The following is a 57,671-nucleotide window of genomic DNA, read 5'->3' on the forward strand; positions in this document are numbered from 1 at the left end:
TTGTTAACTCTATATTCCTTGTCAGTCGGCGAGAATCGCACATAATAACGATTATGTCGGTTCTCGGGCCGAAAAACCGTTATTCGAGAGTTCCCCTGCAATGAACGCTAATTCGCCGCCCATCGCTCCCGCACAGCCGATGCATTTCGAGGATCTCATCCTCGAACAGGGCGATCTGATTTCAAAGAAATTGCATCTTTTAAGCATGCAGCAGTTCCCACCGAATGCCAAGAAACTGCTTCGCCAGTTCTCGCTCTCTGAAGTGGCGCAGTTCCTCGGCGTCTCTCAAAGTACGCTGAAGAAACTTCATCTTGAGGGAAAAGGCCCCCTCCCCCAGACATCGTCGTCGGGTCGCCGTTCTTATAGTGCTGAGCAGATGGCGGAACTGCGTCAGTATCTCGATCAGCATGGACGATCGGAAGCCAGGAACTACGTGCCGCACCGTCGGTCGGGCGAAAAGCTCCAGGTCATTGCCGTTGTCAATTTCAAAGGCGGTTCGGGAAAGACGACGACGGCCGCCCATCTCGCGCAGTACATGGCGTTGACCGGGCACCGTGTCTTGGCGGTGGACCTCGACCCGCAGGCGTCACTTTCGTCGCTTCACGGTTTTCAGCCCGAACTCGACATGTCGCCGTCGCTCTATGAGGCGCTCAGATATGACGATCAACGCCGATCGATCAGTGAGATCATCCAGCCTACCAATTTCCCGGGCCTCGATATCGTGCCTGCGAACCTCGAACTTCAGGAGTACGAGTACGACACCCCGCTTGCGATGTCGAACAAGAGCTCGAACGATGGCAAGACCTTCTTCACGCGGATTTCGCGCGCGCTGTCGGAAGTCAACGACCGCTATGACGTTGTCGTCATCGACTGCCCTCCCCAGCTCGGCTATCTCACGATCACCGCGCTGACTGCGGCTACGAGCGTCCTGATCACGATCCATCCACAGATGCTCGACGTCATGTCGATGGGCCAGTTCCTTTTGATGCTGGGCGGGATCCTGAAGCCGATCCGGGATGTGGGTGCTGCGGTCAATCTCGAATGGTATCGCTATCTGATCACCCGGTACGAGCCAACGGATGGGCCGCAGGCGCAGATGGTGGGCTTCATGCAGACCTTGTTCCACCAGTTTGTGCTGAAGAACCAGATGCTGAAATCGACAGCGGTTTCAGACGCCGGAATCACCAAGCAGACCCTTTACGAAGTCGACAAGAGTCAGATGACGCGGTCCACCTATGAGCGCGCGATGGACTCCTTGAACGCAGTCAACGCCGAGATCGTCGAACTCGTCCATGCCTCTTGGGGGAGGAAGGTTGTCAGTTGAGAAGTGTAAACTTCCCCGGGACGGCCCGGTAGATCTCAGGCAAACGGAGCAGGCACATGGCGAGAAAGAACCTACTGGCGGGACTGGTAGACACAGCGGAAATCCCGCACGCAGACGTTGCGCCCGCCTACCCGATGCGCGGGGCTTCGAAGAGCATGGTGCGCTCGCTCGACGAGTTGTCGCGCCAGGCCGAGAAATTTCTCGAAGGAGAAACGGTCGTCGAACTCGACCCTGAGACACTCGATGGTTCGTTCGTCTCTGATCGCATGGGCGATAGTTCCGAGCAGTTCGAGGAATTGAAGCAGGCGATTGCCGAGCGCGGGCAGGATACGCCCATCCTTGTGCGCCCCCACCCGTCGGCAGCCGATCGTTACCAGATCGTCTTTGGACACCGCCGAGCCCGCGTTGCCCGCGAGCTCGGCCGCAAGGTTAAGGCGGTCGTCAAGGCGCTGGATGACCGCACGCACGTTATCGCCCAGGGACAGGAAAACTCGGCGCGCGCCAACCTCTCCTTCATTGAACGGGCGAACTTCGCCTCGCACCTCGAGAAGCTTGGCTATGACCGGACAATCATAGGATCGGCGCTTGCTGCCAATGCGGCCGCTATCTCGAAAATGATCGCCGTAATAGATCGTATTCCTGAAGAGACAATCGCAAGAATCGGGCCCTGCCCGGCGGTCGGCCGAGAACGCTGGGTCGAGTTGTCATTGCTTGTGGGTAAAACCGCCAACGAAGCGAAGGTGAAGGCAATCGTCTCTGATCCTTCCTTCAATGAACTGAGCACTGACGATCGCTTCAATTCCCTGTTTTCTGGTCTGAACAGCGCGGCGAAGCCTGTCCGGAAGACGACTCCAAAGATCCTGGAGAACTGGCAACCGGCGGACAAGACCGTCTCCGCTAAGTATTCGAACTCCGCCAAGGCGTTTGCCTTGTCTATGAAATCAAGGAATGCCGGCCCCTTTGGGCGGTATATTGCAGACAACCTGGACCGGCTCTATGCCGAGTTCCTGGAGCAGGGTAATCGGAAGGAAGACTGACGCAAAAGAAAAAGGCCCCCAGACGGTAACCATCGTGGAAGCCTCTCTCATCGTTTAGCAGCCTGAGAATCGCATTTCCACGAATCGCAGTCAAGAGTCTTTGGCACCGGAACGGGTGAGCGGACGTCTTTTGCCTGAGGATAGGTGAAAGAAGATGCAAGATGGAAGTGTGACGACGCCCTTCGGGCGGCGGTCGATGACGCTTGGCATGTTGGCAAGCCAATATATGTCGCGTGAACTCGAACCTGAAACATCGGCTGACAAGTGGAAGCTGTTTCGAGCGCTCTGCGAAGCTAAGCCGAAGCTCGGCATCAGCGAACGTGCGCTCTCTGTTATGAACGCACTTTTGAGCTTTTATCCCGAGACGACCTTGTCTGAGGAAAACGGCCTCATCGTGTTCCCCTCTAACATGCAGTTGTCGCTTCGTGCGCATGGCATGGCTGAAGCGACGTTGCGTCGCCACATCGCAGCGCTCGTCGACGCTGGCCTTCTGGCACGCCGGGATAGCCCAAATGGCAAACGCTACGCCCGCAAGGACGGAGACGGTTCGATCGATGAGGCCTATGGGTTTTCGTTGGCTCCGTTGCTGTCACGCGCACGCGAGATCGAGCAAATAGCTGCCTATGTCAAAATTGAGCGACTGCAATTGCGTAGACTTCGCGAGCGCCTGACGATCTGCCGGCGCGATATCGGTAAGCTGATTGAAGTCGCCATTGAGGAGGGAGTGGACGGTAATTGGGACGGAATTCACCAGCACTACCGCAGCCTAGTAGCGACCATTCCTCGAGTGGCAACGGCCGCGACCGTCGCCCCCATCCTCGAAGAGATGGAGATGTTGCGCGAGGAAATCTCCAACCTTCTGGAAATCAGGTTAAAAATCGAAAATTTGAGCGGCAATCCTGATCAAATTGAGCGGCACAAACAGAATTCACATCCCGAATCCACTAATGAATTTGAACCTAGCTCTCGAGAAGAGCAGGGCGAAAGGCCGAGCCCAGCCATCGAACCGCAACGCGAGCCGATGAAGGTGTTTCCGTTGGGGATGGTGTTGCGGGCTTGCCCAAGCATCTCAGATTATGGCCCCGGAGGCGTAGTTGCGAGCCCGCGTGACCTGATGCAGGCCGCAGTGGTCGTCCGCTCGATGCTCTGCGTCAGTCCGTCGGCCTACCAGGATGCCTGTGAGGTTATGGGGCCCGAGAACGCATCCGCTGTCATGGCCTGCATTCTGGAGCGGTCAGGGCACATCAAATCGCCCGGCGGATATCTCCGCGACCTAACGTCTCGGGCAAAGCGGGGCGAGTTTTCGCCGGGGCCAGTGTTGATGGCACTGCTGAGGGCGCGCGGCGGAAGTGATCGATTGGCCTCCTGACCGAAGAACCCGCTTAATCGGCGGGAACCAATCCCCTCAGCTCTTGGGCGACCGCTTGTTGTCGGCTGACAAAATCGGCAGATTGGGACGTTGAGTCAACCGATTAGGAGAAGTTATGACGCTTTCGTTTATGGTGTCTCAGTAGGGGGAGCAACTCCAATCGTCCACGTCGGTACGAGGACAGTGCAGGCAGGGACATTCGATGGCAATATGGACGACACCAAAGGCAGGGACAAGCCCGACCAGTCCGCAGCTCCCTCAGCATGGTGTCCGAGAAGTTGGCGGAGGCATTCGAGCATCAGACCAGAGATGTTTCTTGAGCGCCAGGACGATGCTGTGAAAGGCCAAATGCTACACCAGATCTTGATTTTTAGTTGGTTGCAAAGGCAGGGGAGACTATTGCTTCCTTAAAACAGACTGTAAAAAGTTGTCAGCTGACAAAAACGGAAATTTGCGCAAATTAATCAGAGCGTTAGTTCTAAACTGTCTTCGTTTGCTGTTGAAGGGAGGGGTTCGGTCGAACTTTCGAGGCGTTGATCGCCTGTTTGTAGGACGCGAGTCGTAAAGTTTAGCCAGTCCGTAGGTGACCGCGTTTCGTCATTCTGCCAGAATGACTGTCACACTTCCAACAGAGCATTAGTTATCGCTTGGCTAAGCGTATTTCATGCGGCTGGTAGCGCTCGCCGGTCGATATTTGCTTCATGTGGTAGATGCGGAACACCACCGCGCTGTTGGTTCCGGCCTTCCATGAGCCAGCGTTTCAAGGCGATCGCCGGCCGGCAGATCAAGAGCACATGTTCGTCATCATCGCTCGTCGTCGTTTTGGTGCGGTCGAGGCGGATTGAAACGCAGGGTGGGGCAGGGGAGGCTTCGTCGGTTGGCACGGACCTGTTCCTGGTCGGTGAGACATCAACGTGTGGCGCTCTGATTGACCGGCCGCGGTGGTCCTGGGACCTTCGTTCGCTATTCGATGTTCTACCGTATGTTCCTGCTCAATTAAAATCAGAGGCGGGAAGGGGTCCTGAGTTCGATTGACGCAGCGCGCTTACGCTTCGCCAATTTGGTACAGTCCGGCGGGTTGACGAGGGCCGTAACGAAGTTCGGGGGCAGCGATGGCAACGGTACTGTCGGCCTTCCATGAAGGCCTCACCACGGCGGAGATCGGGATGTGCAAGGAGGAAAATCCCTACCCACAACAGCGACTGGAACGCAGGCTAAGACGCTGCCACGAAGGCAGGCGAAGCAACGAAACTCGACGACGAACAGGGTCGTGCCCCTTGCCAGCGTGCCCCGAGCAGCCTCGGCGACGGGCTTTCCCGTACGTTCCCGCGCTCACACGATTAGATGCGCTCGAAGGCAGCTCCACTGCTTTCAAGAAGCGCGGCGGACCCTGAAGACCATTATGTTCGGCTTCTATGCCTGCGACGCTGTAGTCGATCCCCACACAACGTTGGGCGGTCCTCGGACTTCGGAATTCTCGTCCTCGTCAGCGACGGCAAGCTCGCTGAGCCGCAATACTCGAACAAGGCCTCCGACCGGTTGAAGTGGGACACGGTCATATCGACGCCGGTCGCAGCTGATCGCGCGCGGTGCGAGAAAGTTCGCGCGGCCAAGCTTCGACGAGCCGCTGTCCCGGTGTTCGGCCAAGTCGCGCAGGAACGTCAGGCTATGCGAGGGGAGGGCCGTGGTTCGTCAGGGTTAGTAGCAGAGTGGGATAAGCGCCCTCAACGGCACGGGGGCAGGAACGCCGCGTGTTTGTCCCAGTCGCGGGAGATTGCCACACGGCTAAGCTCAAGCAACCGTTGGGCTCTGCTGTGTTGCCTGTCGAAATGTTCCCTTGCCATTTTGAAGTCTCGGAGGAAGCGCTGTACTGGCTGATGGAGCGCGCCAACTTCCTGCTTCGGCAGTAGAAACCATCTTACCGCGAGCGTCTAGCGGTACTCGAACGGGCAGACTGATCTGTACGTGGGGCAGATCAGGTGGCGCGGGAGCATGATCCTCGAACGGGTTCCTCATTCAATCGAACACGTTCAGGGCGAGCGCATCGAGGTCGGCCGGGCCCGGCGTAACCGCGCCGGTGAGCGCGGGGATCACCGTTGCCTAGAGAAAGGCAGTCAGCGCGAGCATCGCCGTGTCGCGCGTCGGCATCGAGGGCGACTCAGGCACCTAGCCCACGACTCGCGACGACGAGTTCAGCCGCCAGAGCCAACCTTGCGGGGCTCTGCGGAAAGCGCGCCTCGGATGAGGCTCTGCGGCAAATGGAGGTCTCACCTGGCGCCGGACTTCGACCCGTGCACGCTTGGGTTCCGAAAACTCAGTGATCTTATCTGTACGACAAATCAGTTCGACGTGTGGCAAGCAGAGGATGCTCCCGTCAGCATCGCGGCTGAAACAAAGAGGCAAAAAGTAGCGTCTATGGCGACGAAGATCGCTTGCTTGGGCTGGGCAGTTGCGTCAACGTTCGGGCTGCTTTACCCGGAGCGGAGAAGCGTCTATCTGTGCGCGCGTATACGAAGCGAGCCTCGCCCGCCCTGTGGCGGGTACGGCAAATGATCGAAGGAAGGCATGATGGCGACCGGAACGGTAAAATGGTTCAACGCGACGAAGGGCTTTGGTTTTATTCAGCCGGACGACGGGAGCGCCGATGTCTTCGTCCACATTTCAGCGGTGGAGCGGGCTGGCCTGCGGGAGCTGAAGGATGGGCAGAAGATCAGTTACGAGCTGGTAAAGGATCGTAAGTCCGGCAAGATGTCGGCTGACAATTTGCAGGCCTAGGCGGCCCCTTCCTCACAACGCGAGCTTTCTGGAATAGCCCGGGGGTTGCTCGGTCTTTTTCCATTTGGAAGCATGCGGCGACCGGAAACAGTGCCGCACCCGTCTTTCGACGCCGCGTGAACACTCTTGAATTCATGAACCAAGCCTCTCAAGCGCGAACCAGCCCGATGCGACTCGCCTCGTCCAGTAGTGCTCGGACGGAAGACGGTTGCCATTTGCGGCCGCCACGTGGCGGTCGCTCCTGCATCTGGTCCAACTGGGCGGCAATGTCGCGCAGCGACAGATTGGGATCGGCGATGGCGATCCCGGCAACCAGCCGCATCAGATGATCCTCGGGCGGCCGGCGCAGCGATCGGGCAAGCAGTTCCGGTTCCGCGAGCTTTTCGCGCACTAGCCGGTGGACCGCCCGCCGCAACCGTTCGACGGTCCAGTCGTGCCCCCTGCGATTGAGGATCCGCACGACATTGTCCCAACTGTGTCGCGGGCGCAGTCGCCGGACTGTCGGCAGCCAGGTCTGCGCTGACACAATCAGTTCATCGAGGTAGGCCCGCTCGCGCGCCGCTGAGACCGCACGGATGGCTTCTGGCCGGCGTTCTCGAAGCCCGGGATTGCCGGCAAGCCGGCCGCGCGCCTTGGCGGCCTGCATACCGGACTTGGTCCGCTCCGCGATCAGCGCGCGCTCGAGCTGGGCGACGGCGCCGAGCACCTGCAGGGAAAACATTCCGTGCGGCGTCGAGGTATCGATCGGATCACGCAGCGAGCGGAAATGGACGCCGCGCTTCTCGAGGTCTTCGATGACGTCGAGCAGGTGGCTGACCGATCGGGCCAGACGGTCGAGGCGAACGACGACGAGGACATCGCCCATGGCAAGGTCTTTAAGAAGCTTCGCAAGCACCGGCCGCGCGCGTGATGCGCCGGATCCGTGCTCCTGGTGGATGCGGTGGCAACCAGCCGCCCGCAATTCGTCGACCTGAGCGTCGTTGAGCTGATCCTCGGTCGAAACACGGGCGTATCCGATCAGCCTTTGCTGCAGGGAAGGAGAATTGAGGTATGCAGCCGTTGCCATCGAATTTTTCGGTCGTTTCGGGGCGGTTTGTACAAATGAAACATGTGTGAGAAAAGGCTCCTTTGCAAGCGTGTTTTATGTTCAAAATGGAAGGCCGTACAGCGCGGAATCTGGTCTGCAACAGGTCTCGGACCGTCGAAGTTCGGGAAATCGCGCCAGCGGCCTTCTGTGGCCGAAATGCGATGAAATCCCCTGTTACGCATGGGATCGGGTACCACCGTTGCATTTCTGACAGGCCGGGATGATGAAATAGCCGGAGGACGGCTCCGCGGTCGGCCGCTCGGCAGAGGTCCAGTTCACTCGATCAGGGGAATGAGTTCGCTGAAAGAGGGTGAGGAAGGGGCTGAAAAGCCCGGGTTTCCAGGCGAATCCCCGATCTGGTACGACCGACGTAGGTGATTTGCAACGCCAAATCCATAACTATCGATACTGGAAACCTATCGATGGTTAGAAGCAACCCGAAAGCGTACGATGTGAGGAACAGTAATATTGCACTAGAGTTCCTTTAGAAAATTGTTTACCATAATTTCAATGGCTTATGATCTGGCGAAAATCAGCACGACAGCCCTGATGCGGCCGGCTTTCGAGGCCGGCATCGGTTTCACGCGTCTCGACGAGCGCATCGCCCGCTCACCGGTCGGAAGCGGGTGGATTGAGCGCATGCATTTCCTCGACGCCTGCGCCTCCCTCTGGATCGACGGCGAACTCGTCCATCTCGAAGACCTCGTCCTCCACGACGCTACCCGCGACATCCGCACCCCAACCCACGAACTGACAATCGCCCGCGACGTCTTGCGGACCCGCCGGCGCATCGCTGCGCAGTCGCCAGATTGGCCGTTATCGACAGAGGGTATCCGAACTTTGCGACAGACGTCGGACATCAACCCGGTCGGCGTCGAGGCGGTGGAGCCGGCCGACGTCATTCGGCCCGCGGTCGCTATCGATCCGGAAGGGGAGGGGGACGATGGTAACGACGCCAAAGATCTGCCCGGCGTCGATTATGCCGCCATCGATGCGGTGCTGGCACGTTCGGAGGCCGCGATCGAAGACGCAAGGCGACCCGGCCGTGCCGGCGCGAACAGCTGGGCTGCCGAGAAGGATCCACTGGTCTACGACCTCGATTGGGATGAGGACGCCCGGCTGGTGGAATGGCGCAGCGTGCTGCGCCAGGCTCAAGACTTGCCGGCGGTGCTGCAGGCGATCGTCGCCCTTGATGCCTGGAACGAACTGTCTGTCCTGCAGCACGCGCCCTGGCTCGGCCGGCTGCTTTGCGCCTCAATCCTGCGGGAAGCCGGCATCACCACCGGCGCCCATCTTGCCGCCATCAATCTCGGTCTGAAAACCATACCCGTCGATCGGCGCCGCCATCGCGGCCGGGAGACCCGGCTGCTTGCCATCGCCCACGGTTTGCTGGCGGCTGCTGAGATCGGCATGAAAGAACATGATCGGCTGACGCTGGCGAAAACGATGATGGACCGAAAGCTGGACGGACGGCGGACCTCGTCAAAACTGCCAGAGCTGGTCGAACTTGTGATGGCAAAACCGCTCGTTTCGGCCGGGATGGTGTCCAAGACGCTCGAGGTCACCCCACAGGCGGCGCGGCGGATCGTGACGGAGCTGGGGTTGAGAGAGATGACGGGGAGGGGGAGGTTTCGGGCGTGGGGGGTGATATAAGCCCACGCCCCTTTTTTCGGCGGTAGTGGGTCTACGAGATCCTGGTGCCAAGCGTGCATGTCCCACCTTTGCTGGGCGGAAGCGACATGTTGTTAAAATTGACACCAACACTTTCAAATTCGGCTTTCTCAACCCTCAAGTCAGGCTCTACGGGTATCACCAAATCCGTTTGGTAATTAGGTATGGGAATATTGGAAGGAGCACGCGGTTGGGGCGGTTGTTGGGAAAACTAAGTGCAGCGGAGTGCGATGCACTCGATCTCGAGCTCAATAAATTGCGGGCGAACGAGAGCCTCGATCCCCAAGAGTCGGAATTGGTCCTGGGCCGCGTGTTGGAGCCGCTTTTCGGGATCGAAGGCTACGAGGTTGAGCATACTGGCGGATTGAACGATCAGGGAATCGATTTCCGCGCCTCGCGTACGGCGGATGAGACCAGTTCTGCACCCGCCGAGACCATCGGAGTTCAGGCCAAGTTTTACAGGAAGACTGTTAGCCGCGTGGGGATGGCAGATCTGCAGAAGTTGATCGGCGCTGCATTGTTGCAGGATCTCACTCGCGTCGTGCTGGTGAGCAACGGCGAATTTCCGCGGGAGGCGCATGCCGCAGTGGAGAAAAGCTTGCCGCTTAGGATCGAATTGCTCGACATTGGCGGAATGCGTGCCTGGATCAGTCGCCTGCGCGAAGAGAAGGTCGATGTGGAGGCTGAGGTTCGGATCATGCTGCGGGATCTAAGCAGCGGGCTAGCGCGATTGATCGCGAAAAGTCCGGATGCCCTGGATCATCTCGAATGGCGCATGGTCGAGCAGGTCGTCGCAGAGGTGTTCGAAGGGTTGGGTTTTGCCGTGACGCTTACGCCGGGGTCGAAGGATGGTGGAAAGGATGTCATTCTGACGTGCACGGTGAGGGGTAAGCTCGCTGAGTATTACGTAGAGATCAAACATTGGCGTTCATCCACGAAGGTGGGATCGGCGGCCGTGGAAAAGCTCTTGAAGATCATCGTCGAAGAAAAGAAAGATGGTGGCCTCTTCCTGTCGACATACGGTTTCACGTCGAATGCGTTCGAACAGCTCACGACTATTGCCAAGCATAAGCTGAAATTTGGCGATCAGGAGAAGATCGTCACGTTTTGCCAAACCTACGTTAAGGCCAAGGCTGGCCTCTGGTCGCCGCCGGAGAACCTCACCGAGGTGCTTTTCGCGTGATAGGGTTGGCGGCACGCGGGACGGGGTAGCGTGCGGATAGAGGCGAGGAGATGATGCTCGGTACGAGCGGGCGAACGGCCTGCATGCGTTTATCTCGGCCTTTGATTGGGTCGAAGAGGATGGCTTGGTGCGCAGTAGCCGTTCTACGGAGCGGTATTCGCTTCGAGATTTTGTCACCGCCAAACCCAGCTACAGCGCGGCAGTCTCTGCTACCTTGGAACAGGTGGGGCCCTTACCTACCGATCCGTCCTCGTAGTTGAGAACCGAGCGGGCTTCCGGATTTCTCGAGTGCTGGGGTATTCGGTTTCACGAGGGGCTCAGCGGAGGGCGACTCTGGCGAAACGGGACTGCAGTCAGCGCTTTCACGCGATCAGAGTTGTTGGTAACCGCACTACAACTGAGAAGACATCTATTGATGCCTTGACGCCTAGTATTGTCGCGACCCATCATCCGACAAATGAAGTATGATTTCTCAACACTTTCTCCGGATGACTTCGAGAACCTGAGTCGCGATCTTGTGGGCGCCGAAACCGGAGTTCGATTCGAAGCGTTCACCGTTGGCGCAGATGACGGTATGGATGGACGCCACGCCAAAGCCGATGGTTCGATCATCCTCCAGGCCAAGCACTATCTCCGATCTGGCTTCTCGAAACTCAAGTCGAAGATGCGAGAAGAACGTGTTTCAATCGACGAACTGGCCCCGCAACGATACATTCTGACGACGTCCGTACCGCTTACCCCGGCAAACAAGGCAACGCTGACGGAAATCATTGGACCAAGCCTAGTCGGACCCGGCGACATATTTGGCGCGGACGACCTCAACGGCTTGCTCAGATCCTATCCTGAGATTGTGAAGGCTCATGAAGGGCTCTGGGCACACAGCACCCCAGTGCTCGAAGAGGTCGTCACCAACGCGGTGCGCAAGGCAATGGCGCCGGCGGAGGTTCCCAAAACGCTCGCTCGCCTGATGCCGCCACCCGGGGCAGCCGATGCTCCGATCGAGCCCGTAAAGCGCGATACGATCTTCATAATCAAGGCTTCACCCATCGACGACGAGTTCACGCTATGGCTTGCTCCAAAGCTTGAGGCCGAGGGCTACCAGGTCTTTGCCGACGTGCTCACCCTCATGCCTGGCGAACGTTGGCGAAGGGAGATAACCAGTGCGCTGCGCCATCGCGCGGTCAAGGTCCTGCTTCTCTGCCGTGATTCCAGTCTTGAGGATAGCAGCATCCAGGACGACCTCGACATTGCTCTAGAAACGGGAAAGGAACTCGGTGATCAGCGGTTTGTCATTCCGCTGCGCATGGAGACGTTTCGGAAGATCAAAGGTCTCGGTGACACTGTCGCGGTCGATTTCGTTCGAAATTGGGGAGAAGGCCTGCTCAAGCTCATCGATACCCTGCAACGGCAAAAAGTCCAGCGCAGCATCGACACGATGATAAACCCCAACTGGGAGATCTATCGCCGGCGCGGCGCCGTGCCGATCATCGAAGTTCCTGAGCGACTGACCTCAAACTGGCTTCGGGTCGCCGAGGCGCCAGATTTCATCCGATACTTCGAATGCTCTGGATCGATCAACAAAGGGCGCCTCCAGGGAGCGATCGACAGCTATGGACATCCTTGCGCATTGGTCGGGGGATCAGGTTTTCTGGCATTCGGTGGTGTGCCGGAAATCGAAATGGCATTCGAAGCCGTCGGCCGCTTCAAGCTGAAACATGAAATTCCGCTCGTGGAATTCACGGAGGGCGGCTTTCAGCGACTGCGAATTGACCGCCAGATTGCCTCCAACCTCGTTGTAGCGATGCTCAAGAAGGCCTGGTTCAACTACTGCAAACGCAACGGGTTCATCGAACACGGATATTCGAATGGCATCGGCTTCCACGCGTCACCAGAACAGGCGCCGACGGGCAAGCGAATTCCGTGGGGGAACCAGGCCGAGAAGAAGCGGTCATCGATGCTGCGCAATTCCGCTAAGGGCCATATCTGGCAATTCGGTGTGACTGCCATGCCAGCTTTCTGGCCGTTCTGGCACTTCAAGCTGAAGTCGAGGGTCCTGTTTGCGCAAGATAACGACACCCCAGCCGGCCTTGTTGTCGACGATCCCAAGAAGCTACACCGCTTGAGGCGATCGGTCTGTAAGGGCTGGCGCAACAAGCAGTGGTACGGGCGGCTTCTGGCGTTTCTAGAATTGCTTTCCGGAGAATCGGCTTTTGTTCGCCTCCCTCTTTCCGAGACGGAAACCTTCGTTATCGAGGCATCGCCGATGCTGTTTTCATCGCCGGTCAGTACCGTTCTTCCAAACGACCTAGATGACGAGGACGAGGAGCTGGATGACAGCACTCTCGGGCGGCCTGACAGTGATGAGGAGGGCGGCGAATGAAATTTCTGGAACGATCGCTTGAGGTCGATCATATCCATGAGCCGGAACTTGAGTTTGCCTTCGGTCAGAAGAGCGCGCACCCAAAGGACGGCCTCCACCTTTACGGACCCCATCTCAAGGGGAAAAAGGCGAAAGAAATCCGCGTCGGTGTCATCGGCACAAGTGAAGGCATCGGTCACTTCCGGACGTGGAGCCGCGAGCTACAATCCATTGTCAAGGTGCCCCCGCCCGGGAAGGGAGAAAAGGCGAACCGGCTGCACCTCGCGAACTTCCCGGGATTGGAAGAGACCTTTGGAATTTCCTACGACCCAGACGAGCTCAGCGCATTATCGATCCCGCTCGCGGATATCGATCGCGCGACGCGGGTGACAAACCAGCACGAAGCAGTGGACAAGGTCGCGAAGCTCTATATCGAGCGTGTAAACAAACATCTCCACAACGAGGAGCGCGCGGTAGACATCTGGGTGCTGGTGCTTCCTGAGATCGTCTATGAAAGGTGCCGACCAAATTCTAAGCGCACTGGTCTGCCAACGGAGAAAGGGGATTTCGCCAAGAAGCAGAAGAAGCGCGAAAGCCTGCCGCTCTTGGCAGGTATTATCGATCAAAGTGGTGAGACCATTTTTGACGACGTTCCGGATTTTCATCGGCGCATCAAAGCCGATTTCTTGAACATCGCGCCGACGCAGCTCATTCGAGAAACCACGCTTGCGCCAGGCGCGTTTCTCAATACGGCAGGTTACCCGACCCGCAAGACGCAGGATCGTGCCACGGTTGCCTGGAATCTCGGCACTGGTCTGTACTATAAGACACAGCCGCGCCCACCGTGGCGGTTATCGACGATCCGGCCTGGCGTTTGCTACCTCGGCATGGTCTACAAGAGCCTGCCCAATGATCCCGATGGCCACGCGTGCTGCGCGGCGCAAATGTTTCTGAACGAGGGCGACGGTGTCGTTTTCCGTGGTGCAAACGGCCCCTGGAAGACCGGGGACTACGACTATCATTTGAAGGCTCCCGCAGCCAAAGACCTCCTGAAGCTCGTTCTTGATAGCTATGTCGATACCCACGGCGAGGCGCCTAAGGAGCTCTTCATCCATGGTCAGACCTACTTCAACGATGAGGAATGGGCCGCGTTTGCCGATGCGGCGCCGAAGGGGACAAATGTCGTTGGCGTGCGGATTCGCCCAACCGGTGGCGAAATGAAGCTCTTCCGCGATGGAGACTATCCTGTGTTGCGCGGCACAGCCTTGATCCTCGATGCGCAGACAGCCTACATTTGGACGACCGGATACGTTCCGCAGCTTGATACCTATATCGGCCCGGAAACCCCAAATCCGCTACATGTCACCGTGACGCGGAGCAAGGATGCCAAGCCCGAGATTCGTGACGTGCTGTCCGACATCATGGGCCTGACCAAGATCAACTACAATTCTTGCAACTTCAACGATGGCCTTCCGGTCACCGTGCGGTTCGCTCGAATGGTCGGCGATGTCCTGACGATGGGATCGGCGATCAAAGGCGAGAAGAAACAGCCGTTTAAGTTCTACATATAGGCCCAGTGGATCCCGAAGCTGCGAGACTGCAAAATGATAGTCACCTTATTAAACGCGCTCTCAGCAATGGCAGCGTTCACCGCTGCTGGATTATGGTGGCGGTCAACGGTAATTGCCGTACCATTCGATCACGAGATCCCGGAAGACGGATGGAGACCCGCGGCTATCCTAGCCTCCGGCCCAAAGGGCGATATTGATGTCTTCAAGACGCAGAACGCCGCCAATGCGCTGAACAATCGAGCCGCAAAAGCCGCCGCTCTCGCGGCCGCTTGTCAGGGAACCGCAATCGCGCTTCCAATTCTCCAAGACATGTTTCATGCATTGGTTTAGCGTCGGCGCATGCGACGCAGCGCAGTATTCAACTTGGAAGAGCTTGTCAGAGTGCCATGAGACTTCATCACCTCGGTCCTGATTTCCCGGAAGCGCTCGTCGACGAACTGCTCGAAGGGAATGTCGTATTTCTCTGCGGTGCAGGGGTCAGCGCGCCGCAACTGCCAAATTTTCGCGACCTCGTGCTCAACGTCTATAATCGATTGGGGGAAGAGCGCACGCCTGCCGAAGACCATGCTTTCCAGGCGTCTCGCTATGAAGAAGTTTTGGGTGCCCTGTCACGGCGCCTTGTACGATCAGAGGATGTTATAGACGCTGCGGCCGCAGAACTGCAGGTTCCCGCAAATCCTGATACCGCGCATCACGACGTCATCCTGCGGCTATCACGTGATCAGGTTGGAAGGCCGATTATCGTCACCACGAACTTTGACACGCTGTTCGAGCGCTCACTCATGGTTTCGCATTCGGCAGCTTTCGCGACGCAGGAGAGCGCGGCAGGACAGGATATACCCGCTCCAGGGAGCGCGAGGTTCACGGGAGTTGTCCACACCCACGGCCGGCTGACCGACGATGAGCTCAATCTTTCCCAAACAGAACTGGTACTGACCAGCGCTCAGTATGGGGAGGCATATCTGCGAGCCGGCTGGGCCGCTCGCTTCCTTTTCGACCTCATGCGTTGTCGCACCTTGGTTTTGGTGGGCTATACTGCGAACGATGCTCCGGTGCGCTACATCCTGAACGTTCTGGAAGGTGACAGGGAGCGTTTTACCGATCTCAGGCGCGTATATGCGCTCAGCTCATCAAATGGCGACCCCCAAGCCGCGGCCGCCCCGTGGCAGGCTCTGGCGGTGGAGCCGCTCCTATTCGATCCAGAAGGCGGCAATCCATACGGGCCACTATGGTCAAGTCTTGAAGGCCTGGCCAACCTCGTGGAGAATCCAGATGTTCGTCGTCGCGAGATGATCGCCGCCATCGTCTCGGGCCCGGTATCCGAAACTACAGACCACGATATTCGCACCCTCAAATGGGCGCTGGGCGCGAGGGCCGACCTTTTCGAGCACTTCATTACGCGATGCGAAGATGCTGCATGGTTCGACACACTTGCCGTGGTGATCCGAGCTTTCGGCGAACGCGCGCGAGCCTGGATGCTTGCCCGATGGTTCGCAAGAGGATGGGATGACAAGGTCAGATACCTAACCGCCATTAAACATCTGGGGAGGGGATCACAGGAGTTCTCCGATGCCGTGTTTCGCGAACTCGATCAGAACCGTCCGCAGGATGCGATATGGGAGAAAGCCTGGCGCTTGCTCGCCGAAGCGGCCGCGGCGGCATCACACGACAGTTTGCGAGACTATCAGCTGCGTCACCGGCTGAACCGAGGGCCGGTCGTGGAGTCCGACCTCGGACACTTGGTCAATGCCATCGGACCGCGCCTGACAATCGAGGCGCCGTTTCGCGATGAGGATCCTTCTGAGCACCCAAACCAGCTCTCGGATATTGCTCGTTTTTCGATGGAGAGCGAGCATCAGGAGTTCTTGCGGGATGTTTTGGCGTCCCCCGCCGGCAACGCGGAAAACATCCTGCGGCTGCTCGAGCGGGGTTCGCAGCGACTTTCTTGCCAGCTCCGGACTGCGCGCGATGCTGAACTGATCGGGCAGGTACGCGATGTTACAGATTTCGGTGTACCGTCCGTTGTTAATCATCAGCAAAATCAGCATCGCCGCGGGTTTGTTCCGCTCACCGTATTTATCACATCCGCGTTGCCCATGGCCGCTCAAGCCAATTTGGAGGGGACGAAAAGGGTGGTCGGCGGATGGCGGGCGGAGCCGTTCAACCTGACCACCCGGCTTTGGATGCACGCACTTACACATCAAGCTCTTTTCACCGCCGACGAGGCTATTGAGGCGCTGGCAACCAGCAACGAGGCGGCCTTCTGGTCCTTCGCGCTGGAGTTCGTCGCCATTGTTCGCGCTCGCATTGCTCAGGCAAGCGGAGAGGCGGTCGAACGTCTAGTTCGGCGCCTCCTTGTCGAGGGTCCACAAAGATATGCCGACCGGGAACAGAACGCTGACGGTATCGACTGGCAGGACCGTGCACGTGACCGCGATATTTGGGTTCGATTGACCGCGATCAGTGAGCACGTAGTTCTCCCGCAGGAGGCCGAAACCCTGCTACACGAAATTCGTGAGCGGCGCACATACCTGTCGCGTGAAATCGATGAGCGGGATCTTTTCCGCACTTGGAGCTCCGGAGTCAGGGCCGTCCGCGGGCGCACCGCGCAAATTGTGTCGGCTCAACCAAGCGAACGCCTCACGATCGCCGATCGGCTCGAGGAAAGCAGCGACATCGAAGATCGAGAGGGCTGGGTGGAATATTGTCGAGAGGATCCGGTCGGAGCCTATGCTGCGCTGCGTTCTCATCCCCTTGAAATCGGCGTAGTTGCACGTTGGGCGACGTGGCTAGAGATCATTCCCAGTCGTGCGAATATGACAAGCCCAGAGTGGCTGCGTGTCATTCAAGAAGCGGTCGAGCTTCTCGGAGAGGCAGATGACGAGATCGTCATCGCTCTTGTCGGTCCCCTGGCTCGCATAGCAGAACACTCACGGCAGCTTCAACTCGCTCTTCCCGCGAACTGGTGGGATCGGCTGTGGCAAGCTGCTGAGGGCGAGCCCGACGTTGATTGGGGGGATGATGTCGAGACCTATGACCGGGTCATCAACTCGACTGGTGGATCACTTGCGGAAGCACTGCTTCAAGCTATCAGCTCTCAAAGGGAAAATGGAGACGACGTGAACGCCGCGGACTTTCAACGATTGCAGCGGATGATCGTGTCCATGACCTATTCCGGCGAAATGGCACGTGCAGCGTGCGTCCGGTACCTGTCATTCGTTTTCAGCGTTTCGAACGAAATTGCTCTCGACCACTTGAGACCCTTCATCGCTGCGGACAATGATGAGGGGAGGCGACTACGCGGGGTCTTGGTCGAATACAACAGCTTCGTTGCGGATACTGAAATCAGCTTTGCCGATCTCATTCTACAGGGAGTTCGGGAGAGCCGGCAAAAAGATGTCTCGGCCGCCAATGCAGCCTCGCATCTCGTCCGAGCGGTGGTTGCGTCTTTTGACGAACCGAATGTGGTCAGGGGTATCTCGCCGCAGCAGGCGCGGCAGACGCTTCGGGAGGCTGCCGCGGACATACGCGTCGGTGCCTTGAAAATTATGACAAACTGGCTTGAGGAAAATCCGGACGACGAGCGAGCGGCCGCCTGGACTGACCTATATGGCCCAACATTCCAGGCGATCTGGCCGCGCGACCGCAGCTATCTTTCAAATGACGTGAGCAAGGAAGTATTTTCGTTAGCAACGGCGGCCGGCACTGCGTTTGAAGCTGCGGTCGAAGCCCTTCTACCATATGTCTCGACATTCGAGGATGACTGGCTCAGCCTTCACGATCTCGAACGTAACAATGCCGAGCTCGCCACGCGCTTCCCGGTCGCCGCCCTCAGGCTGGTGTGGGCCGCATGCGGGCCGCCGTGCAAGGGCCGCACATCGGATATCGCCGCCATTTTGGATGCTGTCGCTGCGGCTAACCCGGCTCTGGCCGTTGATCGCAGGATGCATAAGCTGCGGCTTTTAGCAGTCAGTCATTGAGCCATCTTTCGGCTCCCGACGGGAAGAATTCAAACATTGCCCCCGGCATTTCTGCCGGGGGCAATGCTGTGATGGGTAGTCTAATCGGTTGGCGGCGAGCCTCGGCCGATCACGTCGACTCAGGCCTGCTGACAGTCACCCGGAAAAAGCTACCTGCGGCAAATTCCTCACTTGCCGATCTTAATGCGCTCAAATCGTTAAGCCCATCCCGATCCGTCAAAACGATCACTTCGTCATAAGTCCCAAGCAGCTCAGTAACCGGAGCTTCCAACGCGTTTATGTCGCCTTGGATGCTACGCAGCCGCTCGATCGCCTGCTCGACCGAAATTGCGGTGTGGACACGTCGATCGATGGGAAAGATTTCAGAGGCGTGCGGCGCCACCGCAATCGCGGCCAGCGCGGAGCTGAATCGAGGATCGCTCAGGACTGGAGCCATGGAACGCGAGACATCGACCGCGACAGCACTTTTCGCCCGGGTTGTCCCTCCGATCTCGGGCGCCGCCCGCACTGGCCATCCAATCACCTTTCGAACCAAGTCTCGAAATTCCTCCCTGGCTGTCCGGTTGAGGGCAGTCAGGTGCTCGACGGTGGCGCAACGAGCCTTCGCGCTGAGCGGGATGCAGTCCAGAATGTCGCCGATCGGACCGTAGTTGACCAGAACGATCGGCGCATTCGGATGAGCAGCCGCATAGTCGGTCATGACTTCCGAAAACGACTTCTTCGCGGTGCGTTTATAGTGCTTCACCTCGACCACCAGAGCGCAGCGCTCGGCCCCCGGATCGCGTGCCCAAAGTCCGAAATCTGGCTGGACATTGGCGGTTCGACCAGCGCCGACTGGATTTGCAATTGGAGAGCGACGCTCCGTTATCATATCGATTGGTGGCCGTGCCGACGTGACAGTGGCAAGTCGAGACTCCCGGAACTCGAAGGCGATCCTACCTTGGTCGTGATATATCTCCAGGTCGTGCTCATTCGCGGCCGCAGCTAATTCTGTGAATACCCAGACCGCATAGATCTCGTGGCGCTTCTGCCAAACCGGCAATGACAAAAACCGGTCGAGATCGTTCAAGGAGACTCTCGCTTTCAGCTTGCGAGTTGGCAGACCCTCGAACGCATTTTGGAGAACGCGGGCGATTCTGCTTCTGCTTTCAGGGGCGATCCCCTTTGCCAGCGCCAGGCCTGCGACAGCTGTCCCCAGCCAGTTGTCCGTATCGAGGAAGGCAAGTTGGTTGACTGAAAAAGCATCACTGCCCTTCAACGTTCGCCAATCGAATTGCGACCGCAACACAGCTCGGTTCTGACTAAACGCCACCAATCCCTCATGAACTGTGGCGACCAGTGCGGCCAATTCTCGGAAACCTGCGTCCTGTTGTTCTGATAGCACCGATAGTGGGAGGGGGTTGATTTGGCCCGATCGGTAGTCGACGAGCCACCGATCGACGTCGGCAATTCCGAGCTCGGCAGGTTCTCGCGCCGCCTTATTGGCGACGTTTCCTAGTTGCGGATACGCTTCCCAGGCAAGCCAAACAATGCCAAAGTCTTCATGTCCCAATGCCGGAACATCGATTTCACCGGGAACGCCGTCCCACATCCGCACGAAATCTTCAAAGTCAGACAGCTCGAAGTGCTTTTCGCTAATCCCAATCCGCCATTGGTCCCGCCCGTATTTTGCGCCGGCTGTTGTGAAAAACCGTAGGATTTCACGGTACATTTCTGAGAAAGGCTGGAGGGCACGAAAGAACACCTGGATTAGCTGATCTGTCGTCGCTTTCGCGAGCGCGTCCCCGAGATCAGTTCCCGTCGGGTCCAGCATCTTGCAGATCGCCCCGGCGAACTCTTTGTCGCGGCCATCAATGTCGAGGGCTCCGCCTTTGACCAGCTGCGACCATGCGTCAGCGGCAGAGCGGTTAATTTGTATAGATTGAGACATTTGACGTTCCATACTCCGTTGGGCATGACTGGTGAGAGGGCCGCATAGGAGTCTACTGGTTCAGATGTTCTGTTATGCCCGAACGCGCTGACGCAGGCGTTCGTATAACCGGACTTCAGCCTTCTGAAGCAGCTCTACGACAACCGCAAACGGTTGCCGATCCACATGGGTCGCCCAACCACTCTCGCAGCGCACGACGAGGTAGTAGCTGTCGCCGTATTGCTCGATTCCGCGCTTGAACGTGATGCTGGCGCGTTGCACTGAGCTCTTCTCTCTTACCTTCGGTCCAGGCTCGAGTTTGCAGTTAAAGCGGTTCTCCATTTCGGGGAAGGGGCCTTCAACCTCCGCTCTCTTGCGATAGTGCTCGAAGATGAAATTAGGCTCGCACCCGCGCACCAGCCGAAAGCTCATCCCGACGCCAGCATAGTCGTTCCGGGTATGGCGGACGGGAGGGTCATAGGCGAGCGTTACGCGAATTGTGCGCTCGGTGTTTCCTTCCTGAAAGACCTCAGGGATTGGGATGCGATAGACAGCGAAATGATCGAGCGGAAGCTCGTCTTCCGTATACAATGTCACACGGGCATCATCAGAAAAACCGGCGCGCTCAAGGTCGATGAGACCGTGGCCGCAAACCGAACGCACCGCCTCGCTTCCCAGTATCTGAAGGCGCTCGCTTGCCTGCTGCGGGACCTCTGCAGAATTGATCAAAAGTGCACGAACCAAGTTCGCTGAAGCGCCAGGAAAGCGAGCGAGAATTTGACCGGCGCTGAACCCGACGCGTGGCGCCGAGTAGGATGTGCCGGACCCAGCCGTGAAAAGACGGTTGAGATAGTTGTGGTTGAGGGTGAGAACCCCAGCGCTCGGCCGATCCTCGCCGCCTCGAAGGCGGGCGACGACAGGGTCGAAGATCAACGTGCCACCAACGTCGACAAGATCGGGTTTGGTGCCACCACCGAGACCTGGCCCCACGCGCGAAAACGGAGAAGGTTCGTTCGCGCGGGTTATCGGGCGGACCCGCACATCGCCCGCCATATCGGCGTCGAGACCGTCTCCCTGCGCAATCGAACCGACCGTGATTACATTCATGGCGCCGGCAGGCTCAAGCAGGCGATTATTTGCCTCGAGGAGGTAGTCCGGATACTCGGTGACGCCTTGCTCCACGCGGCTACCGGCGCGTGGCCCGCGGTTTCCAGCGGACACGATAATGACAACATTGCGCTCTCGCGCGAGTTCGTCGAGCGTCGCGGCCCAAGTCCCGACCTTGCCACCGTCGAAAACGCGCTTCTTGTCGCCGAGCGAGATGACAAAAATCCTGCAACCGAATTCTTCGTTAAGCCGAGTGATTGCTTCGCGCATTTGTGAAGGCACGAGGCGCCGGTCGTCAAAGCCGCCTGTATCGTTTGTGACCTTGGCCGCACAGATCCTGGAACCTCGACGTAGTTCTCCAGTCGCCAATTGTGCCCGCAGATCGCCGAAGGCGGCAATGCCGGCAACGCGTGTTCCATGCCCCCACAAATCGGCCGTGCCTAGATCTTGGGGAACGGCGATGCTGCCGGCAATTGCGCGCTTCGCAAAAACTGGACATTGATTCCGCTAAATCCCGGACAGCAATTTCATTAAAGTCCGGACAGTTTGATGCGGTTGGTCCTCGGCAGCCTGGTTAGCATCAGGGCTGATTGATTTCGCCGTTTTCTGCCCCAGTCAAGAGGGGTGCGCTTTTTTGCTTTCGCATGCTCTCGCCCCGGAGGGTGATGCGGTGAGCATTGTGGACGATACGGTCGAGTATGGCGTCGGCGACCGTGCTGTCGGCAATAAGGTCGTGCCAGCTTGCCACGGGAACCTGAGCTGTGATCAGGGTGGACTTTCGCTGATAACGCTCCTCGACGATTTCGAAGAGGTGAAAGCGCTGCTGATCGGAGAGCGTATGGGTTCCAAAGTCATCGAGGATGAGGAGCTGGACGCGGGTGAGCCTGTCGATGAGGCGGGGGAAGGAGCCGTCGAGGCGGGCAAGCGCGAGCTCCTCGAACATTCGGGGCACGCGCACATAGAGCACGGAGTGACCGAGCCTGGCCGCTTGCCTGCCGAAGGCACAGGCCAGCCATGACTTGCCGGTGCCGGTGTGGCCGGTGATGATCAGGCCCTCGTGGGCGGTGAGCCATTGCCCCTGGGCGAGCGCCATGGTGTTGCGCCGGTCGAGACCGCGGGCGGCGGCGAAGTCGATATCTTCGATACAGGCCTGGGCAAAGCGTAGCTTGGCGGAGGCGAGCCGGTTACGGATGCGCTTGTCGGCGCGCAGGGTGACTTCGCGGTCGAGCATCAGTCCGAGCCACTCATCGCGGCTGAGCTCATTGGTGCCGGACTGCTCGGTCAATTCGCGCCAGGCGGCGGCCATGCCCGTCAGCCCGAGGGCCTGCATCTGGTCGAGGGTGGGGTTCGTCAGCATTCTTGCTTCCTTCACTGGTAGTAGGATCGGCCACGGATATTGGTATGCGCAGGCGTGGGGGCCGCGTGTTCAGCCTGCGGTCTTTCCCGGTCGAGGCCGGATTTGAGGATGGAGGCGACGGAGGAATAGGTGATGGCATTAATGGTGAGCGCCCGCTCACAGGCCGCCTCGAGGCGCTGGGATCCATAGCGCGGCGCCAGCGACAGAATGCCCATGGCCGAGCGGTATCCCTGTTCCGGATGCGGCCTGTCGCGCATCATGCGTTCGACCAGGATGGCGGCATTGGGGCCGATCTGGGTCGCACGGCCGATCAGATTGGCCGGCGTGGTGTTGGCATAGCGCTGATGCGCCTTGGGCATATGGTCGTTGACGGTGACGTGGCCGGAACGCTGGGAGCGGCGAACATGGCTGGCGACACGCTGGTGGTCGTGGAAGATCTCGACCACCCGGTGGGTGAGCCGCACCTGGAGGGTGCATCCGATCAGCCGATGCGGCACCGAGTAGAAGGTCTTGTCGACCTCGACATGATAGTCCGGATGGACCTTCGCCGACTTCCATTCCGCATATTCGAACGGTATCGCCGGCAAGGGCTTCAAGGCTGGCCGCTCGATCTCCTCGAACAGCTCGCGGCGGCTTTTGCCGACATGGCGCATCGTCCGGTTGTTCAGGTCCTCGAGCAATTCGGCAATCGCCGTGTTGAGGGCGGCAAGCGAGAAGAAGGTACGGTTCCTGAGCCGGGCCAGAATCCAGCGTTCCACGATCAATACCGCGCCTTCGACCCGGCCTTTGTCGCGCGGTTTCCTGCTGCGGGTCGGCAGGATCGTGGTGTCGTAATGCTCCGCCATGGCGGCGAACGTCGCAGTCAATGTCGGCTCGAACCAAAGGGCCTTGGCCACCCCCGATTTGAGGTTGTCGCACACGATTGCCTTGGTGACCCCACCATAGAAGGTCAGAGCACGCACCTGACCGTCGATCCAATCCGGCAACTGCTGGCTAAAGCTGGCATGGGCGAAGGTCAGGTTGGAGGCGCCCAGCACCGCGACAAAGATTTGGGCCGGATGGATGACACCGGTTGCCGGATCGATCACCGGCACCGTCGGCCCGGCATAGTCGGTCTGCATCACGGCGCCCGCCGCGTGCCGATTGCGGAACGCTACACTGGTGCGCTGCCGAAAGGCGGCAACCTGCTCGCAGAACCAGGTGAAGCCGTAACCATCAGGATGGCTGGCGCGGTATTCCTGCCATAGAAGCGTCAGCGTCACGCCTTTGCGCTTCAGCTCCCGAACCACCAGCGCCCAGTCCGGCTCGCTGAGATCGCGCGGCGGTCGACCGGCTCGGCCGAACAGCCGCCGCTCCAGCTTTGCATCCTCGTCCGCGCCGATTGGCAACGGCCACGAAAGCCCGGCTTCCCGAGATCGCAGCAAATAGGTCGATACCGAGCTCTTGCCGATCTTCAGCCGCTCGGCAATCTCGCGCACCGAAAGACCCTCTTCATGGGTCAGGCGCAGAATAGTCCGGATATCCCTCACTGTCGTTCGTCTTGCTTGCTTCCGTCTCGGCATCGGCCCCTCTCAACGTTGTCGTGAGAGGCCTAACCAACAAGACGGCGCAGCCGCGAACCAACCCGTCAAACCGCCGCCGGAAACTGTCCGGGATTTAGCGGAATCGCTGTCCGGGAATTACTGAAAACTGTGTCCGGAGATTACCGGAAATCCTGTCCGGACTTTGCCGAAACCCGCAGACAGGGTCACTTCGGGATCACTGAAGCGGCTTGATCCGAAGCCGTAGCCAAGAGGGTTGGGATACCGGCTTTGGTAGAGCCGGTACCACGGGGCGTTCGAAGTCAATTTTTGGGTCACAAGCTCACGCGAGCCGAAGTCGGCCGGCGGCAGCAAATTCAGCGAGATGCTCAGGAGAAATCACCTCTGCCGATGGAGCGCGCTGCTCCAACTGCATGCTCGATCATGCCCTTCCGCAGCATCTCAAGACCTGTGCGACCGCCGAGGCTATCGCTTTCCTGAAGAAGAAACCGGTAAACCGCCCAAGGGTGCCCGTTCAAAGCTTCGAACAGTTGCGCGAGACCGCCAAGCAGTTGACCATCATCGCCGATTTGCCATTTCGGAAAGCGCACGCCTCGCTTTGCTCCTTCGAGCCCGAGAATTTCGTGACGCTTACGCTTTCTGTTCACCGTCTCGCGCGTGGCGCCGATCTCTTCGGCGAACTCGTCCGCAGACAACATCTCGGGTCCCTTGAGGATCTCGGCGACACGCTCGGCGCCGCGCTGCTTTGCGGCCGCGAGGGCGGTGTCCAGCGCGTCCTTCTGAGGGGCGATCTCTTCGATCTCGATTTCCGGCTCTTCGTCCGCCGATCGAATGACATAGGTCACACGAACGGTGCCGCCCGTGTTCTTGGCGCGCTTGACACCTTCGGATACGCCAGAAAGCACGCGCGCTGCGGTCGCGCGGGCCGCCGCTTTTTTCTCAAAGAGCGGTTCCCATTTGCCGGCATATCCGGTGATAAGGTTCTTACGGCGCTCGTTGCGCTTGCGGGAACCACCTTTTTTCTCGGTCATGGCCATAGGGCACCTCCAACGAAAATATGGGCTATCTCGTCAGGTTCGTCAACTTCGCCAGCGTGAGGGCGTTGCGACGATCACTGTGGTGGGAGGTAACGATGTAAGATCTCGCGTAAGCCAATTTTTGGAAAAAATCTCGAGCACGGAATGACTTAAGTTTTTACAGCTTGGTGCCGCCGGTTCGGATCCATTCAACTGCGCCAGACGTCGAATTGACGAAGTCTCAGGTTCTACTCCCATCAAGAGCTCGAGCTCGAGGTATGCTCCGACTTGCACGTTGCAGTGGTAGTGGCCATGTGCGAGAGAGCTGCACGTAACACGTTCGCAGCGGACCGGTGCCAAGTCATTCACAGGTGACTGCCACACTGAATGACGAAGCACGTTCAGCGAGTTCCGGCGCGTCCAGTTTTTGTGTATTCGACCCAGCCACGGGCGAGATCCCGTAGGAGAGCAAGAAAGCATACAGGCTTGCTCCGCGTAGGGCGAAATTTACATTCTGGGGGATGTCCCCTGTTACCGCAAGTGCAGCCAGTGCGTCGAGCTTCGACGTCACAACGCCGATGACATTGCCATAACTATCAATTAGCGGGCCGCCACTATTACCCGGTTGGACGGGAGCAGATATCTGGATGAAACGCGTATCGTTGCCAAGGCCAGCCAGCGCCGTAACATTGCCGAGGGTGAAGTTGCCTCCGCTGGCCAAGACATGAGAAAGCGGATAGCCAAATACGGCGACTGACTCGCCCAGCCGTGTTTCTACCCGGACAGATGCGTATGCGCCCGTATCGCTTTCCACACGTAGTAGAGCTAGATCATTGGTGGGGTCCACTGCCACAATATTTGCCGGAAGCCTCAACTGGCCGGGGCGGCGCACTTCGATGGCGCTGCAACCCTTGATCACATGGTGATTGGTGACAAGGTGGCCTTGTTTTGAGATGAAGAAGCCTGTTCCTGCACTGGAGGCGGCGCCCTTCTCAGGTGCCGCAGGCGTTGATGTGCTATCGGCGGGTGACGGCTGCTCAGTGGGCTTTGAAGTTTCCTCGATTTTCGCCACTTGCGGACCCAAGTATCCATTACGCGCAAGGTGATCGCGCAGCGCCTCCGGGAAACTCACCTCGCGAGTGGCTTCCTCTGGGCACACACCTTCCTTCAGAGGAGCATCACATACGGTCAAGGGCCATTCGCTTGAACGATCGTAATTTTCCAAGACCACGGTCCAGGCTTGGTCTGATTCGCCCAACACTGATTTCAATGCCAGCCAAGCGCTCAGAAAACCGTTCTTTCGCCAGATCTCTGGTTCCAGTTTTGCCCGGTACTCCCATCCAAAGAGCTCGCGACGATAGTAGCGTCGGAAGGCAGAATTCCAGCGCATGTCAATCAAACGATCTCCATCGAGTTTCGATATTACCAACGGAGCTGATGAGAAGACGTAAGGAGCAAACGTGTAAAGGAAGGAATTGTCGACGCTGAGCAATTCCACGCTGCCATCGCCGTCGATGTCCTGAAGTCGATACCCACCGCCATCGAGCGTAGCGCCTTCGATACTTGTCCAGCCGTTGCCGACCTTTGTTAGTATTTTAGAAACTGTGCAGCAATGTGCTCCATTCCAATGAGATGAAAAGATGATCTGTGGTTCGGCGACCGCGCGGTCGAGCCAAACGAGCCGCACTTCAGCATTCATGTTGTCCCCGAAAGACTCGGACCCCTTCAGAACTTCCTTTATGAGCAGACGTCCGGCCCTGCGAAGCGTGATAGACGGATACCGAGTATTGCCCTCGGCAAGATGAGACACTTCAATCTCGAGCCCTCCAGCTGAAAAGACTAGTGGCTGGCCACCTTTATACGACCAGGTGGGAATGGGCCGACCTTTCGGCGGCTCCCACACGGTGCGTCTCAAGCTTTGCCCATTGCTAAGGAACAAGTCAGGGGGAAACCCGCCAGCACTCCACAATTCTTCGCGTGCCGCCTTCGCTCCTCGGGCGATTGATACTGGTCCTGCGATCACTGCGAGCCAACCGTTCGAGGCCTCCGCCACGCGAACGTCATCAAAGCGATGCTGGTAAAGGTTCGCGATGCCAATGGCGTTGTCGAGATCTCGCGTACTTGCGAGCACAACCCATCGGCTACCCCCAGTCTGCAGAAGATCGGCATTCACCGCCGAAGCTAGTCCCGTGAAAACGAGTATCGCCGCAAGTAGTCTGAACATATTGAAAAGCCCCAACCTTGAAGAGAGCATCCAACCAGTATGCAATGTGGTCAGGGGCGTGCGGACTATTCGCCCGCTGCGGCGTCTGAGTTGTGTCGAGGGGCAGAGCGCTTCTGAGCGCCAACAGCCGCGGCCGAGCCCCCCGTCAGTCCGGAGCGCATATTGGAAGTTCCGGCTTCTCCACGAGCTTCTCGACCAATCGTCTGAGGTCAGACGGAGTGGTCTGGCCGGCAACGACTTCGTAATAGCCGATCCCTGCGCACCTGAGCGCCGCCTTCTTAACCGCGTCGCGCGCGGCTGCGGCACCCTGATGGTGCGCTCCGCGCTGATATTCGACGACATGGCGAGGGCGGCAGTTGCCGTCCACCAGCAGGAGGTCGACCCGCTTGGCGTTTATGCAGCTGTACGCGTCCGCGTCTTTGCTGCGGAGGATTTCGCCTAACGAGACTTGGGCCATCACCTGCCAAGCCGGATTGCAGCCAATCACCAGGCGATAGAATTCCTTGAATACCCGCGGTTCGCTCCTGTTGAGGAGCGGCTGACTCGTGAAGGTGGAGTTCATAACAATCCGGAGCTGTTCGGTAGCGTCGGGTCGTTTCGGTGATTCCGGAACGCTTGTGGGAGCCCATGGCCCTACGACGGCATTCGTCGCCGAGCGCTGTTTCTCCCAGCGCGAGCGGTTCCTCGCGCGCCATCCTGCCTTCGCATCCTTGACAGAGCCTGCTCAACCATGATGCCAGTGAAGGCGCCGACGAACAGAACGGCGACCAGCAGGTGAGGCTTTTCCACGAGCGCAAGAATGTCGCCCGGACTTACGCTGATGCCGCCCGCAGCGCCTATCGCGAGCGCACCGACGATAAGTCCGGGTGCCGTGAACAGCACCGACCTCCTTTGCGAGCGATAGTGCATGCCCCCTCTCCACCATTTCGCGCTTCGATCGTAAACGCACGGGCAGGTCGGCGAGCCAGAAATCGTCGATTTGGCACCCGGAATGGGCGAGCAACTGCAGTCATCCTTCGTTTTTGAGCAGGAGCGTGATCGTGTCGCTCAGCTCACGTCTCGAATCGTTCGCAATCGTCTTTTCCGTCGCCTTGTCCTCAAAGCATACGACAAGCGATGCGCGATCACCGGACTAAAGCTGATTAACGGCGGCGGTCGTGCTGAAGTCGATGCTGCGCATATTCGCTTGGTCTAAGCCAACGGTCCCGACATCCTGAGCAATGGCATTGCGCTTTCCGGGACCGCCCACTGGATGTTCGATCGGGGTTTGATCCAGCCTTTCCGACGAGCTAAACATCCTTGTTTCGCGGCAGGGGAACGACCCGGAGAGCATCCAGTCATCAACCGAACGGGACGCGCGATCGTTCCGCAGCGACTATTCGAAAGGCCACATCCGCACTTCCTCCGCTGGCACCGGGAAAACTGCTTTAAGCATTGAGTGCGGGGTAAATCCAGAAACGCGCAGCATGGCGTCCGCGGTTCGATTCCAATTGTGTAGTCTCGGCTTTGGCCAAGGCCGGCACACCGCGCGAGCGGAGTTCCGGCGGCCCGGACTCACGCAGTGACGAAAAATATACCCGTCGCGCGATCAACGCCTCGCAGTGAGGGCTGCTCGGTCTGAGGCTCAGTGACCAACTGCCCCAGCTCGTCACCTCGGTTGACGCCCGTAAGGCCTACCCTAGCGGGCTAAGCCATCTGGCCGAATATACGCGCAGTTGCAGTTTGTATAATCCTGTACCGGACAACGCAAAGACTTGTCACCCCGACCTTTGCGCGCCGCTCGGTACCAGGAGAAACCGAATGAAAGAGTGTTTGCTTACCACGGCCGTCGCCCTCTTCGCGATCCTTGTTGGCAATCTGCCGGCAATGGCTCAGACGAACGATGACGGTAATTCCACGCCCGAAGGTGGCGAGGTCTACTTTCAAAACTGCGCCGCGGCACGCGCTGCTGGTGCAGCGCCTATTTACGCTGGCGAGCCCGGCTACCGTCGCAAGCTCGACAGGGATGGCGACGGAGTGGCCTGCGAATGAGAAAATCGCCTATGAACGACTCTCCCTGCATACTTAAGCTCAGTAGGCGTGGTCCTGCTCGCTATGGTCCGAAGAATGCGGAGTCGGCCAAGCTTACTCCTTGCCAATGAAAAGTGTCTGTTTGCGCTCTGGGGGGCAAGAAATGAAGGTGGTCCATGCAGGCGGTTTAGGTATGCTCATGTTGATGGCTACGGCTGGCACACATGCATGGGCGGATTGGCAGTATACCAGATGGGGCATGACGCCAAAGGAAGTCGTCAAAATGCGCCTGATGACGCCTCAATCACCAAGCCAAAAAAACCGGAACGGTTAAAAGGGGACAGGCGGCTGCAGCACTTGCTTGACGGGAAGTACTCTGCCGGCCAATTCAAATTCAAGGCCGCATTCGTTTTTGGCCGAAACTCGGGTCTTGCGCTCGTGAGATTGAAATTGTTGTCCGGACAAGATTGCCCCTCGCTGACGGGCAAACTTTCAAACACCTATGGCCCGCCAAAGAGTTCAAGAACGCCAGTGACATCAATTGATAAGTGGTGGGATAGCGCCAATCAGAATGTCGTCATTTTTTTGCAAATCGGCGATGACTACTGCATTATTGACTATTCGCCCCAGAAACAACCTGGCGCATCTGGTGGGCTTTAGGGACTATTTAAGTAAGTCACCGGTTTCTGGGGCACTATTGTATGGAGATCAGCCCCGCTAGCGCTGTTACTTCCACGTTTCTGCCCATGCTCTCAATTCCTGTTTTGCTTTCTCGGGCCACTGCTTCACAGGTGGGTGAACAATGATTTTCTTTTGGTGCGGCTTCCAAGCGGCATAGGCGCGACGATCCTTGGCAGACAGGAAGAGCAACGCTTCCTGTTCTCTGCACATGTGGGGCGTGCACGTTCTACCAATATAGTCGTCGCTCTTAAATTCGCCGCTGCCCGTTCCGGTGATGATTGCCTGAAAGGCTTCGAAATCAGCTCCGAGCAGCGACTTGATTGTTGCCGCGATATCCGCGTTCTTAAGGGCGTCGGAAGGATGCTCAAACGAGCGTTCCCTGAGCGCCTGCCAACCCGATTTGTCGTCGGGGACAAATGCTGCGACGCCTAATTCCTTCATTCCGTCGGCAGGCGTCCAAGCCCATTGCTCTCGGCCCTGTCCCGGAATGTTATTGGTGGAGAATAGGATTCTCTCGTCGGAGACCTCGTGCCCGATGTAAGCACAGGCTTCGATCGGTCCATCGAAACGGGGCCTGGCACCAGGTGGAAACGAAACGACGAAAGGGGTGCCGTCGCAGGCGTTGCCCCCATTCGAGCTGCTGCCGATCAGTGCTGGAACGCCGTCCACAATGAACAGGCCGTCGAAGAGGAGAAGGGCGTTGCGGTGCAATTCGCGATCATCGACTTTCAAGGTGCGTTCAGGGTACTCGCCCTCAATGCGGATGGTGTGTCCGAACAGGCTTTCTATGTCGATCGCCTTCGCCGGCCAGCTGTCGGCAATCACAATTGCGCACGCCAAGAATAACAACTCTCTCGCCAAGATAACCGCCTCACAATCGATGGTAGTATTGTATTGTATCGTTGAAGCTTTGCGAACCCCCCGACGAGCTCGGAGACGACCATTTCAGATTAGGTCGCAGACTACGGGAGTTTTGTCGGCGGGCGGATAATGATTCAATTAGGCCTTGGCTTGCCGGCTTTGCGTGACCCGCCGTCGCTTCCACCTGACTGATTTCGAGTGGGCGATTACGAAAGCCGGCCGTGGATGCCTTTACGACCGGCACTTGAGAGCCGCGACCGGAAACGGTGAATGATGGGTGTGGATCGGGGGGAGCCGCACACGAAAAGGCTCCGGCTCAGGCGTAGTGGGGGATGTTCGCCTTCTGTGCTACACTCAAATCACTCAAAAAATGTGGCGGCCAGGTTGAACTGTCCGCTGTGGCGCAAAGTAGAAATATCACTTTGAGCTGCGGCCCGGCGCGACGACCAGCCCCGATCTGACCGGCTGGTCCGGGTTGCAAGGTGAGATCGGGGCGGGTGAGGGGCACCTATCGGCTTTAGCCTTGACAGCCAGATCAATGGATCATTCCGCGGCATCAAGATTGGAGAGCGCCTGCCGCCGCCGGGCGATGACCACGGGATCGTTCATGAAATCCGTCCGCTTGCCCGGCTTGCGACCGCGCGGCGTGTAGCCGTTCTTCTCGCTGTTGGTCCTGACCTTCGGCGCCGGCCGCTCGTCCTGGCGCTCCTTGATGTAGGCCAGCACATCGGAAAGCCGCTTGTTCTCGATGATCGCCGCATGCGTCACCCGCTGGTCCTTGTCGAACACCCGGTAGGGCAGGGAATGCCCCTTCCAGCGCACATCGAGCCGGCCGTCGGCATAGGCATGGGTCTCGACATAGCGACCGACCAGTCCGCGCGTCACTTCGTTCTCCTCGAGCATGATCCGCTGGCGCTCGAACGAAAACGTCAGCTGCGCACCGACATAACGCTGCTCACGTTTGCACAGGACGTCGCGCAGCCGATCCGGGGCAAGGTTCAGCGGCCGATGCAGATCATCAGACCGGGCAGGGGTAATGGCGAATTGCCGGTTATAGCGCTCCATGAACCGAGGCAGGAAAGCGTTGCCGTCGTCCATGCCGCAGATGCCCTCCAGGCGCAGATCCTTGATCAACCGGTCCTGTAGCGTCCGGTTCATCCGCTCGACTCGGCCCTTGGCTTGGCTCGAGTTTGCGCAAAGAATCTCGATGTTTAACTCGCAAAGTGCACGCCCGAACTGGGTCATGCCCTGGCCGCCCTTGGCGTCCTTCTTCGCCACCCGGAACACCGAATGCTTGTCGGAATAGAAGGCGACCGGAGCACCATGCGCCTTCAGATAGAGCTCCAGCGCCTCGAAATACGTAAACGCGCTTTCCGATCGTACGAAGCGCAACTGCATCAGCTTGCCGGTCGCGTCATCGATGAACACCAGCAATGAACAGGGGTCACCGCGATCCTCGAACCAGCGATGCTCGGAACCGTCGATCTGCACCAGTTCGCCATAGGCCTCGCGCCGCAACCGCGGCTGATGAAACGTCCGCCGCTGCTTGCGCGACAGCCACAGACCGGCGTCCGCCATCCATTGGCGCAAGGTCTCGCGCGACACCGTCAGGCCATCAAGCTCCGCTAGCTTCTCAGCCGCCAGCGTCGGACCGAAATCCGCATAGCGCTCGCGCACGATCGCCATGGCATAATCGCGCACGCCGTCGCAAATCCGATTGTTCGATGGGCGACCGATCGCCTTGTGGCGGATCGACGCCGCACCGCCAGCGCTGATCCGATCCAGCAGCCGACGCACCTGGCGCGTGCTTAAGCCCAGGACATGCGCCGCCGACACCATCGTCATGCGGCCGTCGATCACCTTCGACAAAACCTCAATCCGCTGCAGGTCGCGCTCGCTCATCGCAATCAATCCCATCCGCAATCTCCCACGCCATCAAAACGCGGGGAGAGTGACATTCTTACTTTGCAGGAACAGGACACTTTAACTTTGCGGCTACAAAAAATGTCACAGCTATTTAAAGATGAGACAAAGTAATCAACTTAGAAACGCGACATCATCCTATTCCTTAGTACTGCGTTTGCAAGTTGATATATTTACAAAGTACGCAGACGCGAGCCGCCGGCCGGGTGGAGCTGGTCAGGGTTGCGCAGGCCGGTCGGCGGCGGATGGCTCCAGCCGCAAGATAAACTTCAGCTTTGACACCCCGATCACTCCGCCGCTTTCAGCTGCGCAAGGGCTTGCTGCCGCTTGGCGATGACCACCGGATCCTTGGTAAAATCCGTCTTCCGGCCAGGCTTGGTGCCGCGCTTTTGATAGCCATTGCTCTGGCTGCCGTCGCGAATGCCGAACATATGGTCCGTCTGGCCGGTGCGGCGCGGCCCGCCCTTGCTGCGCTGTTGCTCTCGTCCGGCCTGCATCTCGGCGACCAGCGCCAGCATGTCATCAAGGCGCTTGTTCTCAACCACCTCGCAGCGGTGCACCGAGCGCAGCGTGTCGAAGGTCCTGTAGGGCAGGGACGTCCCCTCATGGGTGACCTCGAGGCGACCGTCGGGATAGTCGCAGACAATGACCTTCTTGCCGGCGAGCGCCGTGGCGAGGTCGGTCGGATCGAGGATGAACATCACCTTGTCATAGCGCAGCGTCAGCGACTGCGACAGCTTGCGGATCTCCTTGCGGCACATGGCGCCATCGAGGTTCTCATGCGCGGCAAACGGCCGATGCATGTCCTTCGGATTGCGCGGCGCCTTGCCAAACCGACGATTGAAGTCGGCCATGAATTCCGGCGCATAGGCATTGGCCGCCGCGATCGTGTCGATGCCGCGCAGCCGCAGTTCCTTGACAAGCCGATCCTGCAGCGTCTGGTTGGCGCGCTCGACGCGCCCCTTCTTTCAAGTCCAGGACTGCAGTTCGTACTGACACTCAAGTGCGTATAGAGTTCGAGGTCACGCACCCGTTCCATCCGTGGCGCGGCCAGCGCTTCGTGTTGTCGACACGCAAGCAGAACTGGGGCGAGGATCGCGTCATGTTCTACGACGCGGATGGGCGGCTTCGCTCGCTGCTTGCGTCATGGACGGACGTCGCTGCACCCGATGTTTTCATTCAGATCGCGGCCGGTAGGTCGTTCGTGCGTCCAGATGATCTGGCAACCCTAGCCGCATTGATCGAGCAAATCGAGCGCAGCCATGGCGGCTGAATGCGTGTCAGGCAATTTATGCCGATTATGTAAATCTAATTATGCCGAATCATACGGGCGCTCACAGCGATAATTGCCTCTACATTGTAGTTATATGCAGCATAAACAGCCATATCGCCCGGCGTCGTTAGGTTGACACGTTCTCTATCGAGGCGTAATTTGATTTACACCACTAGGAAGAGGTTATGCCATGCCCAACGAGACCAAACGTGAGCGACTGCGCGAGCTCGGAGCACTCAATGCGCGGCCCGAAGCCGTCCGTGCACCCTGGTTTCGTGAGTCCACCTTCTTCGATCCTCTCGATCTCGTGCAGGTGAAGTACGAGATGCTGCGTCACGTCCAGGAGGATGGCGTCAACAAGGCCGATGCCGCCGCGCTTTTCGGTCTGTCGCGGCCAACCTACTATCAGGCCGAGGCCGCGTTCGAACGCGACGGCATTGCCGGCCTGCTGCCGCGCACCCGAGGGCCAAAGTCGGCCCACAAACTCACCGACGAGGTCATGCAGCTCATCGAGCAGAACCAGCATGCGGGCGCCCCGCTGCAGGCGCGCTCCCTGGCAGAACTGCTGCATTCGACGCTCGGCATCAGTGTCCATCCCCGCAGCATCGAACGCGCGATCGCCCGTAAAAAAAAACGGTGAGCCCCATGCACGCACCCCGGTGCTACCGCGCAGCTGCAAGGATTTCTACGAGACGCTGCGCACCGCCGTCCTTTGCGGTCAGGCCTGCGCCAAGGACATGGGCGCCATCGTTTTCCACGGCCTTTGGCAAGGGCTGGCGGTGCTGATCGCGCAGCCTCCCCCGCCGACGCATCGGCGGCTGGAATCACGGCCTACGGCTTCGGTCGCAGTGCACGATCGCCAGCTCGTGCACATGCTCGCCAACATGGTGCTGGCAGCAGAGACCCGAGGGAACCATGTCTACTGACATCGCCATAAAGGTTGACGCCGACCATCTGCGGCGTGATGCATTCCTCTACGTGCGTCAGTCCTCGCTTCGTCAGGTGTTCGAGAACACCGAGAGCACCAAGCGGCAATACGCCCTGCGCGATCGCGCCGTGGCGCTGGGCTGGCCGATCGAACGTGTCCACGTCATCGATAGCGACCTCGGCCTCTCCGGCGCGCAGTCGCAGGACCGCGACGGCTTCCAGCACCTGGTGAGCGAAGTGGCGATGGGACATGCAGGGATCGTGCTGGGGCTGGAAGTGTCGCGCCTGGCACGCAACAATGCCGACTGGCACCGTCTCCTTGAGCTGGCCGCCTTGTCGCGCACGCTCATCATGGACGAGGACGGCGTCTATGATCCGGCCTATTTCAACGACCGCATGCTGCTCGGCCTGAAGGGCACGATGAGCGAGGCCGAACTGCACATCCTGAAGTCGCGGCTGCAAGGCGGCATTCTCAACAAGGCGCGCCGCGGCGAACTCGAGATGCCGCTGCCGATCGGGTTGGTCTACACCCCTGACGCGCGGGTCGTGCTCGATCCCGACCGACAGATCCAGGACACGGTGCGGCTCCTGTTCGATACTTTCCGCCAGACCGGCTCGGCCTGCGCCGTCGTGCGCCGCCTGCGGGGCGAGAAGATCCTCTTTCCGCGGCGTATCCGTCGCGGCATCGGCAAGGGCGACGTCCTGTGGAACGAGATCGACCATTCCCGCGTGCTCCAGATCTTGCACAACCCGCGCTATGCCGGCGCCTTCGCCTATGGACGCACGCGCACCGCCTACAATGCCAAGCTGAAGCCCGTGCAACTGCGCGTGGCGAGATCCGACTGGCAGGTACTGATTCCCGACGCCCACGACGGCTACATTTCCTGGGCCGAATACGAACGCAATCAGGCAGCCCTGGAACAGAACGCCACCGGTTTTTCACCCGGCCTGCGTGGACGCATGCCCCGCCAGGGCAGCGGCCTGTTGCAGGGACGGCTGCTGTGCGGCCGCTGCGGTGCACGCATGCGGGTCCATTACGAGCCGTTCGAGGGGCGGCTGCGCCCATATTACGTCTGCAACGAAGCCGTCGTGCGACACGCCGGCAAACACTGCCAATGGGTGCGCGGTGCTCCGGTCGACGAGGCGGTGAGCGCGCTACTGCTGGAGGTAATGGCGCCGGCAGCGATCGATGTCGCGCTTGCCGTGCAGCAGGAGATCACCCAGCGCGTGGAGCAGGCCGCGGCGCTGCGCGGCACGCAGCTGCAACGCGCCCGCTATGAGGCTGAACTGGCCCGCCGGCGCTACCTGAAGGTCGATCCGGACAACCGCCTGGTCGCCGACGCGCTGGAAGCCGACTGGAACGCACGGCTGCGCGACCTCGACGCACTCCAGCGCGAGCACGAGCGCCAGAACGAGGCCGACCACTCGCTGCTGGACGAGCCAGCGCAGCAGCGCATCAGGGCGCTGACCGCCGATTTCCCGCGCATCTGGAACGACGAGCGCACCGGTGCCGTCGAACGCAAGCGCATGCTCGGCCTTCTCATCGAAGACGTGACGCTGCTCGTCGACGATGAGGTCAACATCAACATCCGTTGGCGCGGCGGGCGCACGCAGAGCCTGTCGGTGGCCAGACCTCGGCCTATGTCGGTGATACGCAAGACGCCGGCACAGGTCGTGGCGTTGATCAACGAGCTGCTGGAGGCCACCAACGACCGGCAGATCGCCGCTCGTCTCAACGAACTCGGGCATCGCAACTGGCGCGGCGAACCCTTCACGCCGAAGAAGGTCATGCTCGTGCGCCGCACCTATGGTTTGAAGAGCCGGTACGAACGGCTGCGCGAGGGCGGCATGCTCACCGGCGAGGAAGTAGCCCAGCAGCTCGGCGTATGCGAATCGACCGTTCACCAACTCGGGCGCAAAGGCACTCTCAAGCGTCATCGATACGCCAGCAACCATCGATACTTGTACGAACCGCCGGGCAACGTCAGACTCGAAAAAGGCGCCGGCAGTCGATATGGTGGCCGTCAACCCAGATTAATTGTCGCTCAACCACTCCAACAAGGTGCATCGTGATGTCCGCTCCTTGGCCTGCGGGGTATTGGCGCAGATGATGTCGATGTTGAGCTCATAAAGAGCCCGGCCGAACTGCGTCAGGCCACTGGTTCTGTCCTTCTTGGAAGCATGGGTGGTGCGGAAGATGCCATGCTTGTCGCTGTAGAAGGCGATCGGCTTTCCCCATTGCTGCAAGTAGGCCTTCGTCGCGTGCAGATAGTCGAAGGTGTTCTCCGATCCGGCGAACCGCAGATGCAAGAGCTTGCCGGTGGCATCGTCGATATAGACGAGCAGGGCGCATTTGGGACCGCGGTTCTCGAACCACCAATGAAGCGAGCCATCGATCTGAACGAGTTCGCCGAAACAATCGCGCCGGCCGCGCGGCTGGAAGACCCGCTTCTTGCGCTCGCGTCGCGACACCCAGATGCCGGCTTCCATCATCCATTGGCGCAGCGTCTCCTTGCTGACGGCAATCCGGTGGCGTTCGATCAGCTTCTCGGCCGCCAGGGTTGGTCCAAAATCCAGGTAATGCTCACGCACCAGGTCGAGCACCAGGTTGCGGAAATCCTCGCTGTGACGCCGGTTGCTCGGACGGCCGCGCTTCTTCGAGACCAGACCGTCGGCGCCGGCCAAGTCATAGGCCTGCAACAACCGGTGCACCTGACTGCGGCTGAGACGAAGCAACGCGGCCGCCTCGACGACGGTCAGGCTGCGGCCGCGAATCCGTTGGATCAGTTCAAGACGATGCAATTCCTTCTGCGACATGGTGATCAAACAAGACATGACGACTCCGAACGCTCATGGTCTCAACCACGCTTCCCGTCGCCAGTCTTCCTTCCAAACGTTGACGTTTGACCAGCATCCCAAGAGGCGACGACCGTCGCATCTCTAACTGGCTCATATGTCGCATCTCTAAAATGCCGCTACAAAAAATGATCGCATAATCTATCTTATGGAACAGCAGAGCGGTTTTGTTTCTGTTGCTTTTTGCGCTTAATTAAATGCGTGCATCGCGCACCGAATGCGCGTTAGCCCATTAGGCTCCTGATCGTCGCGATCGGCAGGAACATCCGAAGCGGCATTGACGGCAAAGGTTGAAAGCCATATTCGCTGTAAAGCGCGACACGCCGGCTCGTCTTTTCTTCGTCACCGCAAACAAGGACATCGAGAAGAACGACGGCGATCCCAATCTGGTCAGCAATTCCGGCGATCCTTTGCAGGCAATCGGTAAGCAGATCGCCGCCGTAACCGCCACCCCTATATCGCTGATCGCGACCGATCATGGAGATATAGGCGGCCGGTATCGAGCCGTGTCCCGGCCGGGTGCGGGAAAAGCGTTCCGGCAGATCAGCATAGCTGATCGAGTGGCTGTTGATGGCGTAGAACCCTATAACCGTTGTGCCATCGTCTTCGGTCATCACATAGACACGAAGGTTGTCTGCTTTCGATAGCTTGTTCGCCGTTTTCTTGAAGAAGTTGTCGACCTGGATGATTCCACAAAAAAAAGCCGCCCGATCATGCCGGTTGGGATCGAGCGGCTCGATTATGCGTTTTGCGGCGCCGGTATTTGCCATTACTTAGAGACTACGGTCTCGCTATAACGCTTGAACGCGTCTCTCAGCCGATCGGTCGGTTTGGGCGGATTATCCAAAGCGTCGAAAAACGCCTGGTAGTCCGTTGTCTGCAACAAGGTCGCCTCATGCGCCGCGATCGTGGCAATGGCAGACTGGTAGGCAGCGTTGATCGTGAACGCAGAATCGTCGAGGCCGGAAAGTGCCGCGGCACGCTGGATCGTCCTCTTCACGCGCTCCTTCGTACGGAAGTTCATTCGAACGGTGTTCGGCTCATCGATGTCAATCGTGACGTCCTTGATTGCTCGCATGACCGGCTCCTTCATGTCGTTTAAGCCAACTGTACGTTAGACGAACGTACATTTCAAGGCCGAACAAATTTTTTGCTGACCGGTATCGACTGGACTCGGGCAAGCGAAACGTCGTAAAGCGGCCGACGAAAGCGGGCTGATCCTATTGGATTTGCTTGAAGATTCAGGATCATGTGCTAGGGTCTGCCATGCCGCTTTGACCCGACTCTTTACCTCAGGATGCCGCGCAATTGAGCCGGATCATTCTCTCGCTTGATGCAGAGAACGCCGACCTCAAGGCGCGCGTTGCCTTCCTGGAGCAGCAGCTCTTTGGGCCGAAATCGGAGAAGATGACGGCGATCGACCCGACGCAGGCGACGCTTGACCTTGGCGATCTCACCGACATTCCCGCGGCGGCCAATGACGATGTTGCACCCGTGGCTGAAGGGCCAAAACAGGAGCGACGGTCACCGTCGCGCAACATCGGCCGTTTACCCAGGCACCTCCCACGGTATGAAGAGCTCATCGAGCCGGAGAGCAAGATTTGCCCGTGCTGCTCGTTCGAGCTTCATTGCGTCGGCACGGACGTCAGTGAGGCGCTCGACATCGTGCCGGCGGTTGTCCGGGTAAAGCAGACGATCCGGCCAAGCTATGCATGCCGGGCCGGTGAAAGCGTCATTGTGCAAGCGCCCGCGTCGGCGCGCGTGATGGGAGAGAGCAATGTCGCCCCCATGCGGCTGGCGTTCTGCCTTGCTCACGCGCGACGCAAGTTCGTCGATGTCGTCAAGCTGACCGGCTCTTCGGAGGCGGGCCGATGACGCCGCCACCGAGGAAGGCCGCAGGCGCGCTGCGCATGAGTGTCGTGTTGGCAGGCCCGGCCATGGTCGACCCTGATGCCGCATGCTCCGCGGTAACCATTCGGCAAGCCTGTTGATCGGATGGCCGGCGATGCGCGTGAGGATATCTCGAAGATGGACCTCCGGATCGAGACGGTTGAACTTGGCGGCTTCGCCAACGACAAGATTAATGAAAACCTTGAAGCGGCGCACCGTCTCGTCATCGCTGGATTTAAGCGTAAGCTGTGAAATCTACATATGTCCAAGCTTTCGTTCGGGGTCAACATTCGTCAATCACGCCGTGCATCTGGAAGGTGCGGCCGAAACACCGCATTCTGCATAGCATTTCGCGCAAATTAAAGGCGTGGCGCGTAGCTGGCAGCGATCGCCGCCGGCGATAACGTTCTACTTACCACGACGCTTGCGGCGCTCGCCGAGGCCTATCTCCTTGGCCAGACGCGAGCGGGCTTCCGCATAAGCGGGCGCGACCATCGGGTAGTCCGCGGGTAGGTCCCACTTTTCGCGATAATCTTCCGGCGACAGATTGTGGTGGGTCATCAAGTGGCGCTTCAGCGACTTGAAGGCGCCGCCGCATTCGAGGCAGGTGATCTGATCGTCCTGCACAGACTTGCGGATCGAGACCGCTGGCTTCGGCTTCTCAATGGGAGCAATCACCGGCGCGGGAGCAGTGGCATTGTTGAGCGCTGAATGAACGTCAGCGATAAGCGTCGGAAGCTCGGCACCCGGAACCACGTGGGTGCTGACATAGGCGGCTACGATTTCTGCCGTCAGTTCTGCCAAAAGTTCGTTGCTCGCACCGAGCGTGGTTTCTGTCATCTTCTTCTCCTATCGGATCTTAGCAACATATCCCAAAACGACGTTTCAGGAGGAAACGTGCGAGAAAATGCCGCTGAACTCACTTGCCTCTTGAAACTGGACGGTCATTGCACAGGAGCCAGGCTCCGCCGCAACATCAAGGCTCAAGTCGTGATGGGAAGCCGCCACCAAGGCGCTGAGCTGGCTGACGGCTCAAAGCAACAGGGAAGAATCACAACCCAAGCTGGAATTTCGTCAAAGTATTTATCTGCGACGACACTTCTCATTTAGTGGATTAACACCGATCGAGGATATGTCAAAACATAATTTTAATCCGCAGCTACCAAGTCTATTAAAAAACCATTAATTCTGCCGTAGGCTCAGGTTTGTTTGAATATATTCGGTTGGCGTGCTATGGCTAGATACATGGAGGAAGGTCCTGAACTGTGTCATTGAGGTGGGATTGAAGAGCTATCAGCGATTGCTAAAACGCCGGCCCCCAAGAGATTCCTAAGACTTTCGCGCGGATGCGACATCGTCAATTGAGGTTAAACCGATCAAGCATCTTCTTGAGTTGCAAGTTTTGGGTAAGGATCCGTTCAGCGAGCAGCCTTTTGAGGCGCTTGTTTTCTGCTTCGAGAGTGGCCAATTCACCGCGAGAAATCGGGCGTTCTACATTCTCACGCACGTCCAATGACAACCGCTCGGGTAGCTTTCGCGAAATGCGCTGTTTGGAGTTTGTTCGGGTGTGGGAGACCGGTGGCGTCTCCTGCAACAGCCCCGAGAACGCGTTTTCCGAACCTTCGGCCGGTGTCACGGCTTCTGGCCCAAGCCCGATATTCTCTTTGTCTGCAATGAGAAACTCTGCATTCGGGCTGGCCGGCGGACCGTAGGCTACGTTAGGGGATACTGGCTCTTCCGTTAAGTTGAACAAATGCGGAGCCATCTCTTCCACTTCGCGGGTCAAAGCCTTAAGGTCCGTGTTTCCCCAGACTGAATTCGTTCGTTCCTTTGATCGCCGCCGTGCTTGCTTGAATTCGACAATAAACCTCCGTGGTGGTGTTTTCATATGTATCTCGCAAGCAATCCACGACTCATCAGCGCCAAAACGCGCCACGACATTCCTTTACCATTCGGCCAAATACCGCCATTTCGGACTCGATGCAAGTGGCCGTAAGGCTAGGCACGCCGTCCCTTTCGGAAGCCGGCAGGGCGCCTTACCACAGCCTTGAGAGGCTACTCTTGAACTAATCCAGCCCAAGTCTCTTGCGCAGTTCGGCGTTTTCCGCACGCAGTTTGTCCGACAAAAGGTTGCGAAGCCTCAAGTTTTCCTTATCGAGTTGAATGAGATCGGCAAGGTCATCGCCGGCCACCACAGACTCCTCTGGTTTTCGATCGGCAGGCTTAGCAGATTTCTTCCACACGTAGTAGGTTTGCTCCGATATGCCGGCGCTCTTGATCGCGTCCTTTAGGGTGCTATTGCCTTGAGCCACTTCGGCCTCGATCAGATTGAGCTTGTCAGCTCTTTCTGTCTCGCTATATCTCTTAGGCTTAGCAGTCGTCTTTGATTCCGCAACTTGTCCGGCAGCCGTTCTTTGACGCCGCGACGAACTCTTCCTTTTGCCAGCTGGTGCTTGCGTTTCGGCAACCGCCTCAGCCGCGGCAACTGGTCCTGTGTTACTCTCGTCAGCCACTGTGATTTCCTCCCCTAGCTCACTTGTATGATTTGAACTCAATGAGCTACAGAGTCAATGCAAGCGTCCCATGGCGATGTCACTTACGGTTGATTTCATTCCGAGAGCGTAGCCGCGTTCGACTCAGAAATGGGCGAATTCATGCTTACCAGTCGTGTTCGCCGAGAGACTTGAGCAGCTTCACGATTCGACAGCGCACGTTGAGATTGCCGACACGGGAGAACGCCCGGATGAGCTCGACCCCTTCGTCGCTTGCAGCGAACTCAATCACTTCGGGCGGGATATAGGCCTGATTAGGGGCGCCCTGCCCTATCGACTGAGTGTCGTCAGGCATGTCCTCAAAAAAATAGGAAGGGTGCACTTCCAGTGCATCAGATATCTGCTGAAGTCGGCCCGCACCTACCCGGTTCGAGCCCTTTTCATATTTTTGCACCTGCTGAAACGTCACCCCGATAGCTTCTCCGAGGGCCGCTTGGGACATATTCTGCCATCGTCGCCTCTGGCGAATTCGACGGCCGACGTAAATATCCACAGCGTTCGCTTTGGCTCTTTTCTTCTCAGGGTCAACACTCAACACACTTACTCCTGGTGAAGGATCGTTTCACCAATGATTTACTGGGATCCGCTATATCGAATATGGCCTTTGTCGAGGGCACCCGTTTGATACAGCTCAACTCCAAAGTGAGCAACTCAATTGAGGCATCTCCGTGTCCGCAGTCTCGGTTCTTTTCTTAGAATCAGGAGGCAATGGAAGAGCACTGAGTCACGATCTTCAGAGCCGAGTATCGAAGACGGAACGGGCTGTCGGCGGAGGCTGCTGCGAGGCGGTTGGATTGGCGTTCCGACCGCAAATTGGCTGGATTGGGAGCGTCCGGAAGGGCAACTTGCGAGTGACTTGTAGCATGGCGGACAGTAGGAACCTCGCCTTAATGCCCATGCGCGGTTTGATCGAGGTATCGAAGGATATCACGCTGAATGAGATGGTCTCCCGGCTGCTGAAGCTGAAGAGCTAATGCTGCGCATAGGCCGAAAATGGTCGGAGTGTGGCATGCGGTACGCTCGGGCCGTGCGAGCCCCTCTGGTAGGCCGCAACCTGCAGCCAAACTGCTCGACCCTGAGCCGACCGTGCAGTTGCGGGCTCAAGGGTGGCGAATTGCGCCGTCGGCTTTAGATAGAGCATGCGCCGAAGTTTCGGATTGAAATTCAACGCGAGACGCCTCCTGTAGAAATATCTCGCGCATCCAGAGACTGGCCGGATCACTGCTGTGAGGCGCGGGCCACTGGACAGCCTCGGTGAACGCGGGAAAAATGGGTTGCGGAAGTTCGGTGATCCGCAGGGGAATGGCTTTTGCGAAGTGCATCGCCAGTCGTAACGGGAGGGTCGCTATGCGGTCAGTGCCCGACAAAAAAGACGGGATCATGGTAAAACCCGGCACGGCGACTTCGACCCGTCTTCGCAATCCGTGCTCGCGCAATAGCCATTCCTCCACGGAAGGCCGCTGCTTCCCGAATTGGGCCGCAACATGCCCCATTGATACATAGTTGTCGATGGAGAGCTGCGGCGGTAGCTTCTGGTTCGTTGGGCAGCTCACGCACACGAATCTCTCATCGAACAGCTTCGCTCTGGGATGCGTGTGCGACATGAACATTTCTGGCAGGATCAGGAAATCGACATCACCACGCCGGAGAAGCTCATCTGGCTCATCGGAAAACGGCAGCAACTCGAAACTGACGGCGGGCGCTTCCCGCGCCACTCTCACCACAACCCTTTCAAGAAACATTAGCGTCATGAAGTCGGAAAGAATGATCCTGAAACTGCGATCTGACTGCGCTGGGTTGAACGGATCCCATGAAATGATGGAGAGATGGATGTGCAGCAGGGCTTCGCGGACTGCGGGTGCGAGCGCTTCTGCTCGCGGAGTTGGTACAAGTTCGCGACCATTCATGGTAAATAGCTCGTCGCGGAAATAGGTCCGAAGCCGGGTGATGGCTGCGCTCATCGCCGGCTGGCTCAGGTTGATGCTGCGTGCAGCGGCCGTGAGTTTGCGTTCGGTCATCAGTGCGTCGAGCGCAACGAGGAGATTGAGATCAAGGCCCTTAAAACGCATGTTCTGGCGAATCCACAGTGCGGATGGTTGTCATCCGAACGATCAATTATGCAAATCGTTAGAAAACGCTTAATTAATCTGAAGTCAAGTGCATTCACGGCTTCATGCCGTCGCCCGCCCTCTTGCATGCGCCTCCTGAAGAACAGGCTTTGTGGCAAAACGGCCGACCGCTCCTGCCATTTCGTCTTTTCGACCGTAGGGATCGAGCCGGAGCGAAACCGTCAACGCCCACCGCAACAGCCTTGCCACTAACAATGCAGGGGCTTCGGCGCCGCCTTTTCGCCGTTCCTCGCGGGCCTTCCGCCAGACGGGACGGCAAGCAGCGCTTCAAGCGCATAGCTGATCTGTCGGTAAAAAAAGCCGGAATGGAGCCGCGTGCAAGCGGTGCTGCTGCGAGAAACCGCTCAAAGAAAAAGAAGCCGGACGGGTCGCAGACGCCGGGCGATCTGCCCGTCGAGAAAGGTCGTCTCGAAATGCTGCGCGCGAAGAAAGCCGGATTTTTCGGCCTACCTCGTCGCGAGGTATGCGTTGCGCAGGAGAACGATCGTGCCGGGCCCACGGAGGAGAACACGCATCTACGATCGTGTCGACGCAGAGGGCGGTATCCATCGCATGTCGTCAGACCCGTCCGCGGCCGCCGGTGCAACGCTTGCCGATGGTGCCACCACGTCCTCGCTCCAGATACCGTAATGCGTGCGAAGGTGCCGGACTGCGCAAAGGGCACGCTATCCCTATGGGCCCGTACGCCTCGAATCTGGCATTTCATTTCTCGATTCGTCTGCGACGCGGATGATATCGTCCTCGCCCAGGTAGGCACCAGTTTGAATCTCGACCAACTCCAGCATGATCTTGCCAGGGTTGCCCAAGCGATGTATCGCCCCCTCGGGGATGTAGATTGACTGGTTCTCGTGCAGGATCGTTACTCGATCCTCGATTGTCACTTCTGCGGTGCCCTTCACGCAGATCCAGTGCTCTGATCGATGAAAATGCTTGTGGAGAGAAAGCATCTTCCCAGGGCGTACGAACAACCGCCTTACTTGGAAGCGATCGCCGTTAAGCATAGTGGTGTAGCCGCCCCATGGCCGTATCAAAGTTGGGTGCAATTCCGTAAGACGTGCCGTATTTTCGTCCGCGGCGAGGCGCTTCACCAAGTTTCCGATCTCATGGGCCTCCTCCAGTCGCCCGACGAAGACTGCGTCCTCGCTAGCGATGACTGCAACTCCATCCATCCCCTGTACAGCGAGATGCGCGGTATGCGACAACACAAGCGAATTCTTCGTGTTGCAGGCCGTAACATTGCCCTTGAGCACGTTACCATCAGCATTCTGCTCCTCATTCTTCCATACAGCATCCCAACTACCGAGATCCGACCAAGCAAAATCCGAGCAGACCACGGCGGCGTTTGCGGTTTTCTCCATCAGTGCATAGTCGATCGAGATGGATGGCGCTTGGCTGAAACTCTCCGGGGCAAGTCGTATAAAATCGGCGTCGACCGTTGAGCCCCTGACCGCGGCGTGCACCGCCGACAACACGTCGGGTGCATGTTCCTCAAGTTCGGCGATAATGCTGGCCGCCTGGAAAAGGAACATCCCAGAGTTCCAATAGTAATTGCCGGTCTCCAAAAGAGCCGCCGCCTTTTCGAGACTTGGTTTCTCGACAAAACATTGAACCGCATGGACGTCCTTGCCAAGGTAAGTGCCACGTTCGATGTATCCGTATCCTGTTGCTGGCCAAGTGGGTTGAATACCGAACGTCACGAGCTTGCCCTCCGCTGCGGCGATGCAGGCGGAGCGCACGCATTTCTTGTAAGTATCGTCTACCGTAATCGCGTGGTCCGACGGCAGCACAAGCAATAGCGCGTCCTCACCAAACCGATCAGCCACGATCCGGGCGGCGACGGCTACTGCGGCTGCCGTGTTGCGCGGCACCGGCTCAAGTACTATGCTGGAAAGCGTGACCCCGAGCTCGCGCGCCTGTTCGGCAACCAGGAAGCGAAATTCCTCATTTGTGATGACGAGTGGTGCTCCATAAACTTTGGCATCGGAAACGCGCTTAAGCGTGTCTTGAAAGAGCGTTTCCTCGCCGATTAGCTTTAGAAACTGTTTTGCGGCAGTTGCGCGTGACAGAGGCCAGAGCCTTGTGCCCCTACCCCCTGCCATGATAGCTGGGATAATCTTTGGAAGCATGGTGTCATTTTTGATTGCGTTTGATGGAAGCTTCATAACAGTGTGGCGAGAGCGAAGCAATCTCATTAGTGGATGCGAATTCATTCGGCTTGCCCCGGTGGCGTCGACTACCTGCTGAACGCTGCCCGGCAAAAAAAGGCTAGTTAATGGGTCCCAAATTCGGCACAAGTGGTCTGCGCGGGTTGGCAACAGAACTCGTGGGTAGTGTGTCGGCGCTCTATGCTACAGCCTTTTCGAGGATGCTCCTCGACAGAGGACGGGTCGCGCCAGGGGCGACCGTATTGGTCGGTCGCGACTTCCGCGATTCAAGTTCGGAAATCGCCGCTATCTGCATGGCGGCGCTCGCCCGGGCGGGAATGGTGCCGGTCGACTGCGGAGGGCTGCCGACACCAGCGCTTGCATTGTACGGCCGAAAACTCGGTGCAGCATCACTCATGATCACAGGCTCGCATATTCCGGCCGACCGAAACGGCATTAAGTTCTATCTGCCTGACGGTGAGATCAACAAGGCCGACGAGCAGGCGATTACGGCGTTGGCGGAGCAGCTTTCAGCCGATGCAGATGCAACCAGGGTTGAGTGTGGCCGCGGCGCCGACCACTCCAGCGAAGCAACTGACTTCTATATCCAACGTTACGAAACGCTGCTTCCAAAATCGGGCCTTAAGGGGCTAAAGATCGGCTTATATCAGCACAGCAGCGTTGCCCGCGATATTTTGACCACCATCTTGGAAGGTCATGGCGCAAATGTCGTACCGGTAGGCCGATCTGAGGTCTTCATCCCTGTTGACACGGAAGCTATTTCGGCGGCGACATGTAAGATGCTCGCTGCCTGGGCGAAGGAGTTCGCCTTTGACGCCATTGTATCGTCCGACGCAGATGCCGATCGGCCCCTGCTAACGGATGAAACGGGAACTCCATTGCGCGGTGATCTGCTCGGTCTTATTTGCGCAAGGCTGCTGGAGGCCAAGCTTATTGCTACGCCAATAACCAGCAACTCCGGGATCGAGGCGGCGAGTGGCGTCGAGGTGGTGCGTACCCGCGTTGGCTCACCTTACGTCATTGCAGCCATGACTGAGGCGGTTGCCCGTGGCAAGCAGCGGGTGATGGGCTTCGAGGCCAACGGTGGCGTCATGCTAGGTTCGAACTTCTCGTTCGGAGGCGCGTCGCTTCCCGCCTTGCCGACCCGGGACTGCGTCCTTCCCATCATTGCAGCGCTCCACATGGCAGTAGAGGCCAAAACTCCCCTCTCGGGGATCGTCGCGATGCATCGTTTGCCAGTCGCTTTGTCCGGCCGGATCGAGAACTATCCGTTCGATAGGAGCGACGCCCTAGTGGCATTCTTGAAAGCGTCAAAAGCTAATGTTTCCCATTTATTCAGCCGGATCGGTCGCGTGGCGGGCACGGACGACGTGGATGGCCTGCGCCTGACATTTGAAGGCGGCCGTATCCTGCACATCCGCCCTTCAGGAAATGCGCCTGAACTGCGTTGCTACGTCGAGGCAGACGACCCAGATGCTGCCGAACATTTGCTGGCTCAGGGACTGGCGGTCCTTAACAGTTCAATGGTGTAAGTTAGGCTTTGCTGATATGCAGATCTGTTACCGCTAGCGTCGATGGTTCGCCACCTAACGTGAAGATAAGCCCTGAAAGACACGTCCCCTTTACATCCAATATGTGGATGGTTGCCATTCAAAATATAAATTTTACTGATGTTGCCGAACTCCATTAGGAAGCTCTGAATTGATTGGAAATCCGTAGAAGACAGTAAGTCAGAGCGGCGGCACTAAGGACGGGCAGCATTGTACAATCGATATGTCCTCTCTCGGAGACGTACTGGTTTCGGTGACTGTCTGTGGTCGCTGGCGGCCGCTTGGCGCTACGCCCAAAGGACGGCGCGAACGTTAGCCGTTGACTGGCGCGGGTCCTGCTACCTTGATCAGCCCTTCACAAACGCCTTTCCGGTGTTTTTTGAACCAATCAAGGATATCGCAGGTGTCCCTTTTATTTGCGATAACCGGGTCAACGAGTTTTCCTTCCCAGGACCATTCTTCCCAAATTGGTGGAATAAACCTGCGATTGAATGTGTTTACCGCCCAGATGCTCAGGTTTTTCGAGAGCGAGACGAACTCGATGAACTTTTCCAGGCCCAAGATGATGTCGAGGCCAACACGGTAGTGTGTGATGCGTGTTTGATGTGGCGCTGCGACGAGGAGGCAGAGCGGCAGATTTTCTGCAGTGTCAAGCCTCGGGCTGAAATTCAGGCTCGCATAGACGCTATCTATCAGGAGCACTTCTATGGGTACAGTGCGATCGGGGTTCATGTTCGGCATGGTAACGGCGAAGACGTTATGGACCATGCACCCTACTGGGCCGATCCGGACCTTGCCGTGCATCAAGTGTGCACTGCCATTAATGCTGCCAAAGCGTTGCCCCACCCGAAGCCTGTGCGGGTGATTTTGTGCACCGATAGCGCGCGGGTATTGGACCAGGTGTCGAGTAGGTTCCCCGATCTTCTCACGATCCCGAAAAGTTTCCGAGCGGATCAGTCTGGCCCATTACACAGCGCAGATCTCGGGGTTGAGGGCGGAATTTCCGCCCTCGTCGAGATGTATCTTCTTGGGCTTTGCGACACCGTCATTCGGTTTCCTCCGACAAGCGCCTTTACACGTTACGCACGCCTTTCTGTCCCAAGGGTTATTGAGTTTGATCTGAACGATCCTAGTCGCCTGGTCGTGATCGAAAGATCTTCAACAAATACCGCCTCTTGAATGAAAATCGTCACCTCAATTCTAGGCGTGGTGAAGAGCAGTCATGGAGAAACTTGGGCGCGCTCCAAGGGACACGAGCGCCTCATGCCCAGTTGCCCCGGCCCGCACGTCTCCGGCAATACTGCTTTGAAAACCGCAATGCCTCCATAGGCCCGCTCTGTCGCCGAAGCACGACGATTTCCTTCACACCAGCTGCCCTAGCGCACGCCCTCTCCCGCAGGAATATCACTGGAGATTCGACAAAGTGACAGACCGGAAAGTAGCTTTAATATCTGGCGTAACGGGTCAGGATGGGGCTTATCTTGCTGAACTGCTGTTGGACGAAGGCTATATTGTTCACGGCATAAAGCGTCGTTCGTCATCATTCAACACTCAACGGATAGAGCACATTTATCAAGAACGTCACGATCCTGAAGCGAGATTTTTTCTCCACTATGGGGATATGACGGATTCGACCAATTTGCTGCGCATTGTTCAGCAAACCCAGCCGCATGAGATCTACAACCTTGCAGCGCAAAGCCACGTTCAGGTAAGCTTCGAAACCCCCGAGTACACTGCAAACGCCGATGCAATTGGTACATTGCGCATGCTGGAAGCTATTCGGATTCTTGGGCTGACCAATCGGACTCGCTTTTATCAGGCATCGACTTCAGAGCTATATGGGCTGGCTCAAGAGAGCCCCCAAAACGAAAAGACGCCATTCTACCCGCGTTCACCCTACGCGGCCGCAAAGCTGTACGCGTACTGGATTGTCGTAAATTATAGAGAGGCTTACGGCATGCATGCCTCCAACGGTATTCTTTTCAACCACGAAAGTCCGCTTCGTGGGGAGACGTTCGTGACTCGCAAGATCACCCGGGCTGCAGCGGCAATCAGTCTAGGTAAACAAGAGGTCCTTTATCTTGGAAATCTAGATGCTCAACGTGACTGGGGACATGCCCGTGAGTATGTGCGGGGCATGTGGATGATGTGTCAACAGGATAGACCAGGCGACTATGTCCTGGCTACCGGGGTGACAACATCGGTTCGCACGTTTGTCGAATGGGCCTTCGAGGAAACCGGAATGACGATTGAATGGGTGGGAGAAGGCATTGAAGAAAGGGGCATAGACGCCGCGACAGGCAGATGCGTCGTTGCGGTGGATCCGCGCTATTTCAGGCCCACGGAAGTAGATTTACTTTTAGGCGATGCCACCAAGGCCCGGCAGGTTTTGGGCTGGAGGCACGAGACAAGTGTGAGAGATCTTGCTTGCGAAATGGTAAGGGAAGATCTCTCTTATTTGAGGGGCACCCGACAGTAAGAGGCGAGATGCCGATGTATTTGCTAGACGGAAAGCGTATTTGGGTCGCAGGACACAAAGGTATGGTCGGCAGCGCCATAATTCGATCGCTTGCCTCCGAGGATTGCGAAGTCATCGTTGCAGATAGGCAAAAGCTTGATCTGACGCGGCAAGAGGAAGTTGAGAAATTTCTATTAAAGGAAAAGCCGCACGCGGTCATAATGGCGGCAGCGAAGGTGGGTGGGATCCTGGCAAATGATACTATGCCCGCTGACTTCATCTATCAAAACCTTATCATGGAGGCTAATGTCATTGAGGGCTCCTTCCGCAGTGGCGTTGAAAAGCTTCTTTTCCTTGGATCGAGTTGCATATATCCGAAGTATGCGGCGCAGCCCATAAGGGAAGAGGCTCTATTAACCGGACCACTTGAGCCGACCAACGAGTGGTATGCGATCGCCAAAATCGCCGGCATTAAGTTGTGTCAAGCGTATCGTAAGCAATACGGCGCAAACTTCATATCAGCCATGCCGACAAATCTCTATGGCCCACGCGATAAGTTCGATCTTAACTCCAGCCACGTCGTCCCTGCCTTAATACGCAAAGCACATGAGGCAAAGATTAAAGACCTTGGGTGCTTGTCTATATGGGGAAGCGGCACACCTACTCGAGACTTTTTGTACAGTGAAGACTGCTCCGACGCCCTGGTCTTCCTACTTAAGCATTATTCCGAAACGGAACACATTAACATAGGCTCCGGGGGGGAAATAAGTATCATTGAACTAGCCCACATCGTCTGCCGTGTTGTTGGTTTTAAAGGCGATATAGTCTTCGACACATCCAAGCCGGACGGAACGCCACGAAAGCTTTTATCTAGCGAAAGACTCGTGTCGATGGGTTGGCGCCCGAAGACCTCGCTCGAGCTGGGACTGGCCAAATCCTATGAATCGTTTGTCAGCAATGTGGCTGATAATTAAGGCGGGTCGCGACTCTGGCACTGACACCGGTTTGCAAAGACGCCCCACGGCGCCGCTCCCTCCCACACCATCGGCCTGCGGGTCACGGGCGAGTCGCTTGTGCGTTCCGCAAACGTCTGGCCGCCCGGTCTCTTCCGCGATCACCCCTACCCGCTCATCAACGGCGTCGACGAGTTCGCGGTTCGTCGGCGCAAGATTTGTGCCGCCTGAAGATGCAGCATCGTAATCGACGGCGGACGGGGGGCCGTGAAAATATACCGCCTGCCTGAACGCTGCACTCGGAGCCGACTACAGCGCCGGTACGGGTGATCAGGCTCGCATTGGCAGGTAGAAACAGGCCCGCTCGACCGCCGTTGTTCCCAGTGGATAGGCGCCGCCGGCCCCAGGACAAGTGCCGGTCTTCGCCGTGACATTGACCGGAGCAGCGATGACCTACACTGTCTGCCAGTGGCGCACCGGTCTCGCGCGACACCGCACTCGAAAAAACGCTCATCCATTCCTTCACGATCGCAGCCTCGTTCTGTCTTAAACATCACTGATAACTCCTCAAATTGAGAACCGCGACGTTCTGACTGCAGAACCGCCTGTGGCTGAAGCATACTCGGCTGTGAATCTACCGTATAGATTTATGTCATTGAAAAAATGGATTTCAATAAAGCGAGACTATGTGAAACTCTGGTGAAAAATACATCTGATTTAGCTCTTCCGGTGGACCGCTTTTCCACTCGGATCACGGTTGTATTTCAGCAACACTAGCGTGGGCCGGTGCCGTGCCTGAAAAGGGCGTCGCGCGCGCAACTGAGAGGGTGAGTTCGAGCTTTGCCAAAGTCGCGGTTTCCTACAAAAAACACGGCCACAACCCGTCCAGTGACCCATACGCGAGTTTCTCCACGCTGCGTGGGGCTCCGCGACTTTCGTTGAAGGTGCACCGATCGCTTTTAGAAGCGGCATCGAGTGATCACCGTGGACATCACCTGCAATGACTGAACGAACGAAACGCGGCGCTTATGCTCGCACAGCAATCGCTGTGCGCCGCTTTGTGCCTCATTATGTTTGGGGATCGAGTCGGGCGATATCCCTCTGGCTATCGAATCGACAGCTGGAAAATGCCGGATCCTGACGGACCGATGGTAGCAAAGGTCTTGAGAAAGGAGCATTTCAATGAGCGCGCGCGGGACGGTCGAAGAGTGGATTCGACGATTCAATAAGGGTGATGCGATCGCTTTGGCTGAGCTGTACCACGAAAATGCAATGAGCCTCTGGCCGATGCAGCGCCCCGTGATAGGACGCGCGGCAATCCAAAAGATTTTTCGACCAAATCGCGCCATTGCGGAGAGGATTTGCGCTCCGGAGTTCATCTACGAAGAAGATGACCGCGTAATAATTGAGTGGTGGGATATGTTTGCATGGCAGGGATGTGGTGTATTCATAATGCGCGGTAGTCGAATCGCCTTTAGCTACTGGGATATAGTCTCATCCGACGCTTTCAGCAAAGAATTCGTCAGAACGAATCAGTATACTCGAAAAACAGATTCGCATCGGATAATTCTCGGGGATAAAAACGCGCGCCGGTCGATAACGTCTTTGGCCGCCGCCGTACCTTCGTGGATTGTACGATTTATTCGGGGGCCCGACTGCATTTCAGCAGCATCCAACGCCTGCAAAACCGACGATGGTGCTAAATGACGAGCGGCAGCGGCCCCAGGTCGGACGCAATGCACCGCGAGAAAAATTTCCCCGTTGCGTCGTGGATTATCCATCCGCGGCACCGAGCGCTGATTCTTGCCTTCTACCGATTCGTCCGCATGGCCGATGACATTGCCGATCACGCGACGCTCGCGCCAGACGAGAAGCTTCTGTACCTCGACCTCCTGGAAGCCGAGCTGCTCGGCAAGGGCGAAACGCGAGCAGAAGCTGTACACCTACGCACTGCGCTTGACCGACGCGGCATGCCGCCGCGTCATGCACTCGATCTGCTCACCGCCTTCCGAATGGACGTGACTAAGCAGCGTTACGAGAACTGGGACGAGGTGATCGATTATTGCCGATACTCGGCGATGCCGGTCGGCCGATTTGTGCTCGACGTCCACGGCGAAAGTGCCGCGACGTGGCCGGCATCGGATGTGTTGTGCGCGGGACTGCAGGTCTGTAACCACCTGCAGGATTGCGGCAAGGATTTCCTTAATCTCAATCGCGTCTATATTCCGCGCGATGCGCTTTCAGCCAGCGGCGCCTCCATCGAAGAGCTGGGCGCCGCAAAATCCTCGTTGCAGATGCTACAATGCCTGCGCTCTCTCGCAGCGAAGGCCGAGGTGCTGCTCAACGGGGGCGGAGCGCTGGTGTCGCAGGTGAAGGACTTTCGCCTCCGGTTCGAGGTCTCCGTCATACTGTCTTTTGCCGATAAGATCGTGTCGATGCTGAAGATGCGCGATCCTCTAAGGGAGCGCGTGCATCTGTCGCCGCTTGAGCTGCTGCTCCATGGCGTCGGCGCAATGGCAAACGAAGCCGCGCGCCGTGCGTTCGGCCGCGGTACGCGATTCAAGACGACTGTCGACGTATGAGGGCGGAGGCGGCGGCCCACGCGAACCACCGCTCTACGGCCCTTGGCAGCTCGTTCTATCTGGGAATGCGTACCCTCCCGCCGGTGCAGCGCGAGGCGATATTCCAGATCTACAGCTTCTGCCGCCAGGTCGACGACATCGCCGACTCCGACGAACCGCGCGAGCACCGCCTTGCTGCACTTCAGCAATGGCGCGATCACATTGACGCGCTCTACCAATGTGTACCGCCGCCGCGGCTAAAGGACTATCTCGCCTCGGTAACGACCTTCGGGCTGAAGCGAGAGGATTTCCTAGCCGTTGTCGACGGCATGGAAATGGACGTACTACAAGACATCCGCGCGCCCAAAATGGCAACCCTGGATCTCTATTGCGACCGTGTCGCCAGCGCCGTGGGAAGGATGTCGGTGCGTGTGTTCGGCTTGAGCGAGGAGGATGGCATTGCACTTGCGCATCACCTCGGTCGTGCGCTGCAACTCACCAACATCCTGCGCGACATAGACGAGGATGCTGGGCTGGGTCGGCTCTATATACCACGCGAAAGCCTCGATCACGCCGGTATCACCAGCAGCGACCCACATAAAGTCATCGCCGACAAGGCGCTGCCCAAGGCGTGCGCACCGCTGGCCCAACGCGCGATGATGCATTTTGCCGAATCCGACGAGATCATGAATTGCAACCCGCGCAGAATAGTACGCGCCCCCACCATCATGTCCAAATGTTACCGCGCGATCTTGGACCTGCTGCTGATAAGGGGTTTTGCGGCTCCCCGGGAACCGGTGCGTGTAACCAATCTCACAAAGCGCGCCATTCTCTTCCGTTACGCCTTGATGTTGTGATGCCAAAAAATGTTCACATTATCGGCGCCGGGATCTCCGGCCTTTCCGCGGCCGTGCAGTTGAGCAATGCAGGTTTGCCGGTGCATGTCTATGAAGCGACGCAACAGGCCGGCGGTCGATGCCGCTCCTTTTTCGATTCCGCAACCAATCTCACCATCGACAACGGCAACCATCTGGTTCTATCGGGCAACCAATATGTGCGCAACTACGCCCGTGCGATCGGAACGGAATCCGGTCTTGTCGGTCCGACGAGTGCCAAGTTTCCCTTCGTCGACATCTCCACCGTACAGCGCTGGCAGGTCGATCTCGGCGGCGGCAGGCTTCCGACCTGGGTGTTCCACAAGGCGCGTCGCGTCCCCGACACCAGGCTGTGGGACTACCTGAAGCTCGCGCCAATCCTATGGGCCGGCGCGGATGAACTGGTCGGAAACACTATACCCTGCAATGGTACGCTGTACCGGCGTCTGGTGCGGCCGCTGCTGCTCGCCGCCCTGAATTGCGATCCGCCGGAGGGCTCGGCAGGGCTTGCCGGTGCCATCGTACGGGAAACGCTGCTCGCGGGCGGCGAGGCTTGCCGTCCGCTAGTCGCGCGCGACGGACTGAGCGCCGTTCTGGTCGAGCCGGCGGTCAAGCTCCTGGAGAGGCGGGGCGCCACCGTCCGCCTCAGCCATAAACTGCGCAAGCTTGCCAAATCGGCCGAGATCATCAGCGAACTTGATTTCGGTGACGACAAGATAGCGGTCGGCCCCGACGACGCCGTGATCCTCGCCGTGCCGCCACGGGCGGCCGCGACGCTCCTGCCCGGCCTGAAAACCCCGACCGAATTCCGCGCCGTCGTTAATGCCCATTTTCGCTTCGATCCGCCAGTCGGTGCGGATCCGATCCTGGGCGTGGTCGGCGGGCTCGTGGAGTGGCTGTTCGCCTATCCGCAGCGGCTTTCAGTCACCATTAGCAATGGCGACCGCCTGCTTGACATTCCGCGTGAGGAGGTCGTGCGAGTGATCTGGCGCGACGTGTGCGAGGCCGGTGGGATCTCAGGCGAGCTGCCGCCGTGGCAGATCGTGTGTGAGCGCCGGGCCACATTCCAGGCCACCCCGGAGCAGAACGCGCTACGTCCAGGGCCCGTGACCGGTTGCAAAAACCTGTTCCTTGCTGGCGACTGGACCGCAACCGGTTTGCCGGCAACCATCGAGGGATCGGTGCGGTCGGGTAACCGTGCCGCCGATCTGGCTCTTTCAGAGACAAACACTTGATTGATAAATCCAGACGGTTTTGCACGCTGCCGAACACGCAGGAAGTCAGTGAATAAGCATTCCGGAAATCGCACTGCCATCGATCCCGCCGCGCTGGAAATGAGCATCGCCTCAGCCACTGAGGCGCTGCTCGCTTATCGTCATGCCGACGGCCATTGGGCGTTCGAGCTTGAAGCGGATTCCACCATCCCTTCCGAATACATCCTGCTACGTCATTACCTGGCCGAGCCCATTGACGTCGTGCTCGAAGCCAAAATCGGAAATTATCTGCGCCGCACTCAAGGCGCGCACGGCGGCTGGCCGCTGGTGCATGACGGGCCCTTCGATATGAGCGCAAGCGTGAAGTCTTACTTCGCGCTCAAGATGATCGGTGATTCCGTCGACGCGGCTCATATGGTGAAGGCGCGCGAGGCGATCCGCGCGCGCGGCGGCGCCGCCAACAGCAACGTACTCACGCGCTTCCTGCTCGCGCTCTATGGCGTAGTTAGCTGGCGCGCGGTGCCGGTTCTGCCAATCGAGATCGTGCTACTGCCAATCTGGTCGCCGTTCCACCTCTACAAGATCTCCTACTGGGCGCGCACCACTATTGTGCCGCTGATGGTTCTTGCAGTGCTGAAGCCGCGTGCGAAGAATCCTAAGGGCGTCGGCATCGAAGAACTGTTCCTTCAGGATACCAAGAGCGTAGGCATGAACCCGAAGGCGCCGCACCAGAGCTGGGGCTGGTTCTTGCTGTTCCGCGGCATCGACGGCATCCTGCGGGTTATTGAGCCGCATCTTCCGAAGAAACTTCGTGAGCGCGCGATCGCGAGTGCGCTCGCCTTCACTGAAGAGCGGCTCAACGGTGAAGATGGCATGGGCGCGATCTATCCGTCGATGGCCAATATCGTGATGATGTATGACGCGCTCGGTAAAGACGATCATTTTCCGCCGCGCGCGATAGCACGTCGCGCTATTGACAAGCTCTTGGTGATCGGCGAGGAAGAGGCCTATTGCCAGCCCTGCCTGTCGCCGGTCTGGGACACCGCGCTGACGTGCCACGCACTTCAGGAGGTGGGCGGCGCTAACGCCGTGGCGAAAGCGAAGCAGGGCCTGGACTGGCTGAAGCCGCGGCAGGTACTGGACGTGAAGGGCGACTGGGCAGTGAAGGCGCCCAACATCAGGCCCGGCGGCTGGCCGTTTCAATACAACAACGCGCACTATCCCGATCTCGATGACACTGCAGTGGTGGTCATGGCCATGGACCGCGCGCAGCGGCACGCCGG

42 protein-coding genes and 8 pseudogenes (1 of these 50 running past the window's edge) are annotated in these 57,671 nt (G+C 58.2%); 29 read left to right on the top strand and 21 right to left on the bottom strand.

Features of this window, described 5'->3' with window-relative positions:
- Window positions 1-100: 100 nt before the first annotated feature.
- From repA to NGR_RS29705, 6 genes and pseudogenes are all read left to right on the top strand, one after another.
- Window positions 101-1,324 (top strand): plasmid partitioning protein RepA, encoded by a 1,224-nt coding sequence (repA, locus tag NGR_RS29685; protein ID WP_010875046.1) that lies wholly within the window; start codon window positions 101-103, stop codon window positions 1,322-1,324.
- A 56-nt stretch (window positions 1,325-1,380) separates the two neighbouring features.
- On the top strand, window positions 1,381-2,361 hold the full coding sequence (gene repB, locus NGR_RS29690; protein WP_010875047.1) for a plasmid partitioning protein RepB: 981 nt from the start codon (window positions 1,381-1,383) through the stop codon (window positions 2,359-2,361).
- A 154-nt stretch (window positions 2,362-2,515) separates the two neighbouring features.
- Window positions 2,516-3,730 (top strand): plasmid replication protein RepC, encoded by a 1,215-nt coding sequence (gene repC / locus NGR_RS29695; RefSeq protein WP_010875048.1) that lies wholly within the window; start codon window positions 2,516-2,518, stop codon window positions 3,728-3,730.
- A gap of 1,343 nt (window positions 3,731-5,073) precedes the next feature.
- A pseudogene (locus tag NGR_RS33310) lies at window positions 5,074-5,330 on the top strand (hypothetical protein); the annotation flags it as partial.
- 641 nt (window positions 5,331-5,971) lie between these two features.
- Complete coding sequence (locus NGR_RS33700) at window positions 5,972-6,283, top strand: OST-HTH/LOTUS domain-containing protein (RefSeq protein ID WP_348774943.1); 312 nt, start codon at window positions 5,972-5,974, stop codon at window positions 6,281-6,283.
- A 15-nt stretch (window positions 6,284-6,298) separates the two neighbouring features.
- The gene (locus NGR_RS29705) at window positions 6,299-6,505 is read left to right on the top strand and encodes a cold-shock protein (protein ID WP_034859522.1); all 207 of its coding nucleotides are present in this window, start codon (window positions 6,299-6,301) and stop codon (window positions 6,503-6,505) included.
- A gap of 148 nt (window positions 6,506-6,653) precedes the next feature.
- Here the strand turns inward: NGR_RS29705 and NGR_RS29710 are convergent, their stop codons facing one another.
- Window positions 6,654-7,571: a recombinase family protein gene (locus NGR_RS29710; RefSeq protein ID WP_010875050.1), complete on the bottom strand. Its 918-nt coding sequence runs from the start codon at window positions 7,569-7,571 to the stop codon at window positions 6,654-6,656.
- A 522-nt stretch (window positions 7,572-8,093) separates the two neighbouring features.
- On the opposite strand from NGR_RS29710, the gene NGR_RS29715 reads away from it, so the two are divergent.
- The 6 genes from NGR_RS29715 (at window position 8,094) to NGR_RS29740 (ending at window position 18,356) form a co-directional block, all read left to right on the top strand.
- Window positions 8,094-9,245, top strand: coding sequence for an RHE_PE00001 family protein (locus NGR_RS29715; protein ID WP_164924765.1), 1,152 nt, complete (start codon window positions 8,094-8,096; stop codon window positions 9,243-9,245).
- A gap of 208 nt (window positions 9,246-9,453) precedes the next feature.
- Window positions 9,454-10,446 carry a restriction endonuclease gene (locus NGR_RS29720; protein WP_240545258.1) on the top strand — a complete coding sequence of 331 codons (993 nt, stop codon included), beginning with the start codon at window positions 9,454-9,456 and terminating at the stop codon, window positions 10,444-10,446.
- Between the two features lie 457 nt (window positions 10,447-10,903).
- A complete protein-coding gene (locus tag NGR_RS29725; protein ID WP_010875053.1) occupies window positions 10,904-12,826 on the top strand; it encodes a toll/interleukin-1 receptor domain-containing protein in 1,923 nt (640 codons plus the stop codon).
- On the top strand, window positions 12,823-14,376 hold the full coding sequence (locus NGR_RS29730; RefSeq protein ID WP_010875054.1) for an argonaute/piwi family protein: 1,554 nt from the start codon (window positions 12,823-12,825) through the stop codon (window positions 14,374-14,376). Before NGR_RS29725 ends, NGR_RS29730 begins: the two co-directional genes overlap by 4 nt.
- Before the next feature lie 33 nt (window positions 14,377-14,409).
- A complete protein-coding gene (locus tag NGR_RS29735; protein ID WP_010875055.1) occupies window positions 14,410-14,706 on the top strand; it encodes a hypothetical protein in 297 nt (98 codons plus the stop codon).
- Window positions 14,707-14,762: 56 nt separating this feature from the next.
- Window positions 14,763-18,356, top strand: a complete 3,594-nt coding sequence (locus NGR_RS29740; protein ID WP_010875056.1) for an SIR2 family NAD-dependent protein deacylase — start codon at window positions 14,763-14,765, stop codon at window positions 18,354-18,356.
- 109 nt (window positions 18,357-18,465) lie between these two features.
- Here the strand turns inward: NGR_RS29740 and NGR_RS29745 are convergent, their stop codons facing one another.
- From NGR_RS29745 to NGR_RS33315, 7 genes and pseudogenes are all read right to left on the bottom strand, one after another.
- On the bottom strand, window positions 18,466-20,286 hold the full coding sequence (locus NGR_RS29745) for a hypothetical protein (RefSeq protein ID WP_010875057.1): 1,821 nt from the start codon (window positions 20,284-20,286) through the stop codon (window positions 18,466-18,468).
- Between the two features lie 72 nt (window positions 20,287-20,358).
- Complete coding sequence (locus tag NGR_RS29750) at window positions 20,359-21,801, bottom strand: S8 family peptidase (protein ID WP_164924704.1); 1,443 nt, start codon at window positions 21,799-21,801, stop codon at window positions 20,359-20,361.
- Window positions 21,802-21,952: 151 nt separating this feature from the next.
- A complete protein-coding gene (gene istB, locus NGR_RS29755; RefSeq protein ID WP_012708757.1) occupies window positions 21,953-22,729 on the bottom strand; it encodes an IS21-like element ISRsp2 family helper ATPase IstB in 777 nt (258 codons plus the stop codon).
- An 11-nt stretch (window positions 22,730-22,740) separates the two neighbouring features.
- Window positions 22,741-24,291 (bottom strand): IS21-like element ISRsp2 family transposase, encoded by a 1,551-nt coding sequence (gene istA / locus NGR_RS29760; RefSeq protein ID WP_010875060.1) that lies wholly within the window; start codon window positions 24,289-24,291, stop codon window positions 22,741-22,743.
- A gap of 347 nt (window positions 24,292-24,638) precedes the next feature.
- Window positions 24,639-25,307, bottom strand: a complete 669-nt coding sequence (locus tag NGR_RS29765) for a hypothetical protein (protein ID WP_010875061.1) — start codon at window positions 25,305-25,307, stop codon at window positions 24,639-24,641.
- 340 nt (window positions 25,308-25,647) lie between these two features.
- Entirely contained in the window at window positions 25,648-27,510 is a 1,863-nt protein-coding gene (locus tag NGR_RS29770; RefSeq protein WP_240545259.1) for a S1C family serine protease, read from the bottom strand.
- Between the two features lie 145 nt (window positions 27,511-27,655).
- Window positions 27,656-28,419 (bottom strand): annotated as a pseudogene (locus NGR_RS33315) (DUF2726 domain-containing protein).
- Window positions 28,420-28,522: 103 nt separating this feature from the next.
- On the opposite strand from NGR_RS33315, the pseudogene NGR_RS33320 reads away from it, so the two are divergent.
- The 3 genes and pseudogenes from NGR_RS33320 to NGR_RS29800 form a co-directional block, all read left to right on the top strand.
- Window positions 28,523-28,948, top strand: a pseudogene (locus NGR_RS33320) (HNH endonuclease); the annotation flags it as partial.
- Window positions 28,949-29,415: 467 nt separating this feature from the next.
- Window positions 29,416-29,541 (top strand): annotated as a pseudogene (locus NGR_RS33325) (excalibur calcium-binding domain-containing protein); the annotation flags it as partial.
- A gap of 207 nt (window positions 29,542-29,748) precedes the next feature.
- Entirely contained in the window at window positions 29,749-30,180 is a 432-nt protein-coding gene (locus tag NGR_RS29800; RefSeq protein ID WP_164924707.1) for a hypothetical protein, read from the top strand.
- A 66-nt stretch (window positions 30,181-30,246) separates the two neighbouring features.
- Here the strand turns inward: NGR_RS29800 and NGR_RS29805 are convergent, their stop codons facing one another.
- The 3 genes and pseudogenes from NGR_RS29805 to NGR_RS29815 form a co-directional block, all read right to left on the bottom strand.
- Window positions 30,247-31,062, bottom strand: a complete 816-nt coding sequence (locus NGR_RS29805; protein WP_010875065.1) for a hypothetical protein — start codon at window positions 31,060-31,062, stop codon at window positions 30,247-30,249.
- Window positions 31,063-31,605: 543 nt separating this feature from the next.
- A complete protein-coding gene (locus NGR_RS29810; RefSeq protein ID WP_010875066.1) occupies window positions 31,606-32,979 on the bottom strand; it encodes an ISNCY family transposase in 1,374 nt (457 codons plus the stop codon).
- A gap of 293 nt (window positions 32,980-33,272) precedes the next feature.
- A pseudogene (locus NGR_RS29815) lies at window positions 33,273-33,950 on the bottom strand (ISNCY family transposase); the annotation flags it as partial.
- A 38-nt stretch (window positions 33,951-33,988) separates the two neighbouring features.
- Between NGR_RS29815 and NGR_RS29820 the strand changes: the two are divergent.
- From NGR_RS29820 to NGR_RS29835, 4 genes are all read left to right on the top strand, one after another.
- Entirely contained in the window at window positions 33,989-34,258 is a 270-nt protein-coding gene (locus NGR_RS29820) for a DUF5372 family protein (protein WP_010875067.1), read from the top strand.
- 190 nt (window positions 34,259-34,448) lie between these two features.
- Entirely contained in the window at window positions 34,449-34,898 is a 450-nt protein-coding gene (locus NGR_RS33330; protein WP_010875068.1) for a helix-turn-helix domain-containing protein, read from the top strand.
- Between the two features lie 19 nt (window positions 34,899-34,917).
- Window positions 34,918-35,184: a transposase gene (locus NGR_RS33335; RefSeq protein ID WP_010875069.1), complete on the top strand. Its 267-nt coding sequence runs from the start codon at window positions 34,918-34,920 to the stop codon at window positions 35,182-35,184.
- The gene (locus NGR_RS29835) at window positions 35,174-37,258 is read left to right on the top strand and encodes a recombinase family protein (RefSeq protein WP_010875070.1); all 2,085 of its coding nucleotides are present in this window, start codon (window positions 35,174-35,176) and stop codon (window positions 37,256-37,258) included. The genes NGR_RS33335 and NGR_RS29835 overlap by 11 nt, the downstream gene beginning before the upstream one ends.
- Here the strand turns inward: NGR_RS29835 and NGR_RS29840 are convergent.
- The 3 genes and pseudogenes from NGR_RS29840 to NGR_RS29850 all read right to left on the bottom strand — a co-directional run.
- Window positions 37,253-38,020: pseudogene (locus NGR_RS29840) on the bottom strand (ISNCY family transposase); the annotation flags it as partial. The gene NGR_RS29835 and the pseudogene NGR_RS29840 sit on opposite strands and share 6 nt — an antisense overlap.
- Window positions 38,021-38,265: 245 nt before the next feature.
- Window positions 38,266-38,811, bottom strand: a complete 546-nt coding sequence (locus NGR_RS29845; protein WP_010875071.1) for a hypothetical protein — start codon at window positions 38,809-38,811, stop codon at window positions 38,266-38,268.
- Window positions 38,811-39,119 (bottom strand): DUF1778 domain-containing protein, encoded by a 309-nt coding sequence (locus tag NGR_RS29850; RefSeq protein WP_164924708.1) that lies wholly within the window; start codon window positions 39,117-39,119, stop codon window positions 38,811-38,813. Before NGR_RS29850 ends, NGR_RS29845 begins: the two co-directional genes overlap by 1 nt.
- A gap of 230 nt (window positions 39,120-39,349) precedes the next feature.
- Between NGR_RS29850 and NGR_RS29855 the strand changes: the two are divergent.
- A pseudogene (locus tag NGR_RS29855) lies at window positions 39,350-39,808 on the top strand (IS66 family transposase zinc-finger binding domain-containing protein); the annotation flags it as partial.
- Window positions 39,809-40,339: 531 nt separating this feature from the next.
- Here NGR_RS29855 and NGR_RS29860 read toward each other — a convergent pair.
- The 6 genes from NGR_RS29860 to NGR_RS29885 all read right to left on the bottom strand — a co-directional run bounded on the left by NGR_RS29860 (window position 40,340) and on the right by NGR_RS29885 (window position 46,738).
- A complete protein-coding gene (locus NGR_RS29860) occupies window positions 40,340-40,771 on the bottom strand; it encodes a MucR family transcriptional regulator (protein ID WP_010875074.1) in 432 nt (143 codons plus the stop codon).
- Window positions 40,772-41,288: 517 nt separating this feature from the next.
- Entirely contained in the window at window positions 41,289-41,867 is a 579-nt protein-coding gene (locus NGR_RS29865) for a hypothetical protein (RefSeq protein WP_010875075.1), read from the bottom strand.
- 130 nt (window positions 41,868-41,997) lie between these two features.
- On the bottom strand, window positions 41,998-42,444 hold the full coding sequence (locus NGR_RS29870) for a transposase (RefSeq protein ID WP_010875076.1): 447 nt from the start codon (window positions 42,442-42,444) through the stop codon (window positions 41,998-42,000).
- Between the two features lie 145 nt (window positions 42,445-42,589).
- On the bottom strand, window positions 42,590-43,021 hold the full coding sequence (locus NGR_RS29875; protein ID WP_010875077.1) for a helix-turn-helix domain-containing protein: 432 nt from the start codon (window positions 43,019-43,021) through the stop codon (window positions 42,590-42,592).
- Between the two features lie 562 nt (window positions 43,022-43,583).
- Complete coding sequence (nodD1, locus tag NGR_RS29880) at window positions 43,584-44,552, bottom strand: transcriptional regulator NodD1 (RefSeq protein WP_010875078.1); 969 nt, start codon at window positions 44,550-44,552, stop codon at window positions 43,584-43,586.
- Window positions 44,553-45,283: 731 nt separating this feature from the next.
- Window positions 45,284-46,738 (bottom strand): mannose-1-phosphate guanylyltransferase/mannose-6-phosphate isomerase, encoded by a 1,455-nt coding sequence (locus NGR_RS29885; protein WP_164924709.1) that lies wholly within the window; start codon window positions 46,736-46,738, stop codon window positions 45,284-45,286.
- A 146-nt stretch (window positions 46,739-46,884) separates the two neighbouring features.
- On the opposite strand from NGR_RS29885, the gene NGR_RS29890 reads away from it, so the two are divergent.
- The 4 genes from NGR_RS29890 (at window position 46,885) to fcl (ending at window position 51,759) form a co-directional block, all read left to right on the top strand.
- Window positions 46,885-48,309 (top strand): phosphomannomutase, encoded by a 1,425-nt coding sequence (locus NGR_RS29890; RefSeq protein ID WP_010875081.1) that lies wholly within the window; start codon window positions 46,885-46,887, stop codon window positions 48,307-48,309.
- A 228-nt stretch (window positions 48,310-48,537) separates the two neighbouring features.
- Window positions 48,538-49,506: a nodulation protein NodZ gene (nodZ, locus tag NGR_RS29895; RefSeq protein ID WP_010875082.1), complete on the top strand. Its 969-nt coding sequence runs from the start codon at window positions 48,538-48,540 to the stop codon at window positions 49,504-49,506.
- Between the two features lie 244 nt (window positions 49,507-49,750).
- Entirely contained in the window at window positions 49,751-50,806 is a 1,056-nt protein-coding gene (gene gmd, locus NGR_RS29900; protein WP_010875083.1) for a GDP-mannose 4,6-dehydratase, read from the top strand.
- 14 nt (window positions 50,807-50,820) lie between these two features.
- Entirely contained in the window at window positions 50,821-51,759 is a 939-nt protein-coding gene (fcl, locus tag NGR_RS29905; RefSeq protein WP_164924710.1) for a GDP-L-fucose synthase, read from the top strand.
- Here the strand turns inward: fcl and NGR_RS29910 are convergent.
- Window positions 51,652-51,972: pseudogene (locus NGR_RS29910) on the bottom strand (hypothetical protein); the annotation flags it as partial. The gene fcl and the pseudogene NGR_RS29910 overlap by 108 nt on opposite strands.
- Window positions 51,973-52,920: 948 nt before the next feature.
- On the opposite strand from NGR_RS29910, the gene NGR_RS29915 reads away from it, so the two are divergent.
- From NGR_RS29915 to shc, 5 genes are all read left to right on the top strand, one after another.
- Window positions 52,921-53,445: a nuclear transport factor 2 family protein gene (locus NGR_RS29915; protein WP_164924711.1), complete on the top strand. Its 525-nt coding sequence runs from the start codon at window positions 52,921-52,923 to the stop codon at window positions 53,443-53,445.
- Window positions 53,442-54,320 (top strand): squalene synthase HpnC, encoded by an 879-nt coding sequence (gene hpnC, locus NGR_RS29920; RefSeq protein ID WP_010875085.1) that lies wholly within the window; start codon window positions 53,442-53,444, stop codon window positions 54,318-54,320. Before NGR_RS29915 ends, hpnC begins: the two co-directional genes overlap by 4 nt.
- Window positions 54,317-55,156 (top strand): presqualene diphosphate synthase HpnD, encoded by an 840-nt coding sequence (gene hpnD, locus NGR_RS29925; protein ID WP_010875086.1) that lies wholly within the window; start codon window positions 54,317-54,319, stop codon window positions 55,154-55,156. Before hpnC ends, hpnD begins: the two co-directional genes overlap by 4 nt.
- Window positions 55,156-56,409 (top strand): hydroxysqualene dehydroxylase HpnE, encoded by a 1,254-nt coding sequence (gene hpnE / locus NGR_RS29930; protein ID WP_010875087.1) that lies wholly within the window; start codon window positions 55,156-55,158, stop codon window positions 56,407-56,409. Before hpnD ends, hpnE begins: the two co-directional genes overlap by 1 nt.
- 99 nt (window positions 56,410-56,508) lie before the next feature.
- Window positions 56,509-57,671 carry the 5' portion of a squalene--hopene cyclase gene (gene shc / locus NGR_RS29935; RefSeq protein WP_164924766.1) on the top strand. Its footprint extends 730 nt past the window's final position, so the window shows 1,163 of its 1,893 coding nt (coding positions 1-1,163); its start codon is at window positions 56,509-56,511; the stop codon falls past the right edge of the window.

Source organism: Sinorhizobium fredii NGR234, assembly GCF_000018545.1.
Lineage (GTDB): Bacteria > Pseudomonadota > Alphaproteobacteria > Rhizobiales > Rhizobiaceae > Sinorhizobium > Sinorhizobium fredii_A.

Excerpts from the sequence above, each read along its gene's own strand:
- repA (WP_010875046.1), top strand. The coding sequence starts at position 101 with ATGAACGCTAATTCGCCGCCCATCGCTCCCGCACAGCCGATGCATTTC.
- repB (WP_010875047.1), top strand. The coding sequence starts at position 1,381 with ATGGCGAGAAAGAACCTACTGGCGGGACTGGTAGACACAGCGGAAATC.
- repC (WP_010875048.1), top strand. The coding sequence starts at position 2,516 with ATGCAAGATGGAAGTGTGACGACGCCCTTCGGGCGGCGGTCGATGACG.
- NGR_RS33700 (WP_348774943.1), top strand. The coding sequence starts at position 5,972 with ATGAGGCTCTGCGGCAAATGGAGGTCTCACCTGGCGCCGGACTTCGAC.
- NGR_RS29705 (WP_034859522.1), top strand. The coding sequence starts at position 6,299 with ATGGCGACCGGAACGGTAAAATGGTTCAACGCGACGAAGGGCTTTGGT.
- NGR_RS29710 (WP_010875050.1), bottom strand. The coding sequence starts at position 7,571 with ATGGCAACGGCTGCATACCTCAATTCTCCTTCCCTGCAGCAAAGGCTG.
- NGR_RS29725 (WP_010875053.1), top strand. The coding sequence starts at position 10,904 with ATGAAGTATGATTTCTCAACACTTTCTCCGGATGACTTCGAGAACCTG.
- NGR_RS29730 (WP_010875054.1), top strand. The coding sequence starts at position 12,823 with ATGAAATTTCTGGAACGATCGCTTGAGGTCGATCATATCCATGAGCCG.
- NGR_RS29735 (WP_010875055.1), top strand. The coding sequence starts at position 14,410 with ATGATAGTCACCTTATTAAACGCGCTCTCAGCAATGGCAGCGTTCACC.
- NGR_RS29740 (WP_010875056.1), top strand. The coding sequence starts at position 14,763 with ATGAGACTTCATCACCTCGGTCCTGATTTCCCGGAAGCGCTCGTCGAC.
- NGR_RS29745 (WP_010875057.1), bottom strand. The coding sequence starts at position 20,286 with ATGTCTCAATCTATACAAATTAACCGCTCTGCCGCTGACGCATGGTCG.
- istB (WP_012708757.1), bottom strand. The coding sequence starts at position 22,729 with ATGCTGACGAACCCCACCCTCGACCAGATGCAGGCCCTCGGGCTGACG.
- istA (WP_010875060.1), bottom strand. The coding sequence starts at position 24,291 with ATGCCGAGACGGAAGCAAGCAAGACGAACGACAGTGAGGGATATCCGG.
- NGR_RS29765 (WP_010875061.1), bottom strand. The coding sequence starts at position 25,307 with ATGGCCATGACCGAGAAAAAAGGTGGTTCCCGCAAGCGCAACGAGCGC.
- NGR_RS29770 (WP_240545259.1), bottom strand. The coding sequence starts at position 27,510 with ATGTTCAGACTACTTGCGGCGATACTCGTTTTCACGGGACTAGCTTCG.
- NGR_RS29800 (WP_164924707.1), top strand. The coding sequence starts at position 29,749 with ATGGGCGGATTGGCAGTATACCAGATGGGGCATGACGCCAAAGGAAGT.
- NGR_RS29810 (WP_010875066.1), bottom strand. The coding sequence starts at position 32,979 with ATGGGATTGATTGCGATGAGCGAGCGCGACCTGCAGCGGATTGAGGTT.
- NGR_RS33330 (WP_010875068.1), top strand. The coding sequence starts at position 34,449 with ATGCCCAACGAGACCAAACGTGAGCGACTGCGCGAGCTCGGAGCACTC.
- NGR_RS29835 (WP_010875070.1), top strand. The coding sequence starts at position 35,174 with ATGTCTACTGACATCGCCATAAAGGTTGACGCCGACCATCTGCGGCGT.
- NGR_RS29845 (WP_010875071.1), bottom strand. The coding sequence starts at position 38,811 with ATGGCAAATACCGGCGCCGCAAAACGCATAATCGAGCCGCTCGATCCC.
- NGR_RS29850 (WP_164924708.1), bottom strand. The coding sequence starts at position 39,119 with ATGCGAGCAATCAAGGACGTCACGATTGACATCGATGAGCCGAACACC.
- NGR_RS29860 (WP_010875074.1), bottom strand. The coding sequence starts at position 40,771 with ATGACAGAAACCACGCTCGGTGCGAGCAACGAACTTTTGGCAGAACTG.
- nodD1 (WP_010875078.1), bottom strand. The coding sequence starts at position 44,552 with ATGCGTTTTAAGGGCCTTGATCTCAATCTCCTCGTTGCGCTCGACGCA.
- NGR_RS29885 (WP_164924709.1), bottom strand. The coding sequence starts at position 46,738 with ATGCTTCCAAAGATTATCCCAGCTATCATGGCAGGGGGTAGGGGCACA.
- NGR_RS29890 (WP_010875081.1), top strand. The coding sequence starts at position 46,885 with ATGGGTCCCAAATTCGGCACAAGTGGTCTGCGCGGGTTGGCAACAGAA.
- fcl (WP_164924710.1), top strand. The coding sequence starts at position 50,821 with ATGTATTTGCTAGACGGAAAGCGTATTTGGGTCGCAGGACACAAAGGT.
- NGR_RS29915 (WP_164924711.1), top strand. The coding sequence starts at position 52,921 with ATGAGCGCGCGCGGGACGGTCGAAGAGTGGATTCGACGATTCAATAAG.
- hpnC (WP_010875085.1), top strand. The coding sequence starts at position 53,442 with ATGACGAGCGGCAGCGGCCCCAGGTCGGACGCAATGCACCGCGAGAAA.
- hpnD (WP_010875086.1), top strand. The coding sequence starts at position 54,317 with ATGAGGGCGGAGGCGGCGGCCCACGCGAACCACCGCTCTACGGCCCTT.
- hpnE (WP_010875087.1), top strand. The coding sequence starts at position 55,156 with ATGCCAAAAAATGTTCACATTATCGGCGCCGGGATCTCCGGCCTTTCC.